The sequence below is a fragment of the Pseudomonas berkeleyensis genome (assembly GCF_014109765.1).
Classification (GTDB): Bacteria; Pseudomonadota; Gammaproteobacteria; order Pseudomonadales; family Pseudomonadaceae; genus Aquipseudomonas; species Aquipseudomonas berkeleyensis.
In genome coordinates this window covers 5188113-5244411 of sequence record NZ_CP059139.1, presented here as the reverse complement: position 1 = coordinate 5244411, position 56299 = coordinate 5188113, and the positions used below count along the sequence as shown (strand labels likewise).

Below are 56299 nucleotides of genomic sequence, written 5' to 3'. Positions count from 1 at the left end.
GACAGGCCCAGTTCCTCGAAGATGCTCACGAAGTAGTTCCGGCTCGGCAGCACGTCGAGCAGGATCATCGGGTCGAGCACCAGGTCGCGCAGCGACACCTGTGCCTGCGCGGCGAAGCGGTGGCCTTCGGGCAGCAGCGCATAGGGCCGTTGCGGCGGCATCAGTGGCTCGGTCTCGATGGTGCCGTCCAGGTCATGTTCGTAGAAGATCGCCAGGTCGAAGCGGCCGGCGGTCAGGCCCTGCACCAGCTCGTGCTGCTCGCCGTCGTGCAGACGGATTTCCACGCCCGGGTAGCGCTGGCGAAAGCCGGCGATCAGGCGTGGCAGGTAGAGCGGGGCGACCGTCTCGAAGCAGCCGATGTCGATTTGCCCAGCCACCACGTCGTTGTCGGCCAGGGCGTTCTGTTCGAACTCGTGCGCCATGCGCAGCAGCTCCTGCGCCTTGCGGTAGAAGCGCGCACCACTGGGGGTGAGCGAGACGCCCTGGGCGTGGTGGCGGATGAACAGCTGCACGCCGAAGCTCTCTTCCAGACCCTTGATTGCCGTGGAGATGGACGGCTGGGCGATGTACAGCTTGCGTGACGCCTCGGCGACGCTGCCGCACTCGACGGTGGTGACGAAATACTTGAGTTGACGCAGGGTGTAGGCAGCCACGCAAGGAACCTCGGACGATCTTCTTCTGGCACTCACCATACCCGCAGATCAGGGGCCGGTAGGCGAGCATCTTGTTTGCCAGTGGCCATATTTTTTCTGGCCCTGGGCGGGGAATGCCTTGCAAGAGTCGTACTCGGTGCGGTTCGCGAGTGTGTGCGTGTTGTGGTGGGCTGAAGCCCACCCTACAGCTCGCAGTGCGGGCTGAAATGGTGCGTGGTGTGGGGCTGTTGGGTGTGCTTCGCGTCAGGCGTGGCGCGGCTTGGCGGCGCGTCGTCGGGTATTTGCACAAGGAGTTGGCGGGCTGCACTGTCTTGGTGCGGGTGTGACCATCTTTTTCGTATGTCCCGGCGACATTTTTAATATTTTTCCTATTTTCGGGCTTGCGCCACCATCGGTTCCGCAATCGCCAAACGGCAGAAGGGGACAGTGGTGTACGAACTCAGCGACTGGCAGCAACGCGCCCGGCAGCAAGCCTTCATCGAACAGGCCATCATCGGTGGTCGCCGTGTGGCGGCGCAGTCCGGCGCCACCTTCGCGACCATCAACCCGGCCACCGGCCAGGTGCTGGCACAGGTTGCTGCCTGTGGCGAGGCCGAGGTCGAACTGGCCGTGAGCAGCGCCCGCCAGGCCTTCGAAGCCGGCGTCTGGTCGCAACGTACCCCCACCGAGCGCAAGCAGGTGCTGCTGCGCCTGGCCGAGCTGATCCTGGCCAATCGTGATGAGCTGGCACTGCTCGATTCGCTGAACATGGGCAAGCCGGTGATGGATGCCTGGAACATCGACGTGCCCGGCGCTGCTGGCGTATTCCGCTGGTACGCCGAGAGCCTCGACAAGCTCTACGACGAAGTTGCGCCCAGTGCACGCAACGTGCTCGCCACCATCACCCGCGAAGCGCTGGGCGTGGTCGCTGCCGTGGTGCCGTGGAATTTCCCGCTGGACATGGCCGCCTGGAAGCTGGCGCCGGCCCTGGCCGCCGGCAACTCGGTGGTGCTCAAGCCCGCCGAGCAGTCACCGTTCTCCGCCCTGCGCCTGGCCGAGCTGGCGCTGGAGGCCGGGCTGCCAGAGGGCGTGCTGAACGTGGTGCCGGGCCTCGGCGAGAGCGCCGGCAAGGCCCTTGGCCTGCATATGGACGTCGACTGCCTGGCCTTCACCGGCTCCACCGAGGTGGGCAAATACTTCATGGGTTATTCGGCGCAGTCCAACCTCAAGCAGGTGTGGCTGGAGTGCGGCGGCAAGAGCGCCAACCTGGTGTTCGCCGATTGCCAGGATCTCGACCTGGCCGCCGAGAAGGCCGCCTTCGGCATCTTCTTCAACCAGGGCGAGGTGTGCTCGGCCAACTCGCGCCTGCTGGTGCAGCGTTCGATCCACGATGAATTCGTCGAGCGCTTGCAGGCCAAGGCGCGCGACTGGCTGCCTGGCGATCCACTCGACCCGGCCAGTCGTGCCGGCGCCATCGTCGAAGCGCGGCAGACCGCACGCATCATGGATTTCATCAAGGATGCCCAGGCCGACGGCGCACGCCTGGTCTGCGGTGGTCAGCAACTGACCGTGGGCGGCTCGGGCAACTTTATTGCACCGACCATCTTCACCGGTGTGGCGCCGAACAGTCGCCTGGCCCGCGAGGAAGTCTTCGGTCCGGTGCTGGCGGTGCTGCCGTTCGACAGCGAGGCCGAGGCCGTGGCCCTGGCCAACGACAGCGTCTACGGCTTGGCCGCCTCGCTGTGGAGCGACGACCTCAATCGCGCCCACCGTGTTGCCCGTCGCCTCAAGGCCGGCACCGTGTCGGTCAACACCGTCGATGCGCTGGACGTCAGCACGCCGTTCGGTGGCGGCAAGCAATCCGGCTTTGGCCGCGACCTGTCGCTGCATTCGTTCGACAAGTACACGCAACTGAAGACCACCTGGTTCCAGCTGCGTCCGTAGGGGCGCCGCGCGCAGCGGATGATGCCCCGGTTCGTTGGGGGCGCTGTGCGCACCAGGCGGAGTTGATCAAATTATTAACGGTGCGCACGGCGCACCCTACACGCCACTGGCGGAGACCTTGCGATGACTGCCCGGAAACACACCACCCAGGAATACCAGGCACTGGATGCGGCGCACCATATCCATGCCTTCCTCGACCAGAAGGCGCTCAACGAGAAGGGCGCGCTGGTGATCGCCAAGGGCCAGGGCCTGAACCTCTGGGACACGGACGGCAAGCGTTATCTGGATGGCATGTCCGGCCTGTGGTGCACCGCGCTGGGCTATGGCCGCGCCGACCTCAACGCCGCCGCCAGCCGCCAGTTGGAGGAGCTGCCGTACTACAACCTGTTCTTCCACACCACACACCCGCGCGTGGTGGAGCTGTCCGAGCTGCTCTTCAGCCTGTTGCCCAAGCACTACAGCCACGCCATCTACACCAACTCCGGCTCCGAGGCCAACGAGGTGCTGATCCGCACCGTGCGCCGTTACTGGCAGGTGGTGGGCAAGCCGAGCAAGACCGTGATGATCGGCCGCTGGAACGGCTACCACGGCTCCACCCTGGGCAGCACCGCGCTCGGCGGCATGGGGTTCATGCATGAGATGGGTGGCATGCTGCCGGGCTTCGCCCACATTGGTGAGCCCTATTGGTTCGCCGAGGGCGGCGACCTTTCCGAAGAAGCCTTCGGCCTCAAGGCCGCCCGCGAGCTGGAAGCGAAGATCCTCGAACTGGGCGCCGAGAACGTCGCCGCCTTCGTTGCCGAACCCTTCCAGGGCGCCGGCGGCATGATCTTCCCACCGGCCAGCTACTGGGCCGAAGTGCAACGCATCTGCCGCCAGTACGACGTGCTGCTGTGCGCCGATGAAGTGATCGGCGGCTTCGGCCGTACCGGCGAGTGGTTCGCCCACCAGCACTTCGGCTTCCAGCCCGACACCCTGACCATCGCCAAGGGCCTGACCAGCGGCTATATCCCCATGGGCGGCCTGGTGCTCAGCGGTCGCATCGCCGACGCCCTGGTGCAGGAGGGCGGCGTGTTCGCCCACGGCCTGACCTACGCCGGCCACCCGGTGGCCGCCGCCGTGGCCATCGCCAACCTCACCGCGCTGCGCGACGAGAAGATCGTCGAAACGGTCAAGGCTGATACCGGGCCGTACCTGCAGAAATTGCTGCGCGAGACCTTCGAAAGTCACCCGCTGATCGGCGATATCCAGGGCACCGGCCTGGTCGCCGCCTTGCAGTTCGCCGAGGACAAGGCCACGCGCAAGCGCTTCGCCCACGAGAACGATATCGCCTGGCACTGCCGCACCGTCGGCTTCGACGAGGGCCTGATCATTCGCTCCACCCTCGGCCGGATGATCATGGCGCCGGCGCTGGTGGCTACGCATGCCGAGCTGGACGAACTGGTGGAGAAGACCAAGCGCGCGGTGGATCGCACCGGGCGTGAGCTGAATCTGCTGTAACAGGGCATCGATCACCCGTAGGAGCGGCTTTAGCCGCGAAATACCTTAATCGCGGCTAAAGCCGCTCCTACGAAAAGCCCCCGAAACCGCCCCGCAGAGGGCGGCGAAGAACCAGGCGCCGATCCAACGAGGTCAGCCCGTAAAAGTGTAATTCGGCCACTGGCCAATCCCTGCCCCACGCAAACCAATAACGAGCCAACAGGCTGTGGGAGTGCTTCATGAAATCGTCCTTGCACCACCGTATCGTCCGTTCCTTCGCCTGCACCGCCCTGGCTGCCGGCATGGCCGCCACCGCCCAGGCCGGCACCTTGTCCATCGGCCACACCACCTGGGTCGGCTACGGCACCCTGTACCTGGCCCGTGACCTCGGCTACTTCAAGGAAGCCGGCCTCGACCTGCAACTGACCACCATCGAGGAAGCCTCGATGTACATGGCCGCGCAGGCCTCGGGCAAGCTCTCCGGCTCGGCCTCGACCATCGACGAAATTCTCAAGTACCGCTCCAAGGACTTCTGCTTCAAGGCCGTGGCGGCGCTGGATGAATCCCACGGTGGCGACGGCATCGTGGTGCAGAACGACATCGCCGACATGCAGGGCCTCAAGGGTAAGTCCGTGGCGGTCAACGAAGGTTCGGTGTCGCAGTTCTGGCTCAGCTACCTGCTGAAGAAGGCCGGCATGAGCATGGCCGACATCGAAGTGCAGAACATGACTGCCGACGACGCCGCCTCGGCCTTCATCGCCGGCCACGTGCCGGCGGCGGTGACCTGGGAGCCGAATCTGACCATGGTCAAGCAGAAGGGCAGCGGCAAGGTGCTGGTCGACAGCAGCGCCACACCCGGCGTGATCGTCGACGTGGTGGCGCTGGATTGTGGCGTCATCGAGAAGCAGCCAGAAGACGTCAAGGCGCTGGTCGCCGGCCTGTACAAGGCGGTCGAGTACACCAAGCAGAACCCGGAGAAGGCCTACGAAATCATGGCCAAGGGCGTCGGTGGCTACCTGTCCAATCCCAAGGATCTGGCCGAGGCCGCCAAGGGCGTGAAGTTCTATGACCAGGCCATGAGCGAGAAGCTGCTCGGCACCCCCGGCAAGGCCGGCGACATCGCCGAGATCATCAAGCTGGCCAACGAGACCTGGAGCACCCTGCAGGGCAAGCCCTACGCGGTGAGCTACGAGGATCTGGTGGATACCTCTTTCGTCACGCCTTGAGCCACCTCTGATCTGTAGGAGCGGCTTTAGCCGCGAATTTCGCGGATGAATCCGCTCCTACAAGGGGCGCGACAACCCATACGGCCTGCCGGTTTTTTCAGAATTCGCAACACGAGGTGGTTCATGGCCACGCAAAAATCCTGGGTGCAGCGCTGCCTGACCCCCAAAGTCGACTTGCCCGGCGGCCTGGTGCTGGGCGCCAGCAGCCTGTGCTGGCTGCTGGTGCTGGGCCTGTGGGCCCTGCTGTCCTATGGCGGCGTGGTGCCGTCGATGTTCCTGCCGACGCCGGGCGATGTGATCGCCGCCGGCGTGCGTCTGGCCGGCGACGGCACCCTGAGCAAGCATGTGCTGGCCAGCCTGGAAGTGGTGCTGATCGGCTTCGTCGTGTCGTCGCTGGTGTCGGTGCCGCTGGGCCTGCTGATGGGCAGCTTTCGTATCGTCCAGGCCTTTCTCGAACCGCTGGTGAACTTCATCCGCTACCTGCCGGTGACCAGCTTCGTGCCGCTGTTCATCCTGTGGATCGGCATCGGCCTGGAACAGCGCGTGGCGGTGATCATCTTCGGCGTGTTCTTCCAGCAACTGGTGATGGTCGCCGACGTCTCCAAGGGCGTCTCGCGTGACCTGCTCAACGCCAGCTACACCCTCGGCGCCAGCCGCCGCGACGTGGTGCTGCACGTACTCGGTCCGGCCTCCTTGCCGGGCATCCTCGACACCCTGCGGGTGACCATGGGCTGGGCCTGGACGTATCTGGTGGTGGCTGAACTGGTCGCTGCCAGCAGCGGCCTTGGCTACATCAGCCTGAAGGCCATGCGCGGCTTCCAGGTGGATGTGATCTTCCTCGCCATTGCCATCATCGGCCTGCTCGGGCTGATCACCGATCAACTGTTCCGTCTGCTTCGACTGAGGATTGCCGCATGGGCGCAGTAGCCAAGAAACCCTACATCATGCCGGCGCTCAGCGAGTACGCCGAGGTCGCCGCGCGGCTCAAGGTGGACAACGTCAGCCTGCGCTACCAGTCGCCCAAGGGCGAAACCTTCACTGCGCTCGACCGCGTTTCCTTCGAAGTGCCGGATCAGCAGTTCGCGGTGATCGTCGGCCCTTCCGGCTGCGGCAAGTCGAGCCTGCTCTACCTCACCGCCGGCCTCAACGAACCCACCGAAGGCGAGATCTACGTCGGCGGGCAGAAGGTCGAAGGTCCTGGCGCCGACCGCGGCATGGTGTTCCAGGGCTACACCCTGTTCCCCTGGCTCACCGTGCGCCAGAACATCGAGTTCGGCCTCAAGCGACGCAAGCTGGAGGCCAGCGAGATTCGCACCATCGTCGAGTTCTACCTGAATGAGGTGGGCCTGGCGAAGTTCGCCGAGCATTACCCCAAGCAGCTTTCCGGCGGCATGATGCAGCGTGTGGCCATCGCCCGTGCGCTGGCCAACGACCCGCAGATTCTGCTGATGGACGAACCCTTCGGTGCCCTCGACAGCCAGACCCGTCTGCAGATGCAGCAACTGCTGCTGCAGGTGTGGGGCAACAGCAAGAAGACCGTGGTGTTCGTCACCCACGACATCGACGAAGCCATCCTGCTCGCCGACCGCATCTACGTGATGGGCGCGCGCCCGGGGCGCATCAAGGAAATCCTCGACGTGCCCATCGAACGCCCGCGCAACCTCGACGTGGTCATGGAGCCCGAGTTCATCCGCATGAAACGGCACATCCTCGGCCTGCTGCACGACGACCTGGAAGAGGTGCATTGAGGCTGCCGACCTGGATCGCATCCTGTGGCGGCCATTGCGTAGGGCGGGTGTAACCCGCGTTGCTCTCCTGGCCGCCCCTCGCGGGTTCCACCCGCCCTACTGAACAGCGTTGCAGGGAGGACGCAGAGCTCCGTTTTCCTCGCGCCAGCGGGGACTCAGTGCCCCCTTCGGAGGTTTCCATGACAGAAGACTCATACGATTACCTGATCGTCGGTGCCGGTTCGGCCGGCTGCGTGCTGGCCAACCGCCTGAGCGCCGACCCCGCCGTGCGCGTGTGCCTGATCGAGGCCGGCGGCAGCGATGCCAGCCCGCGTGTACAGATACCGGCCGGCACCATTACCCTGTACAAGAGCAAGGTATTCAGCTGGAACTACTTCTCCGCGCCGCAGAAGCACCTCGCCGGGCGCCGTCTGCATACCCCGCGCGGCAAGGCCCTCGGCGGTTCCAGCTCGATGAACAGCATGATCTACATCCGTGGCGATGCCAGCGACTACGACCGCTGGGAGGCCGCCGGCTGCCCTGGCTGGGGCTGGAATGACGTGCTGCCGTACTTCAAGAAATCCGAAGGCAACTGCCTGGGCCAGTCGCTGCACTACCACGGCACCCAGGGCGAATTGCTGGTGGACAAACCACGCGATCCCAACCCGCTGTCCGAGCGCTACATCCGCGCCGCCGAGCAGATCGGCCTCAAGCGCAACGACGACTTCAACGGCGGCAGCCTGGAAGGCGTCGGCCTCTACAACCTCACCCAGAAGAACGCCCGGCGCCTTTCCAGCTACCGCGCCTTCGTCGCCCCGGTGCGTAAACGCGACAACCTCGTCGTGCTCACCGGCTGCGAAGTGGAGCGCCTGCTGCTCGATGGCGAGCGCGTCACTGGCCTGGAGCTGCGCCAGAACGGCCAGTGGCGCACCCTGCAGTGCACCCGTGAAACCATCCTCTGCGCCGGCGCGCTGGGTTCGCCGCATATCCTGCTGAAATCCGGCATCGGTCCGAAGACCGAGCTGGAGGCGGCCGGCGTGGCCTGCAAGGTCGACCTGCCCGGCGTCGGCAAGAACCTGCAGGATCACATCGACGGCACCCTCACCGTGCGCTCGAAGAGCCCGCTGTCGCTGGGTTTTTCCGTCGGCGCGCTGCCGAAGATCATCGCCTCGCCGTTCAAGTACCTGGCGCAGAAGATGGGCTGGCTGACCACCAACTACGTCGAGGCCGGCGGCTTCGCCCGCACGCCGCTGGCTGGCGATCTGCCCGACGTGCAGATGCACTTCGTGCCCGGCTACCGCAGCCATCGCGGTCGCCTGTTCGAGTGGGGCCACGGCTACGCCATCCACACCTGCGTGCTGCGGCCGAAGAGCATCGGCGAAGTGCGCCTGGGCGAAGGCCGCAGCCTGAGCATCGACTTCAACTTCTTCAGCGACGAGCAGGACGCCCGCGTGCTGGTGGAAGGGGTCAAGCTGGCGCGGCGCATCCTCGCCCAGCCGCAGTTCGCCGATATCCGTGGCGCGGAGATGCTGCCCGGCCCGCAGGTACAGAGCGACGAGGAACTGCTGGCGCACCTGCGCGAGAAGGCTGCCACCGTGTTCCACCCGGTGGGCACCTGCAAGATGGGCAGCGACGACGCGGCAGTGGTCACGCCCGAGCTGAAGGTGCGCGGCGTGGCCAACCTGCGCGTGGCCGACGCTTCGATCATGCCGACGCTGATCAGCGGCAACACCAACGCGCCGTGCATCATGATCGGCGAGAAGGCGGCCGATCTGATCCGTCAGGGCTGAGCCCAGCTCAGGCTGTCTTGCGCTTGCCTGAAGACAGGCGCGAGACGCCCAGCAGCACCAGCGCCAGGCCGGCGATCTGGTACAGGGTGATGGCCTCGCCGAGCAGCACCCAGGCGGCGAACAGCGTCAGCACCGGGCCGAGGTTGCCGAACATGGCGGCATGGCTGGCGCCCATGCGCTGCACGGCCAGGGCCAGCCAGTAGATCGGCAGCACCGTCGACAGCAGCGCCATCAGCGCGCCGTACAGCCACACTTCGCCCGGCAGGCTCGCCAGTTGCGTCGGGTCACCGCTGATGGCGTAGTGGACCAGCACCATGATCGCCGAGGAACCGCCAGCCAGCCCCGCCAGGCGCATCGAGCCGACCCGGCGGATCACCACGCCGGTACCCAGGTAGTACAGGGCATAGGTCACCGCGCTGGCGAACACCCAGGCGGCGCCCAGCAGGATCTGCTCGCTGTCGCCTTCCACGCGGATGTCATGCACCAGGGCGATGCTCAGGCCCAGGTAACACAGACCAAGGGCGAGGAAGGTGCGCGGGCCGGGTCGCTCACCCATCGCCAGCATCTGCAACAGCAGCACCAGCGTTGGGTAGGTGAACAGGATCAGCCGCTCCAGCCCGGCGCTGATGTACTGCAGGCCGTAGAAGTCGAACAGGCTCGACAGGTAGTAACCGAGCATTCCCAGCAGCAGAACGTGCGCCCAGTCCTTCGCCGACAAGCGCGTTTGCCCGGTGCTCCGGCTCAGCCACAGCAGCCAGGCGAACAGCGGCAGCGCCAGGCCCATGCGCAGGCTCAGCACGGTGATGGCGTCCACCGGTGCGGCGGCATAGCTGAGTTTGACGAAGATGGCTTTCAGGCTGAAACCGGTGGCCGAGAGCACGGCGAACAGCACGCCGTTGTCCAGGCTGTGGCGGTACGAGGCGGTCATGGCATTCATGAGCAAGGCTACGACAGGGGAGTGAGCTGTTATTCTGGATGGAAAACAAATTGGCAAGAATCGCAATTTCACGAAGATAGCGTTCTGATTTGGAGAAGGCTCTATGCATTTCGACCTGCCCGACCTGCGCCTGATCGTGGCGATTGCCGCCACCGGCAGCCTGAGCAAGGCGGCGGCGACCTTTCCCGTCGCGGTGTCGGCGGCTAGCACCCGTCTGCGCCTGTTCGAGGAGCGCTGCGGGTTGACGCTGTTCGTGCGCAGCAGCGACGGCATGACTCCGACGCCGGCCGGGCGCCTGGTACTGGAAGCCTGCCAGGGCGTGCTGAGAGAGGCCCGTTTGCTCACCCAGACCGTCGAGGAACTCAAGGGCGAGCGGCGCATCACCCTGCGCCTGGGCGCGTCCACCGTGGCCAACAGCACCTTCCTGCCGGCGGCGCTCGGGCCTTTTCTGGCCGACTACCCGGAAGTGGATCTGCAACTGGCCGAGCAGGGCAGCAAGGCGGTGCTGAGGGCAGTGCGGGAGGGCGCCATCGATATCGGGGTGTACGACGGCAACCTGCCCACCGATGAACTCCTGTCGCTGCCGTTTCGCAACGACCGCCTGGTGATGCTGGTACCGCACGGGCATGCGCTGATCGGCCAGCGTGCGGCCTCGCTGCGTGATGCGCTCAACTACCCCTTCGTCTGCCTGCCGGCCGAACGCGCGATGCAGCGTTTCATCGAATACATGGCGGTGCGCAATGCCTTGCCGCTCAAGGTGCGGGTGCGTGCGCCGAGCTTCGACGCCATCGCCCAACTGGTGGCACAGAGCGTTGGCGTATCCATGCTGCCCGAGGTCGCCGCGACCCGCTTCGCCCAGGAACTGCCGGTAGCGGTGGTGATGCTCGAAGACGTCTGGGCCACCCGCGAATTGCGTCTGTGCGTGCGCAGCTGGGAGGCGCTGTCATCCCATGCGCGGCTACTGGTCAGCTACCTCTCGCCCGAGCGGTCATCCGGCGACAACCTGGGCACGTGACGTAGGAGCGGCTTCAGCCGCGAGAGAACCGCTCGCCGCTAAAGCGCCTCCCACGGTGTATTGCCTGACAGTCTGCGCTCTGGTGTTGATGCATGCAGTGTGGGAGGGGCTTTCGGCTCGGGCATTCCGCGTTGCGTTACCTCCTGTAGCCATCGACAAAGGATCGCCGCTGAAGCGGCTCCTACAGTGCGTGGTTGAACGGCTGCGCTCCGGTGTTGACGCTTGCAGTGTAGGAGCGGCTTCAGCCGCGATAGCCTCGCACCAGCACTCCCACCACATATCACTTGAAAAACTGGCTAGGTGTCAGGCCGAACTGCTTCTTGAACATGGTGGTGAAGGCGCTGGGGCTGTCGTAGCCCAGTTCCCCGGCGATGTCGATGATCTTCTCGCCCAGGGCGATGCGCTCCAGGGCCAGCAACAGGCGCGCCTGCTGGCGCCACTGGCCGAAGGTCATGCCGGTGCCTTTCTGAAACAGGCGCTGGATGGTCTTCTCGTCCAGGCACAGGCGGGTACTCCAGTCGGCCAGGGTGGAGGCGTCGCCGGGATCGTCCTGCAGCGTCGTGCAGATCGGCAGCAGGCGCGGGTCGGCTGGCTGCGGCAGGTGCAGCGGCAGGGTCGGCAGGATGCGCAGCTCATCGATGATCAAACGCATCACCCGCGCCTCGCGCGAGTCCTCGGCGTAGGGCTGGGTGATGTCCACGGCGGCGCGAATCAGCTCGCTCAATAGCGGCGAAATGGCCACGGCACGGCACTCGGCGGGCATGTCCGGCAGGCTGTCGGGGCGCACGAACATGCTGCGCATCTTCACGCTGCCGACGCAGCGGATCGCATGCACCTGGCCGCTCGGCATCCAGATGCCGCGGCTCGGCGGCACCGTCCACTGGTTCATCGCTGAAGTCACCACCATCACCCCGGAAATGGCGTAGATCAGCTGGTGCTTGTTGCGGTGCGAGTGCGGCTCGATGACGGCGTTGACCGGGTAATCGGTGGCGCTGCTGCTGACCAGCCAGGGCGATGCATCGATCTCGGCCAACAGTTTGTCAGGTAAGCGCATGGGGATGCCTTTTTTGCGAGGGTTGTTTCCCTATCTTCGTGAGACAGGCGATTGGGCGGAGCCTAGCATAGCGCCGTTCTTCACCTCGTTCGGAAGCTTCAAGCATGTCCAGCAGTCCTGCCGCTACCTCCCTGGCCGGTGCCTCGCCCGTCAGCCAGGCCAGCCCTCTGGTGATGCGCGTGATCGGCGCCTGCGCCCTGGCGCACCTGATCAATGACCTGATCCAGGCGGTGTTGCCCGCCATCTACCCGATGCTCAAGCTCAACTACGGCCTGAGCTTCGCCCAGATCGGCCTGATCACCCTGACCTTCCAGCTCACCGCCTCGCTGCTGCAGCCCTGGGTGGGCTATCACACCGACCGCCACCCCAAGCCCTGGCTGCTGCCGGCTGGCTCGTTGTGCACTCTGGTCGGCATTCTCATGTTGGCCTTCGTCGGCAGCTTCCCGGCGATCCTCCTTGCCTCGGCGCTGGTGGGCATCGGCTCCTCGACCTTCCACCCCGAGGCGTCGCGCATCGCTCGCCTGGCCTCGGGCGGGCGCTACGGTCTGGCGCAGTCCACCTTCCAGGTCGGCGGTAATGCCGGCACCGCCTTCGGCCCGCTGCTGGCGGCGGCGATCATCATTCCCTACGGCCAGGGCAACGTCGCCTGGTTCGGCCTGTTCGCCGCCTTCGCCATCGTCGTGCTGTACGGCCTGAGCCGCTGGTATCGCCACCACCTGACGCTGTTCAAGCTCAAGCAGGGCGGTGTGGCCACCCATGGCCTGTCGGCCGGGCGGGTGAAGTTCGCCCTGCTGATCCTGGCGCTGCTGGTGTTCTCCAAGTACTTCTACATGGCCAGCTTCACCAGCTACTTCACCTTCTTCCTGATCGAGAAGTTCGACCTGTCGGTGGCCAGCTCGCAGCTCTATCTGTTCCTGTTCCTCGGCGCGGTGGCGGCCGGCACCTTCTTCGGCGGGCCGATCGGCGACCGCATCGGGCGCAAGCAGGTGATCTGGTTCTCCATCCTCGGCGTGGCGCCGTTCTCCCTGCTGCTGCCGCAGGTCGACCTGTTCTGGACAGGCGTGCTGAGCATGGTGATCGGCTTCATCCTCGCCTCGGCATTCTCCGCCATCGTGGTCTTCGCTCAGGAGCTGATGCCGGGCAACGTCGGCATGATCGCCGGACTGTTCTTCGGCCTGATGTTCGGCTTCGGCGGCATCGGCGGGGCGCTGCTCGGTTACCTCGCGGACATTCACGGCATCGAGGAGGTGTTCCTGATCTGCTCCTTCCTGCCGCTGCTGGGCATCCTCACCGCGCTGTTGCCGTCGTTGAAGGCGCGTTAACCCACACGCCGCCACACGCTGGCCAGCCAGGGCTGCTGGTCACGTGGTAGGCCGGCGGGGCGGTAGTAGTGTTCCAGTTCGACGAAGCCGGCCGCTGTGAGCCGCGCGCGCCAGCGTTCGAGGTCGTGGTAGCTGCCATAGCGCGGGCCGCTCCAGCCCTCCTGGTTGTCGCCGCGCGGGTTGGAGCTGAACAGCACGCCGCCAGCCTTGAGCGCTGCATGCAGCTCGCCGAGTACGCGCGGTAGCTCCTGATCCGGCACATGGAACAGGCTGGCGTTGGCGAAAATGCCGTCGAAATGCCCGGCCGGCAGATCCAGTTCGAGAAAGCTCTGTTGCCACACCTCGCAGCCGCTGTCGGCGCGCGCCATGGCGACGAACTCGGCGCAGCCATCCAGGCCGACGGCTTCGTGACCAAGCCCGCTGAACGTGCGCAGGTCACGTCCCGGCCCGCAGCCGAAATCGAGGATGCGCCAGGGCTTCTCGCCTTCGATATGACGCAGCAGCGCGGCGATGTTCTGGCTCACGTCATGGTCGCGTGTGCCCTCGCGAAAGTCCTCGGCGCTGCTCTGGTAGTGGGCCAGGGTGAGGGCGCTGATCTGCGCGAGTTCGTCGGGGCTCAGGGGCATGGTGGGGTTCCGGTAAAAGAGCGCATTAAAACCGCTTGGTGATGTGCACGGCCAGGGGCGACATGCCATTTGGTCGGCAGCCAATGAACCCGCGTACCGCTTGCACAGTCCCATTTCCTGAGGGGCGTAGACCGGCTGGCTGTAGTCGGGCGCCCACAATCAAGGAGATAACGCGATGGTTACGCACTACAAAGTCTCTGGCCACCTCGCCTGTGGCTCTCATGGTGAAAAGCTGCCTGCCACCACCGAGTTGGCCAAGGTCAAATGCCGCAATTGCCGCAAGACCGAGGTCTTCACCGAAGCCCGCCGCAACGCCCGCAATGCCGCTCGACGTGCCGCCCGCCGCGAGAAGGCCGCGCGCGCCGTCAACGACTGGCGTACCTCCTGGGAGGCGCGCCTGACCGCCTTGCCAGGCCGCCAGCGTCTGCCCCGTGGTTTCGGCGACCAGGCATTCGTCTAGCCTGGTGATGATCGTGGGAGGGACTTCAGCGGCGACCCCGAGTCGCCCTGGTCGCTGATGAAGTGCCTCCCACGCTTCGCTTCTACGATTTCTCCACACGTCCTGGGGTTCGATCTGCGCAACAGGCTGTTCGGGCGTTTGCCCCGCAGCAGCGCTATGTCGTAGATTGGCCGGCTCACCTCGACCGGCACTGGCCGGTCATGCCTCGAGGTTTCTGCCGTGTCCGCTGCCCCTGTCTCCGTCTACCGTCTTCCCGGTTTCCTGCCGTTCCTTGCTGCACGCCTGATGGCGGTGTTCGCCATGCAGATCCAGGCCATCGTCGTCGCCTGGCAGGTCTACGACATCACCCGCGATCCGCTGTCGCTGGCCTATGTCGGCCTGGCCCAGTTCATCCCGATGCTGGTGCTGCTGATGCCGGCCGGCGACTTGATCGACCGCTTCGACCGCAAGCTGATCCTGATGCTCAGCTGGCTGGTGGAGGCTGTCTGTGCCGGGGCCTTGCTGTGGCTGTCGCAGAGCGAGGCACCAGTGACCTGGTACTACGGCGTGCTGGTTCTTTACGGCAGTGCACGGGCCTTCACCGGACCGGCGCTGTCGAGCCTGCTACCGCAGATCGTGCCGCGCGAGCGCCTGGCTGCGGCGATTGCCGCCAACAGCATGATCATGCGTGGTGCGACCATTTCCGGGCCGGTGATCGGTGGCGGCCTGTATGCCATCGGTGGTGGTGGGCTGACCTACTCGGCCTGCCTGGTTGGCTTTCTCGCTGGTGCCGCGCTGTTGCCGCTGGTGCCGGTGCACTACGCCGAGAAAATGCAGGCGCTGGAGTCCACCGCTTGGGCACGTTTTACCGCCGGGATCAGCTTCATTCGTTCGCGTCCGATCATCCTGGGCACCATCTCACTGGATCTGTTCGCCGTGCTGCTCGGCGGCGTAGTGGCGCTGCTGCCGATCTACGCCCAGGAAGTGCTGGAAGTCGGGCCGACGGGCCTCGGCCTGTTGCGCAGCGCCATGGCTATCGGCGAGGTGTCCGTTGGCCTGTACCTGAGCATGAAACCGTTCAACCGCCATGTCGGCCTGGTGATGTTCGGCGCGGTGGCGCTGTTTGGTGTGGCCAACCTGGTGTTCGCCTTGTCCAGCCTGTTCTGGCTGTCGTTCGCTGCACTGATGGTGGCGGGCGGCGCGGATATGGTGAGCATGTACATCCGCTCATCCTTGGTGCAATTCTCCACGCCGGACGCCATGCGTGGCCGGGTCAACGCAGTGAACATGCTGTTCATCGGTTCCTCCAACGAGCTGGGCGAATTCCGCGCCGGCACCAGCGCCGCCTGGTTCGGCGTGGTGCCGGCGGCGTTGCTGGGTTGCGCCTGTACGCTGCTAGTGACCGGCGGCTGGATGCTCGGCTTCAAGAGCCTGCGCAAGGTCGACCGCTTCGAGGATGCTTCGCCGAGCAAGGTGGGCTAGCGAGAGTAGGCACCGGGGCAGGAGTGGTTTGGTCACTAACGCGGGTGTCAGGTTTCGCGGCTGAAGCCGCTCCTACGGAACCTGCCTTGTTCCGTAGGGTGCGCCGTGCGCACCGCGCCGGGTGATGATCCTGACTACCCCAACCGCAACAGCGGCCGCAGCTTCAAACCAAGCACGGTGCCGACCAGGCAGAACAGGCCGAACAACCAGCCCGACGCCGCGCCGGCCATCACCCCGGACAACAACGTACCCACGGTGCAGCCCAGGGCCAGCAGGCTGCCCCAGCCCAGTAGCACGCCGCCGAGCAGGCCGCGTAGCCAGTCACGTGGCGCACCGCCGCTGGGGCGGAAATCGCCTGCGGCCAGGGCGCTGGCCCAGGCCGCGATCACCAGGCCAATCACGAACAATCCGTTGTTCGACAGCAGGGTTTCCTTGACCACCGTGGCACACCCGGAAAAACCGTCGAGTCCTTCCAGGCGTTCGGGTAGCCAGCCCAGGCTATCGGCGCTGGTGCGCGCCAGGCTACCCAGCTCGGCCGTCACCCCCAGCGGTGCGATGCGGAAATAGGCCAGCACCGCCAACCCGCCGATCAGCACGCCGCCGACCCAGGTCGGCCAACGCGCGCCAAACAGCAGCGACCACAGTCCCTGGGGTTCGACTGACGTGCCCGCCTGGCGATAACGCAGCAGCCAGGCGGCAAGCGCGCCAAGCAGGATCAGTTGCAAGAGCAGCGAGCCGCCGTAACCGAGCTTGCCCGGCAGCCAGAGCACGGGGGCTTCCTGCAGGGCGGCCAGGTACAGCGGGTTCCAGCTGAGAAAACCGAGAGCGAAACCGAGCAGTGCACCGGCCAGCGTTGCCAGTGAGGCGAAGTGGCCTTCGCCGAGGCGATACAGGTGCGCGCTGATGCACGAGCCGGAGATCGCCATGCCGAGGCCGAACACCGTGGCGGCCAGCGCCAACACCCAGCTCAGCGGGCCGATATGAGCATCCGGTGGCAGGCGCCCACCGCTGGGATCGGGCAGGAAGGCGCCGAACACCGTGTGATAACCAATGGTGCCTACCGCCAGAGCGGCGAGCAGACCGAGCAGGCCATCCGGTATGCGGCGTTCGACGAAGTCGCGGGTGACGCAGAAGAAGCAGAAGCGTGAGCGTTGTAACAACAGGCCGAACAAGGCGCCGCTGGCCAGCGAATAGCTGAGGGCGCGGCCCTGGTTGCTGCCATCGGAAAGTTGCCAGATGAAGGTGAGCAGGGCGAGGGCAAGAAGGCCGGCCAAAGTGATAGGCAGCGCTGCGCGATTGGAAGAAATACTGGCGGTCATGGGTTGTCCTTTCCGACCGTGATGACGAAAGCGGCCCTGGGCGTCAGGCCAGCGCCGTGTCTTGCGTGACTGACGCTTGCTCGGTAGGAGCGGCTTCAGCCGCGAAATTCGCGGATAAATCCGCTCCTACAGAACAGCCTCAAGGTAGGGTGCGCCGTGCGCACCGCAGTGCCAGCGCTGCCGTCATTGGTGCGCGCGGCCTAGGCAACCCCGCGACACCCTACAAAAGCCATCCGTGCAAGGCGGCAGTCTTAGAGGGTTTACTTGCCGCCCCAGACGGTGCCCGCCACGTTCACCACCGGCACGCCTACGGCATTGCCGTACTCGGTCCAGGAGCCGTCGTAGTTGCGCACGTCGTAGCCGAGGATTTTCTTCAGGGCGAACCAGGTGTGGCTGGAGCGCTCGCCGATGCGGCAGTAGGTGATGATCGGCTTGCTGCCATCGATACCTACTGCGCCGTAGACCTTCTTCAGCTCCTCAGCCGATTTGAAGGTGCCGTCGGCGGCTACCGCCTGGCCCCAGGGCACGTTCACCGCGCCGGGCACGTGGCCGGCACGTACGGCCAGCTCCTGCACGCCCTGCGGGGCGAAGACCTTGCCGTTGTATTCATCCGGCGAACGGATATCCACCAACTGCACGTCGCTGCGTTTCTCGGCGGCGGCGAGTACGTCCGGGAGGAAGGCGCGCAGATCCTTGTTGGCGGCCTGCACCGTTACGTTACCGGCTTTCGGCGTGCTGGCGCGGCTGTCCAGGGTGCGGCCTTCGGCCTCCCATTTGGCGCGACCACCATCGAGCAGCTTGACGTTATCGACGCCGTACACGTCGAACACCCAGGCGCCCCAGGCGGCGAACCAGTTGTTGTTGTCGCCGTAGAGAATGGTGGTGCTGTCGTCATTCACCCCGGCCTTGCGCAGCAGTTGCTGGAAGGCCTCCTGGCTGGCGATGTCACGGCGTACCGGGTCGACCAGATCGCTGTGCCAGGCGAAATTCACCGCACCGGGGATATGCCCGCGTTCATAGACGCCGGGCACCACACTGACTTCGATGATGCGTACCTTGGGGTCTTTCAGGTTCTTTTCCAGCCAGTCGGTGCTGACCAGGTATTCGCTGGCGGCATGCGCCGTGACCGTTTGCAGCAGAGTGGCGGCGGCCAGCAGGCTGGCACCGAGAAGGGTCTTGATCGTCATGGTTGCGACCTCTTGAGAGTTGGCAGTTGTGCGGCGGAGCCGCCTTCATCGCTGTGGAACGTCGTGATGTCCTTGCATGGTTCCTGTGGCGTTAACCTCCTTGTCAGCTGTAGAGCGACGGTTGCGGGCCCTGGCTGCTGAGCAGCCAGTGCCCGAGGTCGCGCACCTTGTAGTCGATGGGATCGTGCAGGCTGTGCACGCGCACGTTGCGCCAGAAACGGTCGAAGCCGTAGCGCGAACTGGTGGCGCGGGCGCCCATGGTTTCGAAGATCTGGCTGGTGATATCGAGGGCGGCGCGCACCGCCACCACCTTGGCCTCGCTGATGGCCAGCGCCACTTCGGCGCGTTCGGCGGCGGTCAGTGCCGGTTTTTCCCAGGCTGTTTGCAGGCGCTGGGCGGCGTGTTCGGCCAGGGGCAGGGCGCTGCGGTAGCGCAGCCACAGCTCGCCGTAGCGCTGCTGGATGAATGGATCGTCGCTGGCATTGGCCACGCCCGATGCTGGCCAGGCGCGGCTCTGTTCGCGGGTGTAACGCAGCGCTGCGTCCAGCGCGCCCTGGGCGTTACCCAGGTAGAGCTGGGTGAGGATCAGTTGCGACAGGCAGGCGCGCAGGGTGGTGCGTGGGCTGGGGCCGACCGGGCCGAGCAGCTCGCTGGCGTCGACGAATACCTGCTCGAACTGCACCGTGCCGCTGTCGGTCTGGCGTTGGCCGAAACCATCCCAGTCGCTGTTCACCGCCAGCCCTTCGCGTTGGCTGGGCAGGACGATGAATACACGGTCTTCCGGCTTCTTGCTGCGCTGCACGCCGATCACCAGCGCGTCTGCGCCAAGCGCACCGGAGCAGAACGACTTGCTGCCATTGAGCTCGTAATGTTCCTCGCGCGGGGCGAGCGTCAGGCCGTTGTCGCGACCGTTGGTGGCGTTGCCCCAGAACCAGCGCTCCTGCACCGTGCGCGTCAACCAGTGGCGCTGCTGATCGGGGTTGCCGAACAGCAGGAGGGTGGCCACTTGCAGGTGCTGAAAGGCGAAAAGGTGGGCCAGCGAGCTGTCCACCGCCGCCAGGTAACGGGTGATGCGGTAGATCTCCGGCCAGGCCACGCCCTGGCCACCGTACTGCTGCGGCACGGCCAGGGTCAGCAGGCCGCTGTCGCGCAGCAGTTCGCGCTCGGCCTGCGGGCTGCCGCCTGTCCTGTCCCGTTCCACCGCGCTGGCCGCCAGGCGCCTGGCCAGGCGCTCGACCTTGGCCGTGCGGCTGCCGAAGTCCACGGGGAACAGGTGCGCGGCGAACAGCGGTTCGTCGCGCAGGCTGGGATGCAGGCGGGCCTCAAGGCTCATTGCGGGCTCCAGATACTCACTTCGCGTGCATCCACCGAGGTTGGCAGCAGGCTGGCGCCGTAGAAGGCATCGGCGATCTTCTGCTGCTCGGCGAGGCTGTCCGGCTGTACCAGGCGCACCTGATAGCTGCGTTTGGCGTTGGCCTTCTCGACGATGGCCGGGTCGAGATTGCCCCACAGCGGGCCGAGGATTTCAGCGGCCTGGCGCGGGTTGGCGCGCAGCCAGTCGCCGGTCTTCACCAGCTCGGCGAACACGGTCTGCAGCACTTGCGGGTGGCTTTTGGCGAAGGTGGCGCTGGTCAGGTAGTAACGCTGGTAGTCGGCCAGGCCCTTGCCGTCGGCAAGGATGCGGGTTGGCAACTGTTGTTGGGCGCCGCTGAGGAAGGGCTCCCAGGTGACCCAGGCGTCTACCTTGCGGTTTTCGAAGGCGGCGCGGCCGTCGGCCGGGGTCAGGTAGGCGGGTTCGATGTCGCTGAACTTCAGGCCAGCCTTGTTCAGCGCGGCGATCAGCAGGTAGTGCACGCCGGCTGCCTTGGTCACGGCAACTTTCTTGCCCTTGAGGTCGGCCAGGGCTTTGATCGGCGAATCCTCGCGCACGATGATCGCCTGGGCGCTGGGGGAGGGCGCTTCCTGGGCGAAATAGGCGAGGTCGGCGCCGGCGGCCTGGGCGAACACCGGCACGGTGTCGGCGACATCGGCGGACAGGTCGATGTTGCCGACGTTGAGTGCCTCCAGCAGCGGCTGGCCGTTGGGGAATTCGTGCCAGCTGACGGTGATGTCCTGATTGGCCAGGGCTTTTTCCAGGGTGCCCTGGCTCTTCAGCAGGCTGATCAGCGTGGAGGACTTCTGGTAGCCGATGCGCAGTTGCTCGGCAGCCTCGGTGAACGGAGCGACGAGCAGGCCGATGGCAAGAGAGGCGGCGATCAGTGTGCTGCGCTTGGAATGGGTCTTGGACATGGCGGCTCTCTATACGAACACGTGCCGGCCATGGGGTGCGGCGGATCACGCGTACTTCAGTGTTGGGGGAAAGAAGTCCGGTGATCCGGTGGAGAGAAGCTAGACGATCTAAAAAATAGCCAACAAATAATTTTTAGGAATTAGCTTAGGCATCGACCGCGCGTAGGGCGGTCTCGCGAGCGCAGCGAGCAGCCCGCCGCTCTGTGGTACTGCGCATATCTGACGGTGTACTGCTTCCGAGTGGCCGGTGTCCCGGTACGCCCTACGACGCCGCAGGGGGGCCGTGTTCGGGCTGGCCGAGCAAGCCGTCAGGAGTGGCTCGCAGGATTCGCGGATGAATCCGCTCCTACGAACCGAGTTGCACCGGGATCGGACTTATATTCTTTTTGGTTACTACAAAGTGAAAAATAATTCTTTTTAGGGATTAGTGCGTATTTCGTAGATTAGCCACCAGCCGACAGCGGACCACCGCATCGGGCCCGAATCAGGGGCTCTTATGCCAATCCGCCGAGACCAGCGCCATGTCCGCTGTCCTGCCGAGCCCCTGTGCAGTGCCAAACCTAAAACAGCACATACAGCACCTGGAGCATCGAGCATGAACAAGTCCAATCTGGCGCTGGCCGTCGCCCTGGCCGCTCTGGCCACCGAAGCGACCGCCGCTGGTTTCATTGAAGACAGCAAGGCCAGCATCGGCCTGCGCAATTTCTATTACGACCTGAACACCAAGAACACCGGCAACAACAATGGTGAGGCGCGGGAGTGGGGTCAGGGCTTCATCTTCAATTACAGCTCCGGTTTCACCGAAGGCACCGTCGGTTTCGGCCTCGACGCCATCGGCCTGCTGGGTGTGAAGCTGGATGCTGGTGGTCGTAACGTAACGCCAGCAAAGGCCGGGCAAGATCGCACCCCTGGCCAGCTGTTCCCGCTCGATAGCGACGGCAGTGCCGTTGACGACTACAGCAAGGCCGGCGTGACCGCGAAGGTGCGCCTGTCCAAGACCGAGGCGCGCATCGGCACCCTGCTGCCGAAGCTGCCAGTGGTCACCTTCAACGACGGCCGCCTGCTGCCACAGACCTTCGAAGGTGGGCAGATCACTTCCAACGAGATCGACGGCCTGACCCTGACCGCCGGCCAACTGGAAAGCACCAAGACCCGCAGCTCCACCGACGACATCTCTCTGCGTATCGCCGGCGCTACCGGTGACGCCGACACCAACAAGTTCTACTTCGCCGGTGGTGACTACAAGCTGACCAAGGATCTGACGCTGCAGTACTACTACGGCAACCTGGAAGACTTCTACAAACAGCACTTCCTCGGCCTGGTGCACAACTGGGCCATCGGCCCGGGCTCACTGAAGACCGACCTGCGTTACTTCGACAGCAACTCCGACGGCAAGAACGGCAGCGCCTCCGGCCGTGCCGATGGCTACCGCAGCGCCGGTTACTGGCGTGCCGGCGACAGCAGCACCGGTGAGGTCGACAACCAGACCTGGAGCGCCCTGTTCACCTACACCCTGGGCAGCCACTTCGCCAGCCTGGGCTACCAGCAGGTCGAAGGCGACAGCGCCTTCCCGTTCCTCAACCAGGGCGGCGGCAGCTCGTCCTACCTGATCACCGACCGCCAGATCGGCAAGTTCCAGAACGCCGGCGAGCGTACCTGGCTGGCCGAGTATGGCTATGACTTCGCCAAGCTCGGCGTACCGGGCCTGAAGGCCAGCGTCGCTTACCTCAAGGGCGACAATATCGATTCTGCCAACGGTGATCTGAAGGAATGGGAACGCGATTTCCGCCTCGACTACACCCTGCAGGATGGCCCGTTGAAAGGTCTGGGCGTGTCCTGGCGCAACGCGACCCAGCGCGGCAACTTCACCACCGACACTGACGAGAACCGCCTGATTCTGAGCTACACCCTGACTCTGCTGTAACGCCGTTTCGCCATCTCCTGACCGGCCCGCCAACGGGCCGGAAGGCTGTTCTTCCACGAGGAGATGACCATGAAGAAGAATGCCTTGCGCGTTGGCCTGGCGGCGCTGTTCGCCGCCTGGTTGCCAGCCGCCGTACATGCCGCACCACCGAAAGAAGTCCGCCTGGACTACGCCTACTACGCCCCCACCAGCCTGGTGCTCAAGCAGCAGGGCTTGCTGGAAAAAGCCCTCGCGCCGCAAGGCATCGCCGTCAAATGGGTATTCAGCCAGGGCAGCAACCGCTCGCTGGAATACCTCAACGGCGGTAGCACCGATTTCGCCTCCACCGCCGGCCTGGCTGCCGTGCTCAGCCGCGCCAACGGCGCACCGATCAATACCGTCTACGTCGCCAGCCGCCCGGAATGGACAGCGCTGGTGGTGCCCAAGGACTCGCCCATCCAGTCGCTGGCCGACCTCAAGGGCAAGAAGGTCGCCGCCACCAAGGGCACCGACCCCTTCCTGTTCCTCCTGCAAAGCCTGCAGAAGGCGGGGCTGGACAAGAACGACGTGGAAATCGTCCATCTGCAACACCCCGACGGCCGCGTCGCCCTGGAGCGCGGTGACGTGCAGGCCTGGGCCGGGCTCGACCCGCTGATGGCGGCCAGCGAGTTGCAAGCCGGCTCGCGCCTGCTGTACCGCAACCGCGACTTCAACAGCTACAGCGTGCTCAGCGTCACCGAGAAGTTCGCCAAGGAGCAGCCCGAGCTGATCCAGCAGGTGATCGCCGCCTACGAGCAGGCGCGCCAGTGGGCCATCGCCAACCCTGATGCCCTGGCTCAGTTGCTCGCCGATGAAGCCAAGCTGCCGCTGGAAGTGGCCAAGCTGCAACTGTCGCGCACCGACTTCAGCAACCCGCAGCCGGGCGCCGAACACATCAAGGCGCTGAAAGCCGCCGCGCCCATCCTGCTCGACGAGCAACTGGTGCGTCCGGGCACCGACGTGGCCCAGGTGGTCGACCAACTGATCCAGCCGCAACTGGCCGCTCAGGTGATCGGCAGCAACGTGGCCAAGGTGGGGAACTGACCGATGGGCGCGCTCAATCTCGTCATCGGTCGCTGGGCTGAACGGCTTCCAGGCTGGCGGCCGGCACTGACCGACCTGCGTGGTTGGGTGGTGCCCCTGCTGATTCTGGCTCTGCTGGAAACCCTGGTGCGCAGCGGCGTATTGCCCGCGCACCAGATGCCTGCGCCGAGCCAGGTGGCGCAAACGCTGTACCTGCTGGCGCAGAGCGGCGAACTGTGGCGGCATCTGAACGCCAGCTTGCTGCGCGTCGGCGCCGGCTTTGCCATAGGCGCCGCGCTGGCCATCGTCATCGGCACCTGGGTGGGCCTCAGCCGCCGCGCCGAAGCCTATCTGGAACCGACCTTCCAGGCGCTGCGGGCGATTCCCAGCCTGGCCTGGGTGCCGTTGCTGCTGCTCTGGCTGGGTATCGACGAAACGCCGAAGATCGTGCTGATCGCCCTCGGCGCCTTCTTCCCGGTGTACCTGGCGCTGCTCGCCGGCATCCGCAACATCGACCGCAAACTGGTGGAAGTGGGCCGGCTCTACGGCCTGTCGCCGCTGGCGCTGGTGCGCCGCATTCTGCTGCCAGCTGCGCTGCCGAGCCTGTTCACCGGCCTGCGCGGCGCGCTCAGCCTGAGCTGGATGTTCCTCGTCGCCGCCGAACTGATCGCCGCCACCCGTGGCCTTGGCTACCTGCTCAGCGATGGCCGGGAAACCTCGCGGCCGGATCTGGTGATCGCCGCCATCCTGCTGCTGGCGCTGCTCGGCAAACTCAGCGACAGCCTGCTCAAGGCCTGGGAAACCCGCGCCCTGCGCTGGCGCGACAGTTATCAGGGCGGGGAGGACGGAGCATGAGTGCGCTGCTGAAACTGCAGAATATCCACAAGGCCTTCGCTGACGTGCGTGTGCTCGAAGACGTCAGCCTGAGCCTGGCCGCTGGCGAAGTGGTCAGCCTGCTCGGCCCCTCCGGCTGCGGCAAGAGCACCCTGCTGCGCATCGCAGCCGGGCTGGATCAGGAATACCAGGGCGGGCTGGAACTCAACCCGCTGCTCAACTTCGGGCGTGGCAGCGGCATCGGTGTGGTGTTCCAGGAACCCCGGTTGATGCCCTGGCTTAGCGTGGCGCAGAACGTCGGCTTCGCCGATGGCTGGGTGGCCGACGACCAGTGGGTGGAACAATTGCTCCGCGACGTCGGCTTGCACGGGCGTGGCGAGGCGCTACCCAAGCACCTCTCCGGCGGCCAGGCCCAGCGTGTGGCCATCGCCCGCGCGCTGTACGGCAAACCGCAGGTGCTGTTGCTGGATGAGCCATTCAGCGCGGTTGACGCCTTCACCCGCATGAAACTGCAGGATCTGGTGGTGGAGCTGGCCGCCCGCTACGAGATCGCCGTGCTGCTGGTCACCCATGACCTCGACGAAGCCTTCTATCTAAGCGACCGCGTGCTGATCCTCGGCGGCACGCCAAGCCGCCTGCAACGCGAGCTGGCCGTGCCCCTGGCCCGCCCCCGCGACCGCCGCTCGGCGGAGTTGGCCTACTTGCGCGGTGAAGCACTGACCGAGCTCTATCAGTCGCACGTGCTGTAAACGAACTCTTCAAGGTGGAGTACTTTTTCGGGCCGTCAGGCCCGATTTTTTTGCCCGCGCCGCACGCGCAGGCTTTTGTAGCCCGGATGAAATCCGGGGGCTTTGTCAGGGCGAGGCTTCAGAGGTTATGGCGGGTATGAAACCGAAAGTTTCATTCGGCTGAAGGTGCTCCCCCCAGCCCACTTGCTGACATAGGGCGGCCTCGCTCGCGAAGCGAGCAGCCCGCCAGGCCGTAACCTGCGTCCAGCACATCATCGGCGTACTGCTTCGCGAGTACGACCTACGCGCGCCCACCCTGCTTCGCCGGGGTTCGTTCGCTCCATCATCGTTCCAGAGGCACGACCGGATGCGGCCCACAGACGAAGAACCATTCCTGCCTAGGCGGCCCTTGCCATTGCAGCTCTCGGCTTTGGCATCCATGCCGCTCAACCTCTTCCACGACGATTCCGCTCACCTTCCTGAAGGGGCTACTCGCGCGCCTGATGTATCGGCGTTTTTATCGTAGGGTGCGCCATGCGTACCGAATTTTTTATGCACTGTAATTTGCAAGAATAGTAAATAAACCTTTCCCCCGTTTCGAAATGTATTGCGTCTATTTCAAGTAGGCTGAGTTGATGAGGTGAGTTTATTTTTCAACAGGATCTTCATTCTCTGACTCAAGCACTAATGGATTTGGGCCAATCCAGCGCTGTTTGATGGCTTGGAAAAAATAAACCAGTGTGGCCAGTAAGAAGGTTCCACCTAGAAGAAATGTTGAGAAAATACTGGCTATGTAAAGGTTGGATTGATTTAGCTCAGGGAACCAGAGTTCCAGCAAGAAAAGTCCTGTGATGATAAAGGCTGTCTGGAGCGCCCAACTGAACGCATGAGTTGATTGCCTTAGTAGAAAAGAGCTTAAGAGTTCGTTTTCCCTCGGAATGGGGCCATGCCAAGAGCTTGCTAGCGTTGATAAGCTGGTATTGGGATGTCTATGAACTAGCCATGTGATAGTAAATAAAAGTACCCAGAAAATGATTAGCTTTGCTTCGAATGACATAGGTGTGGCTAATTTAAGTTGAATGTAAAGGTGTTAGTGAGTGAGGTGAGCTCGCTAACTTGTTTTTGCTGAGTCTATATTCGGTATGATAGCCAAATGGCGAGGGACGTACATAACGAGACGATAACCCAAATGATTTTATTTTCTCTTGCTGGAGCGCCTCCACTGTTCAAAGCGTGATGAAGGTGGGACTTCTCATCTGCCTCAATAGCCTGAACTGCAAGCAAGGCGTCCTTGTCATGTTGTTCAAGGAATGTGATTTGTTCTTGAAGATGTTTGTAGACCGTGCTCTCGACAGCAGCAGTGCATGACCAGATTGCTTTTGGGCCAAGTAACCCCGTTATAGCGCCTAACGTTGCACCGCCGAGACTCCAGAGTGACAATGCGTAACAGCTACGAGCTCCGCGTGTTCTCAATGCAGAATCAAATATTAGATAGTGAGATTGCTCATGAGTCAGCATTTCTTTCAATGCGGGAACGCAGCTTGGCCACAGATGCTTTGAAATAGCGATCTGTAAGGTATAGATACTGATGGCGCCTCGCTCTCCTGCATGGTTGACTCTTAAGATGCGTTCGACTTCCTGTTGAATTGACATAGAGCTCCTGTATGTCTTGTGTTTTTACCGCATTTGTCTTGATTAAATAGCCTGTCATTCCTGAGGTTGCCACGATTCGTGTTCTTCAGGGCAGACTTTAGAGCTTCCTGGGTATAAGGTTACAAAAGAGGTGTTATCAAATTCGGTGCTGCTTGTGTAGCGTGTCTGAAAGGTTTTATAACCTTCTTTGCTGATGCACCAGTTCCAGAAAAAATACTCTGCGCCGTGCATCATCAAAGGTGCTTCAATTCGCCATTGTTTGATCTTGGTAAAATTTGCTTTGCCACTGGGACTGGTTTTCGTGATGACTCTGAATTTTTCATACCCGTAGGGATATGAGCTACTGATCAGCTGGACACTTGCAAAGTCGATAGGAACTCCTGCCGGATCGACGACGGTTATCGAGCTTTCTGGCTGAAGAGTCTTATAGGTTGGAAACGGTATACAGCCAGTCACGAGCAAAAATCCGCTCAGTATCAATATGGTCTTCATGAGTAGCTCAAAATAGGCTTGCTTGGGGCCACTTCAAATACTGTTGAAAGCTATGAACATAGGTAGCTTGGGTTGCAGGTCTTGGGGCTACCTCGCCGCGCCAACAGTTTCAAGCCAGAACCTAGTCCATCCACCGTCAGGCTGTCCATGCTTCATGGGCAAAATGCCATGTGGGTCGTTTGCCGTTGGAGAAATGGCGATCCAGACCTTCCCGAACCCACCCACAAATTCTGTTAACAGCGCTGTGGATAACCTTTGCAAAAGCGCCTCACGCCTAGCATTCAAGCAGGCCTCGGCAGGCCGTTCAATTTTTGTCCAATGACGTTGCACTGGCGTTATCGCCAGGCGGAATATCACTTTTAATCAATAACTTGGATCGGGTTTTCAACCGTGGAGCAGGGCGAGGGCGTGCTGACGGGTGTCGTGCACAGAATCTGGGGAAAGTGTTGTGGATAAGATGCGGGAAAACTCTTCCAGCCCAGGTGGGGTAAGGGCTGCGTGGAGCTGGTGATTTTTCGTTCGGTGTCGCGCGGCTGTCACGTCTCGCAGCTATAGTGGCCGGTCGATTTCAGTTGCTGGAGCCCTTCGATGTCCGAGTCCCCCGAGCGTCCCGCCCCGGTCAGTTTGCTGCAGGCTTTCTGGTTCTGGTTGAAGCTGGGGTTGATCAGCTTCGGTGGGCCGGCCGGGCAGATTTCGATCATGCATCAGGAGTTGGTGGAGAAGCGCCGCTGGTTGTCCGAGCGGCGCTTTCTGCATGCGCTGAACTACTGCATGTTGCTGCCCGGGCCGGAGGCGCAGCAGTTGGCCACCTATATCGGCTGGCTGATGCACCGCACCTGGGGCGGGGTGATCGCCGGGGCGCTGTTCGTGCTGCCGTCGCTGCTGATCCTGATCGCGCTGTCCTGGGTTTATCTGGTGTTCGGCGATGTGCCGCTGGTGGCGGGGATCTTCTATGGCATCAAGCCGGCGGTGACGGCCATCGTGGTGCAGGCGGCCTGGCGTATCGGCGGGCGAGTGTTGAAGAACGCCTGGTTGTGGGTCATCGCGGCGGCGGCATTCGTGGCCATTTTCGCGCTGCAACTGCCGTTCCCGCTGATCGTGCTGGGCGCCGCGCTGGTGGGGTACATCGGCGGGCGACTGGCGCCGCAGCACTTCGCGGTCGGCGCCGGACATGGCGAGGCGAGCGGGGCGCATGCGCCGGCGCTGATCGATGACGAGACGCGTCTGGCACATACCTATTTCCGTTCCAGCCGCCTGGCGTTGATCCTGCTGGTTGGCGCTGTGCTCTGGCTGCTACCCATGGGCCTGCTGACCCTGGCGTTCGGCTGGCAGGGTACGTTGACGCAGATGAGCTGGTTCTTCACCAAGGCGGCGTTGCTCACCTTCGGCGGTGCCTACGCGGTGCTGCCTTACGTGTACCAGGGCGCCATCGAGCACTACGGCTGGCTGACGCCCCGGCAGATGATCGATGGCCTGGCACTCGGCGAGACCACACCGGGGCCGTTGATCATGGTGGTGGCTTTCGTCGCGTTCGTCGGCGCTTACGGCCAGCCGGTGTTCGGTGGCGATTCGGCCTTCGCCAGTGGCGCGCTGGCAGCGGTTCTGGTTACCTGGTTCACCTTCCTGCCGTCATTTCTGTTCATCCTCGCCGGCGGGCCGCTGGTGGAGTCGACCCACGGGCAGTTGAAGTTCACCGCGCCGCTGACCGGCATCACCGCCGCCGTGGTCGGGGTGATCCTCAACCTGGCGCTGTTCTTCGGTTATCACGTGCTCTGGCCGCAGGGCTTCGCCGGGGCGTTCGATTGGGTGTCGGCGTTGATCACCCTCGGTGCAGGTGTGGCGTTGCTGGGCTTCAAGCGCGGTGTGATCGAGACGCTGGTGGCCTGTGCGCTGGTCGGCCTGACGGTGCACTTGGCGCTATAGCTTCAACGCCAGGCGCAAACGATCCCGATGTTGCAGGCCATTCTCGAACAGCGGTTCGGGGTAGTGGGTAAGGAAGTAGTCCGGTTCCACCGCCACCACGCGAAAGCCGGCGCGCTGGTAGAACGTCAGTTGGTGGCCGAAGCTGCCGGTGCCCAGCTCCAGGCGCTTGGCCCCGAGCTGTCGGGCCTGGTCGATGGCGTGATGCAGTAGCAGGGCGCCGATGCCCTGACCCTGGTGTTCGGGCGCCACGGCGATGTTCATCAGTTCCCAGGTGCTGGCGTGCAGGGCCTTGATCACGTAGACGCCGACGATCGCGTAGTCCAGGCGTGCGACCACGCAATGGCCCTCCTGCAGGTAGTGGGCGATGGTGACGGGGCTGGGGTCGGCTTCCAGCAGCAGCGCCATGGGTGCCTGTTCGCTGGGAACCTTGTGCAGGCTCGGGGTGGTCATGACGGATCGTTCCTGAATGATTTTTTAGTTATAAATAAATCATTATTTATTCTTTTTGTTTCTCTTTGTTCCTGAGCATAGTGAGCACCACGCAAGCTACTGCCAAGGAGCACGATCATGACCATCCGCCTGGGCGACATCGCCCCCGACTTCGAGCAGGACTCCAGCGAAGGCCGCATTCGTTTCCACGAATGGCTGGGCGACAGCTGGGGCATCCTCTTCTCCCACCCGGCTGACTTCACCCCGGTGTGCACCACCGAGCTGGGCTTTACCGCCAAGCTCAAGGACGAATTCGCCAAGCGCGGCGTCAAGGCCATCGCTTTGTCCGTCGACCCGGTGGATTCGCACCTGAAGTGGATCGACGACATCAACGAGACGCAGAACACGGGAGTCAATTTCCCGATCATCGCTGATGCCGACCGCAAGGTGTCCGACCTCTACGACCTGATCCACCCGAACGCCAACGACACCCTGACCGTGCGTTCGCTGTTCGTCATCGACCCGAACAAGAAGGTGCGCCTGACCATCACCTATCCGGCCAGTACCGGGCGCAATTTCAACGAGATCCTGCGCGTCGTCGACTCGCTGCAACTGACCGACAACTACAAGGTGGCCACGCCGGCCAACTGGCAGGACGGTGAAGAGGTGGTGATCGTGCCGTCGCTGAAGGACGAAGCCGAAATCGCCCAGCGCTTCCCGAAAGGCTATCGCGCAGTGAAGCCCTATCTACGTCTGACGCCGCAACCCAACAAGTAAGGATCGAACATGCATGTCGTGTTGCTGTCCGGCAGCCCTGCGGCGCGCTCGCGCACCGAAGTGTTGCTGGACTACGTGCGTCAACGCCTCGAGGCGCAGCACGTGGAAGTGAGTCTGCTGCGGGTACGGGATTTTCCAGCTGAGGATCTGTTGCATGCTCGCTTCGACAGCCCGGCTGTCCAGCAGCTGCAGGCCGTGGTGGCCAGCGCTGATGGTCTGGTGGTCGGTACGCCGGTGTACAAGGCGTCGTTCACGGGGGCGTTGAAGGTGCTGCTGGATCTGTTGCCCGAGCGCGCTCTGGCGCACAAGGTGGTACTGCCCCTGGCCAGTGGCGGCAGCCCGGCGCATCTGCTGGCGGTGGACTACGCGCTCAAGCCGGTGCTGGCCGCGCTGAAGGCGCAGGAAATGCTCTCTGGCGTGTTCGCCGTGGACAAACAGATCGCCTACCCGGAAGGGGACAGGCCCGCGCAGATCGACGACGAGTTGCGCGAACGCCTCGACGAGGCACTGGAACAACTGGGCGCAGCCCTGGCGCGACGGCCGAGGCCGATCGATCCGAACCTATTGAACGACCGGCTGGTGAACGCCCGCTGGAGCATCTGATCCACCCGTAATGCCCCGCCTTACTCGCCCGCCAACGGGCAAGCAGGTAGCCAACCAAGACATCACCGCAAAGGGAGAGCGCCATGCGCACCATTACTTTGCGTCGAAGCCTGGTCGCCCTGTTTGCCGCGGCCATCTCCTTCGGCGCCATCACTCATGCACAGGCCGAGACACTGCGTATCGGCTATCAGAAATACGGCACCCTGGTGCTGCTCAAGGCCAAGGGCACCCTGGAAAAACGCCTGGCCGAGCAGGGCGTTGAGGTCAAGTGGACGGAGTTCCCGGGTGGCCCGCAACTGCTCGAAGGTCTCAACGTCGGCTCCGTGGACTTTGGCGTCACCGGGGAAACCCCGCCGGTATTCGCTCAGGCGGCTGGCGCCGACCTGCTCTACGTCGCCCATGAACCACCGGCTCCAACCGGCGAGGCGATCCTCGTTGCGAAGGACTCGCCGATCAAATCGGTAGCCGAGCTCAAGGGCAAGAAGGTCGCTCTGAACAAGGGCTCCAACGTGCATTACCTGCTGGTGCGTGCACTGGAAGACGCCGGCCTCAAGTACGGCGACATCACCCCGGTCTACCTGCCGCCGGCCGATGCCCGCGCCGCATTCGAGCGTGGCAGCGTCGATGCCTGGGTGATCTGGGATCCGTTCCAGTCCGCCGCCGAGAAACAATTGCAGGCCCGTACCCTGCGTGATGGCAGTGGCCTGGTCGACAACCACCAGTTCTATCTGGCGACCCGTACCTATGCCGAGCAGCACCCGCAGGTGATCGGTGCGCTGGTCGAGGAAATCCGCGGTGTTGGCGAGTGGGTCAAGGGCAACCTCGACGAAGCCACCAGCCAGGTCGCGCCGCTGATCGGCCTGTCCCCGGAAATCACCCGCCAGGCCGTGGAGCGCCAGGGCTATGGCGCGCAGTTCATCACCCCGGATGTGGTCGAGGCACAGCAGAAGATCGCCGATACCTTCACCGAGCTGAAGCTGATCCCCAAGAAACTGACCATCAAGGATGTGATCTGGTCTCGACCGGATGCGGTTCCGCCCGCAACGGCGGCCCAGGCCCAGTAAGACCGTAGCCCTCTCCCCCAGCCCCTCTCCCGTGAACGGGAGAGGGGAGCCGATCAAGGTAGGCGGACGTTTCGGCGCCGCCGGCCAGCTCCCTCGCCCCGTCGGGCCGAGGATTGGGACAGGGCCGAATTTCCCGGATTGATCCGGACTATGACGATTTCGTAAAAGGAGACAACTCCATGAGCCTCAACATCTTCTGGTTCCTGCCTACCCATGGTGATGGCAAGTACCTGGGCACCTCCGAAGGCGCGCGCGCCGTCGACCACGGCTACCTGGCCCAGGTCGCTCAGGCGGCTGATCGCCTTGGTTTCGGCGGTGTGCTGATCCCCACCGGGCGTTCCTGCGAGGACTCCTGGCTGGTGGCAGCCTCGCTGATCCCGCTCACGCAGAACCTGAAGTTCCTCGTCGCCCTGCGCCCTGGGATCATTTCACCGACCGTGGCTGCGCGCCAGGCGGCGACCCTGGATCGCCTGTCGAACGGCCGTGCGCTGTTCAACCTGGTGACCGGTGGCGACCCGGACGAACTGGCCGGCGATGGCTTGCACCTGTCGCATGCCGAGCGTTATGAGGCTTCCGTCGAATTCACCCGTATCTGGCGCCGCGTGCTGGAAGGCGAAACTGTCGACTACGACGGCAAGCACATCCAGGTGAAGGGTGCCAAGTTGCTCTACCCGCCGATCCAGCAGCCGCGTCCGCCGCTGTATTTCGGTGGTTCATCCGACGCGGCGCAGGATCTGGCCGCCGAGCAGGTCGAGCTGTACCTGACCTGGGGCGAGCCGCCGGCCGCTGTTGCCGAGAAGATCGCTCAGGTGCGTGAGAAGGCTGCTGCGCAGGGGCGCGAAGTGCGCTTCGGCATTCGCCTGCACGTGATCGTGCGCGAGACCAATGAGGAAGCCTGGGCCGCGGCGGATCGTCTGATCAGCCACCTGGATCAGGACACCATCGACCGCGCCCAGGCGTCGCTGGCGCGCTTCGACTCCGTCGGCCAACAGCGCATGGCCGCCCTGCACGGCGGCAAGACCGACAACCTGGAAGTGTCGCCGAACCTCTGGGCCGGTGTCGGCCTGGTGCGCGGCGGCGCTGGCACCGCGCTGGTCGGCGATGGCCCGACCGTGGCAGCGCGGGTCAAGGAATACGCCGACCTCGGCATCGATACCTTCATCTTCTCCGGCTACCCGCATCTGGAGGAGTCGTACCGGGTCGCCGAACTGCTGTTCCCGCACCTGGATGTGGCCCAGCCGCAGCGTCCGGAAAGTCGCGGTTATGTCAGCCCGTTCGGCGAAATGATCTCCAGCGACATCCTGCCGAAGGCGGCTTCGGCGAGTTGAGGGTAGCGCAGGCATAGGGTTTCCCGGCTTGCATCCGGGCTACGGACTGAAAAGCGCCCTCTCCCCAGCCCTCTCCCATGAATGGGAGAGGGGGCTGATCGGCGCCGCTGGGTTGCCCTGTGGTACGGCTCGGCTCCCCTCTCCCGCTTGCGGGAGAGGGGCTGGGGGAGAGGGCAGATGTAGCCCGGATGCAATCCGGGGACAGAGACACAGAATTCTTCGAGGCAACCATGAGCAACACGACCCTTCACAAACTGGCCCTGCGCGCCGCGCCCTGGGCCTTGCCGCTGGGGCTGCTGGCCGCCTGGCAACTGGCGGTGGCCAGTGGCTGGCTGTCCAGCCGTATCCTGCCGGCGCCCAGCGCCGTGCTGGAGGCTGGCTGGGCGCTGCTGGCCTCCGGCGAAATCTGGCAGCACCTGGCGATCAGTGGCCAGCGCGCCGGGATCGGCTTCGCCATCGGCGGTGGTATCGGCCTGCTGTTGGGCTTTATCACCGGCCTGTCGAAATGGGGCGAGCGCTTTCTCGACAGCTCGGTGCAGATGATCCGCAACGTGCCGCACCTGGCGCTGATCCCGCTGGTGATCCTCTGGTTCGGCATCGACGAGGCAGCCAAGGTGTTCCTGGTCGCGCTCGGCACGCTGTTCCCGATCTACCTCAACACCTACCACGGCATCCGTAACGTCGACCCGGCGCTGGTGGAGATGGCGCGCAGCTATGGCCTGTCCGGCTTCTCGCTGTTCCGTCAGGTGATCCTGCCCGGTGCGTTGCCGTCGATCCTGGTTGGCGTGCGTTTCGCCCTCGGCTTCATGTGGCTGACGTTGATCGTGGCGGAGACCATTTCCGCCAGCAGCGGCATCGGCTACCTGGCGATGAACGCCCGTGAATTCCTGCAGACCGATGTGGTGGTGCTGGCGATCCTGCTTTACGCGGTGCTCGGCAAGCTGGCCGACGTCGCCGCCCGTGGTCTCGAGCGCGTCTGGCTGCGCTGGCATCCGGCCTATCAGGCCAAGGCAGGTGGGCAATGACAGCGCTGCATAACATCCGTCAGGGCATTCCCCTGGCGATCGAGAAAATCGAGAAATCCTTCGGCGAGCGTCAGGTGCTCAAGGGCATCGACCTGCATATCCCGGCTGGCCAGTTCGTCGCCGTGGTTGGCCGTAGCGGCTGTGGCAAGAGCACCTTGCTGCGCCTGCTGGCCGGTCTGGATCAGCCCAGCGTTGGCCAGTTGCTGGCCGGCAATGGCTCGCTCAACGCGGTGCGTGAAGACATTCGCCTGATGTTCCAGGACTCGCGTCTGCTGCCCTGGAAGCGGGTGATCGACAACGTCGGTCTGGGGCTTTCCGGCAACTGGCGCAAGCAGGCGGAAGAGGCGCTGGCGGCGGTCGGTCTGGCGGATCGCGCCAATGAGTGGCCGGCAGCACTGTCCGGCGGGCAGAAGCAGCGCGTGGCGCTGGCCCGTGCCTTGATCCATCGGCCGCGCCTGCTGCTGCTCGACGAGCCGCTGGGTGCGCTGGATGCCTTGACCCGTATCGAGATGCAGCAACTGATCGAGCGCCTGTGGCAGCAGCATGGCTTCACCGTGCTGCTGGTCACTCACGACGTTGCCGAAGCGGTCGCCGTGGCGGATCGGGTGATCCTGATCGAGGACGGTCAGATCGGCCTCGACCTCGATGTGCAACTGGTGCGCCCGCGACCGCATGGCTCGCCGCTGCTGGCGGCACTGGAAGCGCGCGTGCTCGATCGCGTGCTGGCGCAGCCGGAATTGCCGACGCCACCGGAACCCGTATCACCCCTGCCCACGCAATTGCGTTGGGCGCTTTGACGCCGTAGCCCGGAGGCAATCCGGGAGCAGCTCGAGAATTCCCCGGATCGCATCCGGGCTACCTGTAAAACGACCTGAGGAGAAACACCATGACCATCAAAGCCATCAACGTGCGTAACCAGTTCAAAGGCAATATCAAGGAAATCGTCATCGGCGACGTACTGTCGGAAATCGACGTACAGACCGCTGCCGGTATCGTCACCTCGGTGATCACCACCCGTTCCGTGCGTGAACTGGAATTGCAGGTGGGCAGTGAAGTGATCGCCTTCGTGAAATCCACCGAAGTGTCCATCGCCAAGCTCTGATCGCTCTTGCGCCACCCTGGCCGCTCCTCGGGGTGGCCGGGGCGAGGCGTCCCTGTCACGTCCCCGTATCCCTCCTTGTTCGCCTCTTCCGGCACCTTCCCGTATGCTTCCCCGTCTTTCCCTGGCCGCACTTGTGCGACGGGTTCGTCTGATGGCGTGGTTGATTTTTGTCTGGTTATAAGCAGATAAGAAAATAGTATTTTTCGGATATATGCCGTTGCGCCACAATCGCGCCATCAAAACGCCTGCTTGCAGGCTCTGCCAACGATAAGGAAGCCGCTCATGCTGAAGAAGATCCTCCTGGCCAGTGTGGCCAGCGCCACCCTGCTTACCGGCTCGCTGAGCCATGCAGCTGCCGACACGCCATTCCACAACGCCTCCTACGACATCGCCCGCGAACTGTTCGGCGAGATCAATCCGCTGTTCGTCGAGCACTGGAAGCAGCAGAGCGGCAAGGAAGTGAAGATCATCCAGTCCTTCGCCGGCAGCTCGCGCCAGGCGCAGGACATCATCCAGGGCAAGAAGGTCGACGTGGTCACCTTCAACCAGGTTTCCGACGTGGACATCCTGGCCAAGCGCGGCCTTCTGCGTGAAGACTGGGCCAAGCAGTTCCCCAACAACGCCTCGCCGTACTACAGCACCACCGCCTTCCTGGTGCGCGAAGGCAACCCGAAGAACATCAAGAGCTGGGACGACCTGATTCGCGATGACGTGAAACTGGTATTCCCCAACCCGAAAACTTCCGGCAACGCCCGCTACAGCTACCTGGGCGCCTGGCTGTTCGCCAACGAGAAATTCAACGGCGACCAGGAGAAGGTGAAAGCCTTCGTCGGCAAGCTGCTGAAGAACGTCGAGAACTTCCCCACTGGCGGCCGTGGCGCCACCGTGGCCTTCGCCCAGAACGGCCAGGGCGACGTGCTGCTGACCTTCGAATCGGAAGTGATCAACATCGCCGGCGGCGACGAGTTCAAGTCCCTCAACCTGGAAGTCGTGGTACCGGAGGTCAGCGTGCTGGCCGAATTCCCGGTCGCCATCGTCGACAAGGTTGCCGACGAGCGCGGCACCCGTGAGCAGGCCAAGGCCTTCCTCGACTTCCAGTACAGCAAGGACATCCAGCAGCTGCTGACCCGCTACAACTACCGTGTGCACAACCCGGAAGTGGTCGAGGCGACCAAGGCGCAGTTCGCTCCGGTACGCCTGATCAACCCGAACGAGATCCTCGGCAGCTGGGATGACATCACCGCCAAGCATTTCGACAACGGTGGTATTCTTGACCAGCTTCTGGCCACCGGTCGTTGATAGCCTCCCGGTGAGCTGAAATTCTGGTCTGTTGGCCGCCTAATGGGCGGCCAACTGCATTTGTAGAGCCGAGTTTTTTTCGTGAGCAAACCCACGCTGTTCTTCCTGCAGACTCCGCTGCTGCCAGGCTTTGGCCTGAGCTTCGGCGTCAGTGTGCTGTACCTCTCGCTGGTGATCTTGCTGCCGTTGTCGGCGCTGCTGCTGTACGTCAGCGACATGACTTGGGCGCAGTACTGGTTCGCGATCAGCGATCCGCGTGTGGTGCAGACTTACAAGGTGACCATCTCCGCGGCGTTCTACTCGACCCTGGCGGTGCTGGTGATCGGCCTGCTGCTGGCCTGGATCATCACCCGTTACGATTTCCCCGGCCGACGCATCGTCGATGCGCTGGTCGATCTGCCCTTTGCCCTGCCGACTTCGGTGGCCGGCCTGACACTCGCCGCGCTGCTGGTACCCAACGGCTGGATCGGCCAGTGGCTGGGCTTCAAGGTGGCCTACGCCTACGCCGGTATCGTGGTGGCGATGGTGTTCACCAGCATTCCCTTCGTGGTGCGTACCGTGCAGCCGGTGCTGCAGGATCTCGGCTCGGAATACGAAGAAGCGGCACGTACCCTCGGCGCCAGCCGTTTGCAGATATTCCGCAAGGTGATCCTGCCGACCCTGACCCCAGCGCTGGTCACCGGTGGCTCGCAGGCCTTCGTGCGCAGCCTCGGCGAGTTCGGCGCGGTGATCATGATCGCCGGCAACATTCCCTACCAGACGGAAGTCAGCTCGCTGATGATTTTCGTCCGTCTGCAGGAATTCAATTACCCGGCGGCCGCAGCCATCGCTTCGGTGATTCTGCTCGCGTCGCTGACTCTTCTGTTCCTGCTGCAGGTGGTGCAGGGACGTCTGTTCGCATGGCAACGGCAAGGTCGATGAAAAAGCCCCAAGATTGGCGCCAGTGGGCGCTGGTAATCCTCGGTCTGCTGGTAGTGACGCTGATGTTGCTGGTGCCGCTGGCCTTGATTTTCACCAAGGCGCTGGCCGGTGGCCTGGGCCTGTTGTGGAGCAACCTGGGCGAAGACTTCATGCTCCACGCCATTGGCCTGACCCTGCTGGTAGCGGCGATTACCGTGCCGCTGAACCTGTGCTTCGGCATCTGCCTGGCCTGGTGCGTGACCCACTACGATTTTCGTGGGCGCAAGCTGCTGACCACCCTGATCGACATTCCCTATGCGGTGTCGCCGGTGGTCGCTGGTCTCTGTTACCTGGTGGTCTACGGCCTGGAGAGCTTCGTCGGGCGCTGGTTCTACGATAACGGCATGCAACTGATGTTCGCCTGGCCGGGCATCGTCATGGTTACGGTGTTCGTCACCGCGCCTTACGTGGCGCGTATCCTGATTCCAGTGATGCAGGCCCAGGGCCAGGACGAGGAAACCGCCGCCATGTGCCTGGGCGCCAGCGGCTGGCAGATCTTCCGGCGCATCAGCTTGCCGAAGATCAAGTGGGCGCTGCTGTATGGCGTGGTGGTGACCAACGCCCGTGCGGTCGGTGAGTTCGGCGCGGTGTCGGTGGTGTCCGGCACCATCATCAACCAGACCCTGACCTTGCCGCTGCTGGTTGATCAGCTCAACAACGACTACAAGCCCGCGGCAGCCTTCACCGCAGCAGGTCTGCTGGCCTGCATGGCGCTGCTCACGTTGTTCCTCAAGACCTTCATGGAATGGCGTCAGCGCCGCCTGATGCAGCGCGCCGAGGCGTAGGGCGGACTCAGGAGCGAAGCGAACAGTCCGCCGTCGGCACCACGACGCTCCATTGGAATCCCAGCGGCGTACTGCTTCGCGAGTACGCCCTACAGCTTCACTCCGCTACCTGCACCTGATTGCGCCCGCTGTGCTTGGCGGCGTATAGCGCCCTGTCGGCGCGTTCGCGCAACTGATCGGCATCGCTGTGTAAGTCGGTGCCGGCGATGCCCGCGCTGAGGGTGCAGGAAAACTCCCCGCCATCGGCGATGAAGTGCAGTTCGGCGAAGCGTTGGCGAATCTCGTCGACGATCAGTTTGGCCTGCTGCGGCGTGCAATCCGGTAGCACGGCGAGAAACTCCTCCCCACCATAACGACCCAGGCTGTCGACACGGCGCAGGCGCTGGCGCAGCAGGTTGGCCAACGCGCGGATGACGTTGTCCCCTGCGGCGTGGCCGTGTTCGTCGTTGACCCGCTTGAAGTGGTCGATGTCGAGCATCACCACGCTGGCGCGGTCACCACTGCGCAGGGCGCGCTCCAGCTCGATGGCCACCTGCTCCTTGATGTCGCCGTGCTTGAGCAGGCCGGTGAGGCTGTCACGCGCCAGGGCATCGGAGAGCAGGCGCGCACGCTGAGCGCGGGAGAATACGGTGGCGACCAGTGCGTTGTCGGAGATCGGCTTGCTGACGAAGTCGTCACCAGCCTTGATCAGGGCGTTCATCTGCTTGCCGAAATCGGTTTCGGCCGACAGGTAGATGATCGGGATGCGCAGCCAGTCGTCGTTGCAACGGATGATCTGCGCCAGTTCGGGGCCGGTGCAGTCCGGCATGTTGACGTCGAGCAGGATCACCTCGGGGTTGAAGTCGCGCAGGTGATTGAAGATCTGCGCCGGATCGTGCAACACCTCCACCAGCATGCCGGCGTCACGCAGCACCAGGCTGTAGCGGCTGGCCAGATCCTGGTCGTCGTCGGCGATCAGCACCCGGTAGGGTTCGCCGCTCTGCTGGGTGAAGCAGCGTTCCAGGCGGCTTTCCAGTTGCGGAATGTCCACCGGCTTGCTGAACAGGCCCATGGCACCGGCGCGCACGGCTTGCAACTGGGTGGCGAAGTCGTCCTGCTGGTCGGTCAGCACCAGTAGCGGCAGAGGCTCCTCCAGACGCGCGCGCAGCTGGTTGGCGTATTCCAGGCCGCAGCTGGCTTCATCGGGTAGCTTGGCGTCGATGATCAGAGCATCCGGCAGGCGCTGCTGCAGGGCCGCGTCGAGCCCGGCGATGGAGTTGAAGTGCTCGGCGTGGTAGCCGAAGTTGTTCAGGGTCTGGCGCATGTTCTCGCCGACCGCGGCTTCGCCTTCGAGGATGTAGATATGGCGGCTGCCATCCTCGTTGCGCGGCTGCTTGGGTTTGCGATCGCTGGGCTCCTGCGGGGCGCTGGCGATTGCCGGTTGTTCGCCCAGCTCCTGCAGGGCGCTGATGAATTCGTTGAGGTTCTGGTGCTGGCGCAGCAGGCGCTCCAGGCAGCGCTCGGCCTGTTGTTCCAGCTCGCGGGCTTGCTGGCCGAGCTGGGCGAAACCGAAGGTGCCGGCGCTGCCCGCCAGCCTGTGCAACTGATCCCGCAGGTTCTGCAGCAGGCGCTCGCGTTCGCTTTCATCCACTTCCAGCAATTGTTTGGCTTGCTGCGCTAGCTGCGGCAGCTCCTGGCGCAGGCGTTCGCTGAATTGCAGGCCAAGCTGTTGCAGATGCTGTTGCAGGGCGTGAGGAACCTTATCCATGACGCTCGCTCCAGATCTGTCGCACCTGGCTGGCGAGCTGCATGGGGTCGAAGGGCTTGATGATCACATCGCGTGCGCCCAGGCTGCGGTAGTGAGCGACTTCGCTGGGCTGCACCTTGGCGGTCATGAAGGCCACTGGCGTCCGTTCGAGGTCGACCAGCTGGCGCAGCAGCTCCAGTGTCCTGGGGCCATCCATGCCGGGCATCATCACGTCCAGCAGGATGAAGTCGGGGGCGAAGCCCTGCACCTGGTCGAGGGCTTCCTGGCCACTGCCACAACTGAGCACCTGAAAACCACCGACGGCTTCCAGCGCGACCTTGGCCACGGCCTGGATCGATGGGTCGTCCTCGACGTGAAGGATGCGTTTGAGTTCAGTCATGAACCGTTTCCCCGACGGGGGTCTGCTGCTTGCAGTGTGGTTCAGGTGTGGCGGTTCCGGCCAGCGCCGTTACGATTTTCATGAGCCGGGCTCGCTGTCGCGCGGCAGCTCGAACCAGAAGGTCGCGCCCTGGCCCGGCACCGAATTGAAGCCGATACGTCCACCCATGCGTTCGATGATTTCCTTGCAGATCGCCAGGCCCAGGCCGGTGCCGCCCTTGTGCCGGGTGTCGCCGGAGTCGGCCTGGGAGAACTTGGCGAAGATGCGCGAGTGAAACGCCGCCGGAATCCCCGGCCCCTGGTCGCTGACGCTGGTACGCAGGTATTGCCCTGCATTGCCCAGGTGCACTTCGACCGTAGTCCCGGCCGGGGCGAACTTGGCGGCGTTGGACAGCAGGTTGGCCAGCACCTGGGCCAGGCGCTGGGCATCGACGCGTACGGGCGCATCGTCCTCCACCTGCAGATTCAGGCGCACCTGGTGTTGATCGGCGTAGGGCTGGTTATGCAGCACGGCCTGTTCCAGCAGCGGTTTTAGCGGCAGCGTCTGCAGGTCGAAGCGCATCTTGCCGGCCACCAGCTTTTCCATGTCCAGCAGGTCGTTGATCAGCTCGCTCAGGCGCTGGCTGTTGGCCTGGGCGATGCTCAGCATCTGGCGCATGGCCTGCGGGACTTCGCCGAGCGCGCCACCGTTGATCAGGCCGAGCGAGCCGGCGATGGCGGTCAGTGGCGTGCGCAGTTCGTGACTGACGGTGGAGACGAACTCGTTCTTCATCTGCTCGATACGCTTGCGCTCGGCGATGTCGCGGATCACCGCGATGAAGCGCGCCTGGCCCTGGTGGCTGATTTGCGATACCGCCAGCTCCAGGGCGAAGCGTTCACCGTTGTGGCGCAGGCCCTCCAGCTCGCGCGGCTGGCCCAGGGCCCAGGTGCGTGGCGAGCCGTGATCGGCGGATGGCGGTATCAAACGGGTGATGTTCTGGCCGGCGATATCGGCCTGGCGATAGCCGAAGATGCGCTCGGCGGCGTGGTTGAAGGTTTCGATCTGGCCGGTTTCGTCGAGGGTGACGATGGCGTCGATGACGTTGTCGAGCAGGGTGCTCAGGTAGTGTTCGTGCTCGCGTATCGCCCGTTCGGCGGCGACCCGGTCGCTGAAGTCCTGGATCTGCGCGACCAGATGCACGGGCCGGCCTTCGCCATCGCGTACCACGGCTGTGCTGAGCAGAACCCAGAGCACCTGGCCGTGTTTGTCGAGATAGCGCTTTTCCATCTGGTAGGCACTGATCCGCCCAGCCAGCAGGTCGTCGACATTGCGCAGGTCTGCGTCGAGGTCGTCGGGGTGGGTGATGCGCTGGAAGTCCAGGGCCAGCAGTTCTTCGCGGCTGTAGTCGAGCATGCGGCACAACTCGTCGTTGACCTCCAGCCAGCGCCCGTCGATGGCCACCAGGGCCATGCCCTGTGGGGCGGTGGCGAAGGCGCTGCTGAACATGTGCTGGCTCAGGCGCAGTTCGTCCTCCATCACCTTGCGTTCGCTGATGTCCCAGATGAAGCCGTCGATCCATACCAGGCGGCCCTGCGAGTCGTACTCGCCGCGGCCTTTCTCGCGCACCCAGACACTGTGACCGTCGGCATGGCGTAATCGGTAGGTCAGCTCGAGCACCTCATGTCGGGCGATGCTGTCGTTGGCCCGGTAGGTGATGGGCAGGTCGTCCGGGTGCACGATGCTGGAGAAGCTGCGCACGCGGTTGTCGATGAAGTCCGTGGGTGGGTAACCGGTGAGGCTGAGAATTTCGTCGCTGATGTAACGCATGCTCCAACTGCTGTCGTTGGAGCAGCGATAGACCACGCCAGGCAGGTTGGCGACCAGGCCGCGGAAGCGGCTCTCGCTCTGCTGCAGGGCACGTGTGGCCTGCTGCAGGGCGCTGATGTCGCTAGCGATGCCGAGAAAGCCGGTGATCTGGCCGTTGGCATCGAAGATGGCGTTGGTGGTGAGGTTGACCAGGCGTTGGCTGCCGTCCTTGTGCAGGTAAGTCCACTGGCGGGTTTCCGGTTCGCCGCCACGGATATTGTGGTTGAACACCTCGACACCTTCGACCGGCCGGCCGGCGAGGCGAGTGAGTTCACTGGCGCGCGCTGCGATCTCGCTTGGCAGGTGGAAACAGACTGGCGTGCGCAGGCCCACGACTTCCTCGCTGCGATAGCCCAGCAGGCGTTCGGCGCCGGAGTTGAACAGGGTGATCAGGCCCTCCGGGTCAGTGGCGACGATCGATACACCGATGGCCGAATCCAGCAGCGTCTGCAGGAAGGCGCGCGCGTCGATCACGGCGTCCTCGCGCCTACGTGCCTCGCTGATATCGGTATGGGTGCCATACATCAGCAACGGACGGCCCAGCTCGTCACGGCTGGAAAGACGCCCGCGCACCTGTATCCACAGCCAGCGACCGTCGCGGTGGCGCATGCGGATCTGGCTGTCGTAGGACGCCACTTCACCGGCGAAATGCCGACGCAGCAGCTGTTCGCTGGGCAGGCGATCATCGGGGTGGCAGAGGCGTTTCCAGGTCTCCACGGTGGTCGGCTGCAACTCGTCGAGACGGTAACCGAGCATCTGCGCCCAGCGCTCGTTGAATACCGTCGCGCCACTTTGCACGTTCCATTCCCAGGTGCCGACGTCGGTACCTTCGATGATGCTGGCCAGGCGTTCGAGCAGCGTCTGGCGCGCCTGTTCCTGCTGGTCGCGCTCGAGGATCGCGCTAACCCAGCGAGCGAACAGGCGGAGGAATTCGCGCTCGTTTTCATCGAATGGGCGCTCGCGCATCTGCTGGTCGCAAAAAGCCAGGGTGCCGACACGCCGGCCGCCGACCCAGATGGCGATGCCGATATAGCTTTCCAGGGCGAAGCGCTGGTAGCAGGGGTGTTCGCGATAGGGCGAGGTGGTCATTCGCTCGATGCTGAGGACATCGTCCTGCACGAAGGCCAGGCTGCAATAGGTCTCGCCCAGGTTGAACAGTTGACCGTCCTGCAGTTCACCGTTGGGCGAGACCTGTACCAGTACGCGGTAGTTGTCGTCATCGATCAGGCCGATCACGCCGAGCGGTAACTCGAAATAATCCGCGCCCATGCGCAATGCTTCGCGCAATTGCTCGCGACTGCTCAGGTTCGGCAAGGCTGCGATTTCATTGAGCGCATGCAAGGCGCTCTGCTGGCGTTGCATCAGCCGTTGGGTGCTGCGTCGGGTGGCGCGTAGCAGAATCAGCAGCAGGGTTTCGGCGCCGCACCAGGCCAGCAGCCATTTGCCCACCAGCCAGCGCTTGTCGTGCACATGCACGGCATACAGCTCGCTGATGTCCCGCCAGGTCAGTGCCGTGGCCGTCGGGCGCGAGTCGGCACTCGCCAGTACCAACTGGCTCAACAGGTAATGGCGGCCGTCATCTTCCAGCAGGCGCTGGGTGCCGCCTTGCTCGGGCTCGGGCAGTTCGCCTGCGTTCAGCCAGCGTTGCGCCTGAGGGCGGGACTGGCTGATCAGGCGCCAGCCGTGATCCTCAGTGGCGGTATCTTTGGCGTCCTGCGCTGTACTCGCCAGCACGGCGATACCACTGCCGAGATCCTGGTCGAGCTGTGGCAGGTCATCGAGCATGTTCATCGTCACGCCGATGGCGCCGACCGAGCGCAGGCCGGATTGGTCGTCGACCTGCAAGGGGGCGATGGCGTGCATGTCGATGCTGTCGTGATTCTGGGTCAACCCTGCTTGGCTGCGGTTGCTGCGCAGGGTTTCCATGACCAGGGGGCTCACGGTGCTTGGTGTATCGGCGAAATGCTGGGGCTGATGAACGCGCAGCAATACCTGTGCATCGCCTGCCAGGTGCACGTAAAGGCGAAAGGGGCGATGTGTCTGCAGATTGCGCCAGCGCGGCGCCAGACGCGTATAGAGCTGATTGCGGATGCTGGCCAGAGCGCTCTGGTCGCCTGTCGGCAGAGCTTGGGCCTGGCGCACCAGCTCCGCAACCCAGGCATCGGCGGCGATGGCTTCTGCGAGCAGTTGAGCACGTTCACGCAGGCCATGCTGGAAGCTCTGCAAGGCCAGGCGCTGGGCCTCCGCCTGCTTGTTCATCTGCAACTGCCAGAGCGCTTCGCGCTCATGCAACGCCTGGCATCCGAGCAGGGCGAAGAAGATCGCCAGACACAGACTGCCGCCGATCACGATCCAGCGGATTGGGATCGGCCGTGGCACGCTGTTCAATGCGGCCGCACTCCGACCATTTCGGCGATACGGTGCTGGCGCTGCGGCTCTTGAGCCTCGGCGCAGGTCAACGCCTCACGGTGGGTAATACCGGATGGCAGGGCGGAGCAGGCGCCGACCAGTTCGCGTAGCGGGGTTGGCGCGCGCATGTTCAGCCCCTCGTATTGTCCTGGCTATCCGGTGATTTGCCCACGCTGCCGCTGGCAGATGCAGCCCCTGATACGGGCTGTGGGCGGCCGAAGTGGTAGCCCTGGCCGTAGTCACAACCGAGGTCGCGGAGGAAATCGGCCTGCTCGATCTGTTCGATGCCTTCGGCGAGTATCTTCAGATCCAGGCTGTGGCCCAGGGCGATCACGGCACGGGCGATGGCGGCGTCTTCGGGATCATTGGGCAGGCCACGGACGAAGCTCTGATCGAGTTTCAACTTGTCCACCGGCAGGCGTTTCAAGCGGGCCAGCGAGCTGTAGCCGGTGCCGAAGTCGTCGATGGCCAGGCGTACGCCCAGGGCGCGCAGGCGGGTCAGCAGCAACTGGGCGGCGGCAGGATCCTCCATCACCGCGCTTTCGGTGACCTCCAGCTCCAGCTGGGAGGGCTTCAGGCCTGTATCGGCCAGCACCTGGGCGACTTTCAGGTCGAGTTCACCGCGGCTGAACAGGCGGCTGGAAATATTCACCGCGACGAATCGCAGCGAGCTGCCCTGGGCATTCCAGCGCACCATCTGGCGGCATGCCTGCTCCAGCACCCAACTGTCGATGGCGCCGATCATGCCGTTGTCTTCGGCGATGGGGATGAACTCGGCCGGAGGCACCAGGCCGCGCTGCGGATGCTGCCAGCGCACCAAGGCCTCCATTCCCACCTGGCTGCCATCTTGCAGGTCGTGCAATGGCTGGTAGAAAACGCGCAGCTCGTGGTTGTCGAGGGCGTGGCGCAGGCTGCTGGCCAGCTCCACGCGTTGTCTGGCGTAGTCGGTCAGTTCCTGGACGTAAAAGGCGTACCCCTCGCGGCCGCTGCTCTTGGCCTTGAATAGAGCCGAGTCGGCATTGCGCAGTACCTGCTCGACGCTGTCGGCATCCTCGGGAAACAGGCTGATGCCGATGCTGGCACCGATGTACAGCTCGTGCCCATCCAGACGAAAGGGCGACTCCAGGCAGCGCAGCAGGCGCTGCGCCAGTTCGGCCGCTTGTGGAGCTTCGGCGCAGTTCTCGCAGAGCAGGCCGAATTCGTCACCACCGAGGCGCGCCAGGGTGCTGCCGTTGGGCACATCCTGCTGCAGGCGCTCGCCCACCTCCTTGAGCAACAGGTCGCCGACGTTGTGGCCCAGGCTTTCGTTGATGTGCTTGAAGTGGTCGAGGTCGATCAACAGCACTGCGCCACGCAGTTGTTCGCCTGGGCTGCGCTCCAGGGCATGCGCGATCCGTTCGGTGAACAGCAGGCGGTTGGGCAGGTTGCTCAGCGGGTCGTGGTGAGCCAGGTAGTCCAGCTCGCGTTGCGAACGCTTGAGGGCCGTGATGTCGGAAAATACCGCGACGTAATGGCTGACGCGCCCCTGCTCGTCGTGGATGGCGCGGATGCACTGCCACTGCGGATAGATCTCCCCGCTCTTGCGCCGGTTCCACACTTCGCCGCTCCAGGCGCCGCGGTTCTGCAGGGCGTGCCACAGGCTTTGGTAGAAGGCGGTATCGTGACGGCCTGACTTGAGCAGGTTGGGGTGTTGGCCAAGGATCTCTTCGGCACTGTAGCCGGTGATACGGCTGAACGCCGGGTTGACGTGGACGATGCGCTGCTGCGGATCGGTGACCAGCACGCCTTCCTGGGTCGCATCGAACACCGCCGCCGCCTGGCGCAGGCTGTCATCGTTGGCGCGTTGCTGGGTGATGTCGCTGGCGATGCCGAGGAATCGCTGTGGCTGGTTCATCTCGTCGCGCAGCAGGCGGCCGCGTGAGTGAATCCAGCGGTAACTGCCATCGGCGTGGCGCAGGCGGTAGATGTTCTCGTAGTGATCGGCGTTCGCATCGGCGCCGAGTGCCTGCAAGGCACGCTCACGATCCTCCGGATGCAGGCGTTCGGCCCAGTCTTCACGGGTATTGCCCAGCGCCTGAGGCGTGAGGCCGAGCAGCGCGGCATAGCCTTCGGAGAAAAACACCCGACGCTGCGATACGTCCCAGTCCCACAGACCGTCGTGAGTAGCGTCCAGCGCCAGGCGCAAGCGCTCCTCGTTGCCGGCCAGTTGCAGCCGGGCACGGCGGTACTGCTGGGCATGCCGACGCAGCACCAGATACAGCAGGGCGGCGGTGAGGGTGACGAAGAACAACCCCTTGAGCGATTGCAGGCGCTCCTGATGCGCCACGGACAGGCCGAGCGCCGTCAGCAGATGGTCGCTGAGCAGAATCCACAGCCCGGCAAGCAGCAGGTAGCCCAGGGTCAGACGCAGGGCGGCGGTGTCGATACGCATGGGCGGGCAATTACGCTCCCTGTGATTGCTGGGCAGTATAGATGGGACAAGGCTGAAACATTCTTATCTAAAAGACCAACTGGTTTTCTGCTATGGGTCAGGGATAATGATTCAAGGTTCGTCCTTGTAGGACAAGCCGCGTTTCCCTTTCAAGAGGCAACAGCGTCCATGTGGTACAACGGTTTACTCGACCTTTCGGTCTGGCAGCTGGTGGCTGCGACTTTGCTGATGACGCACGTGACCATTGTAAGTGTCACCGTCTATTTGCACCGCTACTCCGCGCACCGTGCACTGGAACTGCACCCCGTGCTCAAGCATTTCTTCCGTTTCTGGCTGTGGTTGAGCACAGGCCAGAACACACGCGAATGGACCGCGATTCACCGTAAACATCACGCCAAGTGCGAGACTGTCGACGATCCACACAGCCCTGTGATCAAGGGCCTGGGCACTGTGCTGCGCAAAGGTGCCGAACTCTATCAGGAAGAGGCCAAGAACCAGGAAACCCTGCGTATCTATGGCAAGAACTGCCCGGACGACTGGGTCGAGCGCAATGTCTACAGCCGTTTCCCCATCGGTGGTGTGACGCTTATGGCGGTGATCGACCTGTTGCTGTTCGGTGTGGCCGGCATCACCGTCTGGGCGATCCAGATGATGTGGATTCCGGTGTGGGCCGCGGGCGTGATCAACGGCCTGGGTCATGCCGTCGGCTACCGCAACTTCGAATGCCGCGATGCCGCTACCAACCTGGTGCCTTGGGGCATCCTGATTGGCGGTGAAGAACTGCACAACAACCACCACACCTATCCGAACTCGGCCAAGCTGTCGGTGAAGAAGTGGGAGTTCGACATGGGCTGGGCCTGGATCAAGCTGTTCAGCTTCCTCGGGCTGGCCAAGGTGCAGCGTGTTGCGCCTATCGCCCACCGCGTCGAAGGCAAGGGGCATCTGGACATGGACACCGCCATGGCCATCCTCAACAACCGTTTCCAGATCATGGCGCAGTACCGCAAGCTGGTCATCGCACCGCTGGTCAAACAGGAAGTGGCCAAGGCCGACGCGTCCGTTCGTCACCTTTTCCATCGCGCCAAGCGTTTGCTGTCGCGTGAACCGAGCCTGTTGGAAGAGCAGCATCACGCGCGTATTGCCGACATGCTGGCGCAGAGTCAGGCCCTGAAAGTGATCTACGAGAAGCGCCTGGCGCTGCAGCAGATCTGGGTCAAGACCAGCAGCAATGGGCATGACATGCTCGAAGCTATGAAGCAGTGGGTGCATGAGGCCGAGGCCAGCGGTATCCAGTCGCTGCGCGAGTTCGCCGAGCAACTGAAGACTTACTCGCTACGTCCTGCCAACGCTACCGCCTGATCGCCTCACGCGATAACCGAAGGCCCGCCGAACTGGCGGGCCTTTCTATTTGTCCAATTGCTCGCACTATGCTCAATAGATATTGATTGCGAGGGATTGGATGGCTGTTGTGATGGATGATCAAGGCAACGCTGTCTCCGAGTTGGAAGAACTGACCTTGGCCCTGCTGCACAGCCGAGCCGAGGTGGAGCGCCTGGGTGAGCGTGAGCAGTTGTTCAGTAGCCTGCTCGGCAGCGTCAACGCCGTGCTTTGGGCGTTCGACTGGCGCGAGCAGCGCATGATCTACGTCAGTCCTGCCTACGAACGTATTTTCGGACGCTCTGCTGCACTGCTCCTGGCCGACTATGGCGAGTGGCGCAACAGCATTTATCCGGACGATGTCGAGTACGCCGCCCAGAGCCTGGCCAAGGTGCTGGAGACTGGTGCGGTGGAGTCGCGGGAGTACCGTATTATCCGGGCCGATGGCCAACTGCGCTGGCTTAGCGACAAGTGCTTCGTCAGCCCGTTGCCTGGTGTGGACAAGGGCAACGTGATCGTCGGCATCGCTGAAGACATCACCGAGAAGAAGCGCTTGGAAGGTGAGCTGCATCGTCTGGCCACCACCGATGTGCTGACTGAGAGCAGCAATCGCCGGCATTTCTTCGAATGCGCCCGGCGCGAGTTCGAACATGCTCGCCAATTCGGCAGCCCGATGGCCTTCCTGCTGCTCGACCTGGACGACTTCAAGAAGATCAACGATCAGTACGGTCATCAGATTGGTGACCAGGTGCTGCAGCGCCTGGCCCACTGCGGTGCCACCACCTTGCGCCGGGGTGATCTCTTCGGTCGTATCGGTGGCGAGGAATTCGCTGCGTTGTTCCCAGGCTGTGAGCCGGACGTCGCGCTGCAGGTGGCCGAGCGGCTACAGCGCGAGGTACAGCGGCTGGTGTTTCAGCACGAGGGTACGAATTTCGGCATTACCGTCAGCCAGGGCCTGACCAGCTTGCTTGCGACCGACGCCACTCTCGACGCGCTCTATGCGCGCGCCGACGCTGCCATGTATGCGGCCAAGCGGCAGGGCAAGAATCAGATCGTGGTCGGTTGATTGGCGGGTTTCCGCCGTTTTAATGCATTCGATAGGCAACAAATTGCCTATCGAATGGCTGTCATCAGGGTGTCACTGCGCTGACTGGAAAGTGTAACTTCCCGCGGCAGCGGCTCTTGCCCATTGCTGCGTCCGTTCTGGCACGCAAACTGCTCTAGCACTCGCTATTCAAAGCTGGCCAATGGATGCTGGCGCACAATAACAACGATGCGAGTGCCGACTATGACCCAACCTGCCCGTCTCCTCTTGCCCCTCTGTCCGGGCTTCCCGTTGTTATCTCTTTTCTGATTTTCGTTCGCCTCTGGCGCGGCAACCTTCTGCCGTGAGGTCGTGCGCCTGGGCGTTCACCCCATTCGTCTCCGAGCCTGCCTCTTCGTGCCGAAGTCAGTGCTAGGAGTCGATGCGTCACCTTAAACACACTGGAGAGAAACATAATGAGAAAGACCTCCCTGGCACTGGCCGTAGCCGCCAGCACCCTGGGCCTGAGCCAAGTCGCCTTCGCCGATTTCATCGGTGACAGCAAGGCCAACCTCACCCTGCGCAATTTCTACTTCGACAACGACGTTAAGAACACGACCGACAACAACGGTGCTGCTCGTGAATGGGGTCAGGGCTTCATTTTCAACTACACCTCCGGTTTTACCGAGGGTACTGTGGGTTTCGGTGTTGACGCTGTTGGCATGCTGGGCGTGCGCCTGGACGGCGGTGGTCGTAACAACAAGGACGGCCGTGATCGTACCCCGGGCGCTCTGTTCCCGCTGGAAAGCGATGGCAGCGCAGTTGACGATTTCAGCAAAGGCGGTCTGACCGGCAAGGTTCGTTTCTCCAAGACCGAAGCTCGCATCGGCACTCTGATGCCGAAACTGCCGATCCTGACGTCTAACGACGGGCGCCTGCTGCCGCAGATGTTCGAAGGCGGCATGATCACTTCCAACGAAATCGACAACCTGACTCTGACTGCTGGCCAGATCGAGCACGCCGTTGGCCGTGCCTCGAGCAACAGCACCAGTCTGTCGATCGATGGCCGCAGCGTTGGCCAGGCTGACTCCAACAAGTTCTACTTCGGTGGTGGTGACTGGAAGATCAACAAGGATCTGACCGCACAGTACTACTACGCCAATCTGGAAGACTTCTACAAGCAGCACTTCGCTGGACTGGGCCACAACCTGGCTCTGGGTGAGGGCAGCCTGAAGACCGATCTGCGCTACTTCCGTACCACTTCCGATGGCAAGAACGGCAGTGCTGCCGGTCGCGCCGCAGGCTACACCGCCAACACCACCTTTGGTGACGGCACCGGTGAGGTCGACAACAACACCTGGAGCGCCGCGTTCACTTACAGCCTGCGCGGCCATGCCCTGATGCTGGGTTATCAGCGTGTTTCCGAGGACAGCAACTTCGTTCAACTGAACCAGGGTGGTGTCGAAGGTTCTGCTGGCGCCAGCGTCTACCTGCTGACCGACCGCCTGAACCACAACTTCACTCGTGCCGGTGAGCGTACGACTTTCGGTCAGTACAGCTATGACTTCGCCAGCCTCGGCGTACCGGGCCTGAAAGCGTCGGTTGCTTACCTGAAGGGCACCAACATTCAGCGTGCCAATGGCGAGCAGAACAAAGAGTGGGAGCGTGACATCGCGCTGGATTACGTGTTCCAAGAAGGCGCCCTGAAGGGCCTGGGTCTGGGCTGGCGCAATGGTGTGCTGCGTGGCAACGCCGCCACCGATGCCGATCAGAACCGCTTGATCGTCAGCTACACCATTCCGCTGCTGTAATCAGGTCTGCGCGAGAGCGTTAGGTTCTTGCGACTCCCTGAGCAAAAATGCCCGCATCCATTGGATGCGGGCATTTTTTATGTGTGTCACTCAGCGATCGTTGCGATCTCGCTGGTGCTTGCCGAAGCCGCCAGGATGGCACTGGCCAGTGCCATGTCATCGGCGTCCTGTAACTGCGGATTGTCGCTGCGCAGTTTTTGCAGTGCGGCCTCCAGGTGTGGGCCGCGAATTTCGCCAGCGCTGGCGACGAAGCTGCTCGCGTCCTCTTCGGCCGCGGCGACCAGCTTGCGATCCTTGAAGGTCAGATAGGTTGAGGCGGTGGTGGCGCCGGAGGAGAGAATGTCGCGCAGCATGCCATCGGCTGCTGCGGTCTGGGCGATCAGGCAGGCACTGAAAGCCAGTGCGGCGCGGCTCGTTACACGCATGATGAAACTCCTGTGGGGTGGTTCCTAACCTAGGAGTGACAGATGCCGCTTGTGGTTCCTTGCAGGCGATGGCCGGTTGCCAGGCAGGTCAGTTTCTGGCCCTGCTGGTGCGATGCTGATGTCGCCACCAGAGCAGCGCCGAGAGCAGCGCCAGCGTACCGAACAGCAGGAATTGCCAGGCCCAGGGCAGTTCCGGGAAGAGGTAGGTCAGCGCGCCGACGACAACTGCTACCAGACCGATCCAGAGCAGGTAGCCGCCAGCGCCGAACACTTCGAGAATCAGCAGCAAGGTGGCGAGAGCTACCCAGTCCCAGAACGACAGGTGTTGAAGATAGGTGATCATGAGAAAGTGCTGAGACCTGTTCCAGGGGTATGGCTCACCCGTCCGCCTGTGTGCATTGCATAGACTCCATTGCCAGATCAATGAATCTAAGCACAGCCGCTAGCGATCTGCCGCCGACCCCTTCGCAAGGTGGGCAAATGCCATGCAATTGGTGAGGGCTTGATCATGTTCGAACGCTTGCTGCTACCGCTGCTGTTCGTTGCTCTGGCGTTGGTTGGGCAGCGCGCCTTGGCCAGTGAGCTACAGGAGGCATTGCAGCGCACAGCGCCGCAACTGGATGGCCGGGTGTTGCAAGCTGCGTTGCAGGCGTTGCATTGCGCCGAACACGATACGCCGAACAAGGCCAATCGCCTGGCAGTCATCGACTATTCGCGGCCTTCGCTGGAGAGGCGGATGTGGGTGTTCGATCTGAGCCAGCGGAGTTTGCTGCAGCGCGAGTTCGTCGCGCATGGCCGGGAGTCCGGCGAGCTCTTCGCCGAGCGCTTCTCCAACCTGCCAGGCAGCCATCAGTCGAGTCTCGGGCTGTTTCGTGGTGCCGAGAGTTATCGTGGCCGACATGGCCACTCACTGCGCCTGGATGGGCTGGAAGCAGGGCTCAATGACCAGGCACGTGCCCGGGCACTGGTGATCCATGGCGCTGACTATGTGGCGCCGGATTGGGTGCAGAAGTACGGGCGTATGGGGCGCAGCCTCGGCTGTCCGGCCGTGCAGCAGGAGGTGATCCGGCTGGTGGTGGATCAGCTCGAGGATGGCCAGTACCTGTTCGCCTGGCATCCGCAACTGGCCGAGGATCGCTATCGCAGTTGCGCGACGCTCAGCGCTGCTCGCTCTGGGGAGTGACGCGCAGCACTTCCTCGATGGTGGTCAACCCGGCGGCGACCTTCTGTGCACCGGACAGGCGCAGGCTGCGCATGCCGTCCTTGAAGGCAGCGCGGCGTAGCGCCGTGAGATCGGTGTCGGCGGTGATCAGCGGTTTGATCGTGTCGTTGAGCAGCATGATCTCGTAGACGCCGGCGCGGCCGCGGTAGCCGGTTTCGCGGCATTCCAGGCAGCCGACGGCGTGGTGTGCCTGAGTTGGCAGGGGGGAGCTCCAGGGCCGGGTCAGGCCGTTCCAGGTGTCTTCGTCCAGTTGCACCGGTGCCTTGCAGTGCGGGCACAGGGTGCGCACCAGGCGCTGGGCCATGACGCCGAGGAGAGTGGCCTTGAGCAGGTAATGCGGCACGCCCAGTTCGAGCAGGCGGGTGATGGCGCTGGGCGCGTCGTTGGTGTGCAGGGTGGACAGCACCAGGTGGCCGGTCAGCGCCGCCTGGATGGCCATTTCGGCCGTCTCCAGGTCGCGGATCTCGCCGACCATGATGATGTCCGGATCCTGGCGCATCAGCGCACGTACGCCGCTGGCGAAGTTCAGGTCGATGTTGTGCTGCACCTGCATTTGGTTGAAGGCGCCTTCGATCATCTCGATCGGGTCTTCGATGGTGCAGACGTTCACTTCCGGCGTGGCCAGTTGTTTGAGCGTGGTGTAGAGCGTGGTGGTCTTGCCTGAACCGGTGGGGCCGGTCACCAGGATGATGCCGTTGGGCTGGCTGGTCATGCTGGCCCAGCGACGCAGATCTTCCGGTGAGAAACCGAGCTGATCCGGGCTTTTCAGCAGCACCTCGGGGTCGAAGATACGCATCACCATCTTCTCGCCAAAGGCGGTGGGCAGAGTGGACAGGCGCAGCTCTACCTCGTTGCCGTCAGGCGTCTTGGTCTTGACCCGGCCGTCCTGTGGTTTGCGTTTCTCGGCAATGTTCATGCGGCCGAGGTTTTTCAGGCGGCTGACCACCGCCATGGTTACCTGCGCAGGGAACTGGTAGACGGTGTGCAGCACGCCGTCGATGCGAAAACGCACCGTGCCCTGCTCGCGGCGTGGCTCGATATGGATATCGCTGGCACGTTGCTGGAAGGCGTACTGGAACAGCCAATCGACGATGTTGACGATGTGCGCGTCGTTGGCGTCCGGCTCCTGATCCTGTGCGCCCAGGCTGAGCAATTGCTCGAAGTTGCCGACGCCGCTGATCTTCTGATCCGTGGCATTGGCGCCGCTGACCGAGCGGGCCAGGCGATAGAACTCGGTGGTGAAGCGCTGGATATCGCTGGGGTTTGCCACCACGCGCTTGATCGGGCGCTTGAGTACGTGCACCAGGTTTGCTTCCCAGCTGTGCACCAGCGGTTGGCTGCTGGCGATGGTGACGCTTTCACTGTCGACCGCCACGGCGAGGATCTTGTGGCGTTGAGCGAAGGCGTAGGACATCAGCGGGGTGATGGCCGGCACGTCGATTTTCAACGGGTCGATGCGCAGATAGGGCTGGCCGGAGAAGTCGGCTAGCCAGACGGTGAGCGTTTCCAGGTCGAGCTTCTTGCCTGGTCGTTTCCGGTCGTCCACTTGCTGCGCGGCGAGAAACTCCAGCGGGTGCTGGGTGTTGTTCAGCGAGCTGCGGCGAATCGCCAGGCACTGCTCGGCCACATCCTGCTCGACCCGACCCTGGGCGACCAGCTCGCGCAACAGATCGCCGAGATCCAATACACGGTCTGGGGCGGTGGCAGCAAAAGCGGACATGCGGGTTCCTCGGTTGAACATCCTGGTCAAGCATAGCTTCAGGCGGTGTTGCCGCGCGCCCGGCAAACCTCATCAGCCACTAGGATGCCCGAAAAGCATGACCGGGGCGAAGGCTGCGGCGTGATCTGCTAGCCAGTGCGCAGGGCTATCTGTTCCAGGTTGTGATCGAGGTGGCGCCAGTCCACCTGCCACACGCAAACCAGGCCGCGCAGTTTCTCGGCCAGCAGCGCGGCGCGGTGCAACGACAAGCCGCTCAGTTGCAGCACGACCTGCAGGTCGTTGTCCTGGCGTTCCACCTGCAAGTGTTGAGGCAGCAGTTGCAGTTGAGCGAACAGTCCGAGCAGCCGACACAGCACATCGGCATCGGCCTCGGTGCGTAGATGATATTCCACGCTCTGCTCGGGACGATCCTGCCAGGGATCGCGACGGGCGTGGGCTGCTGGAAGAGGCGTGGCGTTGGGCATGCTGGCATCTCGCGGAGGATTTGCTCCAGTTTCATCCTTCGTGAGGCAAAAGTTCTGCCTTGTTTTCTGTGTATTTACACTGTTTGTGGATAGTCTTGCCTTGTTAAATGCCTTTGAGGGATTTTTTATGTCCGTCGTTCTCGATGCCTACGATCAACGCATTCTGGCGCTGCTGCAGGAGGATGCAGGGCTGTCCACCAATGAAATCGCCGAACGGGTCGGGTTGTCGCAGTCGCCGTGCTGGCGACGCATCCAGCGCCTCAAGGAGGAGGGCGTCATTCGCCGTCAGGTGACCTTGCTCGACCGCAAGAAGGTTGGCTTGCACACGCAGGTGTTCGCCCAGGTCAAACTCAATGCCCATGGGCGTTCCAATCTCACCGAGTTTGCCGAGGCCATGCGCGAATTCCCGGAGGTGTTGGAGTGCCATGTGCTGATGGGCTCGGTGGACTTCATGCTGCGCATCGTCACCCGTGATATCGAGGCCTACGAGCGTTTCTTCTTCGAGAAGCTGTCGCTGGTGCCAGGTATCCAGGAGGTCAACTCGATCGTCGCGTTGTCGGAGATCAAGTCCACCACCAGCTTGCCGCTGACTTAGAGCCTGTTCAAAGTCTCGCGAGCTAGAGCCAGGCAATACCGATGGCGGCCCCGCGAATCGAGCGAAGAACGCTCGGAGTCGCGTTCGACTTTACGAGCTGTAAATGAGCATTCTGACCGGGCTGGCGTTCCAGCTTGATTTCAACGCTGTATGGCCGACGCGCAGCAGCCTTTGAACAGGCTCTTAGAGCGGATCGACATCGGCGCGCTTGATGGGCGCGCTTTCCACGCCACGCCTGGGCGTTGGCGGGGTGAGGCCCATGGAGACGTAGATGCTGGTCAGTTGATCGACGCCCATTTCCGCCGGGCGTATCCATTCCTGCGGTACGTAGAGCAGGCCGCCACCGATTGGAATGGGCGCGGTTGGTACCAGAACTGCGCAATAGGGGCGTCCTTCCAGCTCCACCGTTTCCGAGCTG

The 56299-nt window shown here is 63.4% G+C and carries 52 protein-coding genes (2 of these 52 only partly in view); 30 read left to right on the top strand and 22 right to left on the bottom strand.

What is annotated here, in order from left to right; all coding sequences use genetic code 11:
• Nucleotides 1-653: the 5' portion of a LysR family transcriptional regulator gene (locus tag HS968_RS24440; protein WP_119694035.1), read on the bottom strand. The gene continues 271 nt to the left of window position 1, outside the view; the window shows 653 of its 924 coding nt (coding positions 1-653); the start codon lies at nucleotides 651-653; its stop codon lies beyond the left edge, outside the window.
• A 429-nt stretch (nucleotides 654-1082) separates the two neighbouring features.
• Between HS968_RS24440 and HS968_RS24435 the strand changes: the two genes are divergently transcribed.
• From HS968_RS24435 to HS968_RS24410, 6 genes are all read left to right on the top strand, one after another.
• A complete protein-coding gene (locus HS968_RS24435) occupies nucleotides 1083-2576 on the top strand; it encodes an aldehyde dehydrogenase (RefSeq protein WP_182369075.1) in 1494 nt (497 codons plus the stop codon).
• Between the two features lie 123 nt (nucleotides 2577-2699).
• A complete protein-coding gene (locus HS968_RS24430; RefSeq protein ID WP_182369073.1) occupies nucleotides 2700-4073 on the top strand; it encodes an aspartate aminotransferase family protein in 1374 nt (457 codons plus the stop codon).
• A 218-nt stretch (nucleotides 4074-4291) separates the two neighbouring features.
• Nucleotides 4292-5278, top strand: a complete 987-nt coding sequence (locus HS968_RS24425; protein ID WP_182369071.1) for an ABC transporter substrate-binding protein — start codon at nucleotides 4292-4294, stop codon at nucleotides 5276-5278.
• A 123-nt stretch (nucleotides 5279-5401) separates the two neighbouring features.
• Nucleotides 5402-6205: an ABC transporter permease gene (locus HS968_RS24420; RefSeq protein ID WP_182369070.1), complete on the top strand. Its 804-nt coding sequence runs from the start codon at nucleotides 5402-5404 to the stop codon at nucleotides 6203-6205.
• Nucleotides 6193-7026 carry an ABC transporter ATP-binding protein gene (locus HS968_RS24415; RefSeq protein ID WP_182369068.1) on the top strand — a complete coding sequence of 278 codons (834 nt, stop codon included), beginning with the start codon at nucleotides 6193-6195 and terminating at the stop codon, nucleotides 7024-7026. Before HS968_RS24420 ends, HS968_RS24415 begins: the two co-directional genes overlap by 13 nt.
• Before the next feature lie 179 nt (nucleotides 7027-7205).
• A complete protein-coding gene (locus HS968_RS24410) occupies nucleotides 7206-8795 on the top strand; it encodes a GMC family oxidoreductase (protein ID WP_182369066.1) in 1590 nt (529 codons plus the stop codon).
• A 7-nt stretch (nucleotides 8796-8802) separates the two neighbouring features.
• Here HS968_RS24410 and HS968_RS24405 read toward each other — a convergent pair whose 3' ends face one another.
• Nucleotides 8803-9732 (bottom strand): DMT family transporter, encoded by a 930-nt coding sequence (locus HS968_RS24405; RefSeq protein ID WP_182369064.1) that lies wholly within the window; start codon nucleotides 9730-9732, stop codon nucleotides 8803-8805.
• Between the two features lie 103 nt (nucleotides 9733-9835).
• On the opposite strand from HS968_RS24405, the gene HS968_RS24400 reads away from it, so the two are divergent.
• Nucleotides 9836-10747: a LysR family transcriptional regulator gene (locus tag HS968_RS24400; protein ID WP_182369062.1), complete on the top strand. Its 912-nt coding sequence runs from the start codon at nucleotides 9836-9838 to the stop codon at nucleotides 10745-10747.
• Nucleotides 10748-11027: 280 nt separating this feature from the next.
• Here the strand turns inward: HS968_RS24400 and HS968_RS24395 are convergent, their stop codons facing one another.
• Complete coding sequence (locus tag HS968_RS24395; RefSeq protein WP_182369060.1) at nucleotides 11028-11801, bottom strand: AraC family transcriptional regulator; 774 nt, start codon at nucleotides 11799-11801, stop codon at nucleotides 11028-11030.
• A gap of 104 nt (nucleotides 11802-11905) precedes the next feature.
• On the opposite strand from HS968_RS24395, the gene HS968_RS24390 reads away from it, so the two are divergent.
• Nucleotides 11906-13123, top strand: coding sequence for an MFS transporter (locus tag HS968_RS24390; RefSeq protein WP_182369058.1), 1218 nt, complete (start codon nucleotides 11906-11908; stop codon nucleotides 13121-13123).
• Here HS968_RS24390 and HS968_RS24385 read toward each other — a convergent pair.
• Complete coding sequence (locus tag HS968_RS24385; RefSeq protein WP_182369056.1) at nucleotides 13120-13749, bottom strand: class I SAM-dependent methyltransferase; 630 nt, start codon at nucleotides 13747-13749, stop codon at nucleotides 13120-13122. The genes HS968_RS24390 and HS968_RS24385 overlap by 4 nt on opposite strands.
• 175 nt (nucleotides 13750-13924) lie before the next feature.
• On the opposite strand from HS968_RS24385, the gene HS968_RS24380 reads away from it, so the two are divergent.
• Nucleotides 13925-14209 carry a hypothetical protein gene (locus tag HS968_RS24380; RefSeq protein WP_119694047.1) on the top strand — a complete coding sequence of 95 codons (285 nt, stop codon included), beginning with the start codon at nucleotides 13925-13927 and terminating at the stop codon, nucleotides 14207-14209.
• Between the two features lie 219 nt (nucleotides 14210-14428).
• Complete coding sequence (locus HS968_RS24375; protein WP_182369054.1) at nucleotides 14429-15670, top strand: MFS transporter; 1242 nt, start codon at nucleotides 14429-14431, stop codon at nucleotides 15668-15670.
• Between the two features lie 134 nt (nucleotides 15671-15804).
• Here the strand turns inward: HS968_RS24375 and HS968_RS24370 are convergent, their stop codons facing one another.
• The 4 genes from HS968_RS24370 to HS968_RS24355 all read right to left on the bottom strand — a co-directional run bounded on the left by HS968_RS24370 (nucleotide 15805) and on the right by HS968_RS24355 (nucleotide 20465).
• Nucleotides 15805-16989 carry a YeeE/YedE thiosulfate transporter family protein gene (locus tag HS968_RS24370; protein WP_119694049.1) on the bottom strand — a complete coding sequence of 395 codons (1185 nt, stop codon included), beginning with the start codon at nucleotides 16987-16989 and terminating at the stop codon, nucleotides 15805-15807.
• A gap of 260 nt (nucleotides 16990-17249) precedes the next feature.
• Nucleotides 17250-18176, bottom strand: a complete 927-nt coding sequence (locus HS968_RS24365) for a sulfurtransferase (protein WP_119694050.1) — start codon at nucleotides 18174-18176, stop codon at nucleotides 17250-17252.
• Nucleotides 18177-18279: 103 nt separating this feature from the next.
• On the bottom strand, nucleotides 18280-19509 hold the full coding sequence (locus tag HS968_RS24360) for an acyl-CoA dehydrogenase family protein (protein WP_182369051.1): 1230 nt from the start codon (nucleotides 19507-19509) through the stop codon (nucleotides 18280-18282).
• Complete coding sequence (locus HS968_RS24355; protein ID WP_182369049.1) at nucleotides 19506-20465, bottom strand: aliphatic sulfonate ABC transporter substrate-binding protein; 960 nt, start codon at nucleotides 20463-20465, stop codon at nucleotides 19506-19508. Before HS968_RS24355 ends, HS968_RS24360 begins: the two co-directional genes overlap by 4 nt.
• A gap of 595 nt (nucleotides 20466-21060) precedes the next feature.
• Here HS968_RS24355 and HS968_RS24350 point away from each other — a divergent pair.
• The 4 genes from HS968_RS24350 (at nucleotide 21061) to HS968_RS24335 (ending at nucleotide 25013) form a co-directional block, all read left to right on the top strand.
• Complete coding sequence (locus HS968_RS24350; protein ID WP_182369047.1) at nucleotides 21061-22389, top strand: OprD family porin; 1329 nt, start codon at nucleotides 21061-21063, stop codon at nucleotides 22387-22389.
• A gap of 69 nt (nucleotides 22390-22458) precedes the next feature.
• On the top strand, nucleotides 22459-23451 hold the full coding sequence (locus HS968_RS24345; protein ID WP_182369045.1) for an aliphatic sulfonate ABC transporter substrate-binding protein: 993 nt from the start codon (nucleotides 22459-22461) through the stop codon (nucleotides 23449-23451).
• A gap of 3 nt (nucleotides 23452-23454) precedes the next feature.
• Nucleotides 23455-24285, top strand: coding sequence for an ABC transporter permease (locus HS968_RS24340; RefSeq protein ID WP_119694055.1), 831 nt, complete (start codon nucleotides 23455-23457; stop codon nucleotides 24283-24285).
• Nucleotides 24282-25013, top strand: coding sequence for an ABC transporter ATP-binding protein (locus tag HS968_RS24335; RefSeq protein WP_182369043.1), 732 nt, complete (start codon nucleotides 24282-24284; stop codon nucleotides 25011-25013). The genes HS968_RS24340 and HS968_RS24335 overlap by 4 nt, the downstream gene beginning before the upstream one ends.
• Nucleotides 25014-25638: 625 nt before the next feature.
• On the opposite strand, the gene HS968_RS24330 is transcribed toward HS968_RS24335, so the two are convergent.
• From HS968_RS24330 to HS968_RS24320, 3 genes are all read right to left on the bottom strand, one after another.
• Nucleotides 25639-25830: a hypothetical protein gene (locus HS968_RS24330; RefSeq protein ID WP_182369041.1), complete on the bottom strand. Its 192-nt coding sequence runs from the start codon at nucleotides 25828-25830 to the stop codon at nucleotides 25639-25641.
• Between the two features lie 293 nt (nucleotides 25831-26123).
• Nucleotides 26124-26645 carry a demethoxyubiquinone hydroxylase family protein gene (locus tag HS968_RS24325; RefSeq protein WP_182369039.1) on the bottom strand — a complete coding sequence of 174 codons (522 nt, stop codon included), beginning with the start codon at nucleotides 26643-26645 and terminating at the stop codon, nucleotides 26124-26126.
• A gap of 54 nt (nucleotides 26646-26699) precedes the next feature.
• Entirely contained in the window at nucleotides 26700-27137 is a 438-nt protein-coding gene (locus tag HS968_RS24320; protein ID WP_182369037.1) for a carboxypeptidase regulatory-like domain-containing protein, read from the bottom strand.
• A 588-nt stretch (nucleotides 27138-27725) separates the two neighbouring features.
• Between HS968_RS24320 and chrA the strand changes: the two genes are divergently transcribed.
• Nucleotides 27726-29060, top strand: a complete 1335-nt coding sequence (gene chrA / locus HS968_RS24315) for a chromate efflux transporter (RefSeq protein ID WP_182369036.1) — start codon at nucleotides 27726-27728, stop codon at nucleotides 29058-29060.
• Here chrA and HS968_RS24310 read toward each other — a convergent pair.
• A complete protein-coding gene (locus HS968_RS24310; RefSeq protein WP_182369035.1) occupies nucleotides 29055-29510 on the bottom strand; it encodes a GNAT family N-acetyltransferase in 456 nt (151 codons plus the stop codon). The two genes, chrA and HS968_RS24310, sit on opposite strands and share 6 nt — an antisense overlap.
• 117 nt (nucleotides 29511-29627) lie before the next feature.
• Between HS968_RS24310 and HS968_RS24305 the strand changes: the two genes are divergently transcribed.
• The 10 genes from HS968_RS24305 (at nucleotide 29628) to cysW (ending at nucleotide 38432) form a co-directional block, all read left to right on the top strand.
• Nucleotides 29628-30266, top strand: coding sequence for a peroxiredoxin (locus HS968_RS24305; protein ID WP_182369034.1), 639 nt, complete (start codon nucleotides 29628-29630; stop codon nucleotides 30264-30266).
• A 9-nt stretch (nucleotides 30267-30275) separates the two neighbouring features.
• Nucleotides 30276-30869: an NADPH-dependent FMN reductase gene (gene ssuE / locus HS968_RS24300; RefSeq protein WP_119694066.1), complete on the top strand. Its 594-nt coding sequence runs from the start codon at nucleotides 30276-30278 to the stop codon at nucleotides 30867-30869.
• A gap of 83 nt (nucleotides 30870-30952) precedes the next feature.
• Entirely contained in the window at nucleotides 30953-31933 is a 981-nt protein-coding gene (locus HS968_RS24295; protein WP_182369033.1) for a sulfonate ABC transporter substrate-binding protein, read from the top strand.
• Between the two features lie 179 nt (nucleotides 31934-32112).
• A complete protein-coding gene (gene ssuD, locus HS968_RS24290) occupies nucleotides 32113-33261 on the top strand; it encodes an FMNH2-dependent alkanesulfonate monooxygenase (RefSeq protein ID WP_119694068.1) in 1149 nt (382 codons plus the stop codon).
• A 230-nt stretch (nucleotides 33262-33491) separates the two neighbouring features.
• A complete protein-coding gene (gene ssuC / locus HS968_RS24285; protein WP_182369032.1) occupies nucleotides 33492-34286 on the top strand; it encodes an aliphatic sulfonate ABC transporter permease SsuC in 795 nt (264 codons plus the stop codon).
• Entirely contained in the window at nucleotides 34283-35083 is an 801-nt protein-coding gene (ssuB, locus tag HS968_RS24280; RefSeq protein WP_182369031.1) for an aliphatic sulfonates ABC transporter ATP-binding protein, read from the top strand. The genes ssuC and ssuB overlap by 4 nt, the downstream gene beginning before the upstream one ends.
• 89 nt (nucleotides 35084-35172) lie before the next feature.
• On the top strand, nucleotides 35173-35388 hold the full coding sequence (locus tag HS968_RS24275) for a TOBE domain-containing protein (RefSeq protein WP_003464423.1): 216 nt from the start codon (nucleotides 35173-35175) through the stop codon (nucleotides 35386-35388).
• Nucleotides 35389-35670: 282 nt separating this feature from the next.
• Complete coding sequence (cysP, locus tag HS968_RS24270; RefSeq protein WP_119694070.1) at nucleotides 35671-36687, top strand: thiosulfate ABC transporter substrate-binding protein CysP; 1017 nt, start codon at nucleotides 35671-35673, stop codon at nucleotides 36685-36687.
• 81 nt (nucleotides 36688-36768) lie between these two features.
• Nucleotides 36769-37608: a sulfate ABC transporter permease subunit CysT gene (gene cysT / locus HS968_RS24265; RefSeq protein ID WP_106738293.1), complete on the top strand. Its 840-nt coding sequence runs from the start codon at nucleotides 36769-36771 to the stop codon at nucleotides 37606-37608.
• Nucleotides 37605-38432 carry a sulfate ABC transporter permease subunit CysW gene (gene cysW / locus HS968_RS24260; RefSeq protein WP_182369030.1) on the top strand — a complete coding sequence of 276 codons (828 nt, stop codon included), beginning with the start codon at nucleotides 37605-37607 and terminating at the stop codon, nucleotides 38430-38432. The genes cysT and cysW overlap by 4 nt, the downstream gene beginning before the upstream one ends.
• Before the next feature lie 97 nt (nucleotides 38433-38529).
• Here the strand turns inward: cysW and HS968_RS24255 are convergent, their stop codons facing one another.
• From HS968_RS24255 to dibA, 5 genes are all read right to left on the bottom strand, one after another.
• Nucleotides 38530-40179 (bottom strand): diguanylate cyclase domain-containing protein, encoded by a 1650-nt coding sequence (locus tag HS968_RS24255; RefSeq protein ID WP_182369028.1) that lies wholly within the window; start codon nucleotides 40177-40179, stop codon nucleotides 38530-38532.
• Nucleotides 40172-40558, bottom strand: coding sequence for a response regulator (locus HS968_RS24250; protein WP_119694073.1), 387 nt, complete (start codon nucleotides 40556-40558; stop codon nucleotides 40172-40174). The genes HS968_RS24255 and HS968_RS24250 overlap by 8 nt, the downstream gene beginning before the upstream one ends.
• 78 nt (nucleotides 40559-40636) lie before the next feature.
• On the bottom strand, nucleotides 40637-44791 hold the full coding sequence (locus HS968_RS24245; protein ID WP_182369027.1) for a PAS domain S-box protein: 4155 nt from the start codon (nucleotides 44789-44791) through the stop codon (nucleotides 40637-40639).
• A complete protein-coding gene (locus HS968_RS24240; protein WP_182369025.1) occupies nucleotides 44788-44940 on the bottom strand; it encodes a hypothetical protein in 153 nt (50 codons plus the stop codon). The genes HS968_RS24245 and HS968_RS24240 overlap by 4 nt, the downstream gene beginning before the upstream one ends.
• 2 nt (nucleotides 44941-44942) lie before the next feature.
• Nucleotides 44943-47243 carry a phosphodiesterase DibA gene (gene dibA, locus HS968_RS24235; RefSeq protein ID WP_182369023.1) on the bottom strand — a complete coding sequence of 767 codons (2301 nt, stop codon included), beginning with the start codon at nucleotides 47241-47243 and terminating at the stop codon, nucleotides 44943-44945.
• Nucleotides 47244-47411: 168 nt separating this feature from the next.
• On the opposite strand from dibA, the gene desA reads away from it, so the two are divergent.
• From desA to HS968_RS24220, 3 genes are all read left to right on the top strand, one after another.
• Entirely contained in the window at nucleotides 47412-48602 is a 1191-nt protein-coding gene (desA, locus tag HS968_RS24230; protein ID WP_182369022.1) for a delta-9 fatty acid desaturase DesA, read from the top strand.
• A gap of 112 nt (nucleotides 48603-48714) precedes the next feature.
• Nucleotides 48715-49686, top strand: coding sequence for a GGDEF domain-containing protein (locus tag HS968_RS24225; protein WP_182371679.1), 972 nt, complete (start codon nucleotides 48715-48717; stop codon nucleotides 49684-49686).
• A gap of 434 nt (nucleotides 49687-50120) precedes the next feature.
• A complete protein-coding gene (locus HS968_RS24220) occupies nucleotides 50121-51455 on the top strand; it encodes an OprD family porin (protein ID WP_182369021.1) in 1335 nt (444 codons plus the stop codon).
• An 86-nt stretch (nucleotides 51456-51541) separates the two neighbouring features.
• Here HS968_RS24220 and HS968_RS24215 read toward each other — a convergent pair whose 3' ends face one another.
• Entirely contained in the window at nucleotides 51542-51880 is a 339-nt protein-coding gene (locus HS968_RS24215) for a DUF2388 domain-containing protein (RefSeq protein ID WP_182369020.1), read from the bottom strand.
• Nucleotides 51881-51968: 88 nt separating this feature from the next.
• Nucleotides 51969-52223 carry an NfeD family protein gene (locus tag HS968_RS24210; RefSeq protein WP_182369019.1) on the bottom strand — a complete coding sequence of 85 codons (255 nt, stop codon included), beginning with the start codon at nucleotides 52221-52223 and terminating at the stop codon, nucleotides 51969-51971.
• 165 nt (nucleotides 52224-52388) lie between these two features.
• On the opposite strand from HS968_RS24210, the gene HS968_RS24205 reads away from it, so the two are divergent.
• The gene (locus HS968_RS24205; protein ID WP_182369018.1) at nucleotides 52389-53063 is read left to right on the top strand and encodes a murein L,D-transpeptidase catalytic domain family protein; all 675 of its coding nucleotides are present in this window, start codon (nucleotides 52389-52391) and stop codon (nucleotides 53061-53063) included.
• Here the strand turns inward: HS968_RS24205 and HS968_RS24200 are convergent.
• Nucleotides 53038-54822, bottom strand: a complete 1785-nt coding sequence (locus HS968_RS24200; protein ID WP_119694081.1) for a GspE/PulE family protein — start codon at nucleotides 54820-54822, stop codon at nucleotides 53038-53040. The two genes, HS968_RS24205 and HS968_RS24200, sit on opposite strands and share 26 nt — an antisense overlap.
• A gap of 128 nt (nucleotides 54823-54950) precedes the next feature.
• Entirely contained in the window at nucleotides 54951-55286 is a 336-nt protein-coding gene (locus tag HS968_RS24195; RefSeq protein ID WP_182369017.1) for a hypothetical protein, read from the bottom strand.
• Between the two features lie 127 nt (nucleotides 55287-55413).
• Between HS968_RS24195 and HS968_RS24190 the strand changes: the two genes are divergently transcribed.
• Nucleotides 55414-55881, top strand: coding sequence for an Lrp/AsnC family transcriptional regulator (locus tag HS968_RS24190; RefSeq protein ID WP_119694083.1), 468 nt, complete (start codon nucleotides 55414-55416; stop codon nucleotides 55879-55881).
• Between the two features lie 183 nt (nucleotides 55882-56064).
• On the opposite strand, the gene HS968_RS24185 is transcribed toward HS968_RS24190, so the two are convergent.
• On the bottom strand, nucleotides 56065-56299 hold the final stretch of the coding sequence (locus HS968_RS24185; protein WP_179622946.1) for a DUF502 domain-containing protein. The gene runs 449 nt beyond the window's last position; 235 of the gene's 684 nt are visible here — the last part of the coding sequence; its start codon lies beyond the right edge, outside the window; it ends in the stop codon at nucleotides 56065-56067.

Bases quoted from the DNA above. Each gene is read 5' to 3' on its own strand.
- HS968_RS24430 (WP_182369073.1), top strand. From the start codon at position 2,700: ATGACTGCCCGGAAACACACCACCCAGGAATACCAGGCACTGGATGCG.
- HS968_RS24425 (WP_182369071.1), top strand. From the start codon at position 4,292: ATGAAATCGTCCTTGCACCACCGTATCGTCCGTTCCTTCGCCTGCACC.
- HS968_RS24420 (WP_182369070.1), top strand. From the start codon at position 5,402: ATGGCCACGCAAAAATCCTGGGTGCAGCGCTGCCTGACCCCCAAAGTC.
- HS968_RS24415 (WP_182369068.1), top strand. From the start codon at position 6,193: ATGGGCGCAGTAGCCAAGAAACCCTACATCATGCCGGCGCTCAGCGAG.
- HS968_RS24410 (WP_182369066.1), top strand. From the start codon at position 7,206: ATGACAGAAGACTCATACGATTACCTGATCGTCGGTGCCGGTTCGGCC.
- HS968_RS24405 (WP_182369064.1), bottom strand. From the start codon at position 9,732: ATGAATGCCATGACCGCCTCGTACCGCCACAGCCTGGACAACGGCGTG.
- HS968_RS24400 (WP_182369062.1), top strand. From the start codon at position 9,836: ATGCATTTCGACCTGCCCGACCTGCGCCTGATCGTGGCGATTGCCGCC.
- HS968_RS24395 (WP_182369060.1), bottom strand. From the start codon at position 11,801: ATGCGCTTACCTGACAAACTGTTGGCCGAGATCGATGCATCGCCCTGG.
- HS968_RS24390 (WP_182369058.1), top strand. From the start codon at position 11,906: ATGTCCAGCAGTCCTGCCGCTACCTCCCTGGCCGGTGCCTCGCCCGTC.
- HS968_RS24385 (WP_182369056.1), bottom strand. From the start codon at position 13,749: ATGCCCCTGAGCCCCGACGAACTCGCGCAGATCAGCGCCCTCACCCTG.
- HS968_RS24380 (WP_119694047.1), top strand. From the start codon at position 13,925: ATGGTTACGCACTACAAAGTCTCTGGCCACCTCGCCTGTGGCTCTCAT.
- HS968_RS24370 (WP_119694049.1), bottom strand. From the start codon at position 16,989: ATGACCGCCAGTATTTCTTCCAATCGCGCAGCGCTGCCTATCACTTTG.
- HS968_RS24365 (WP_119694050.1), bottom strand. From the start codon at position 18,176: ATGACGATCAAGACCCTTCTCGGTGCCAGCCTGCTGGCCGCCGCCACT.
- HS968_RS24360 (WP_182369051.1), bottom strand. From the start codon at position 19,509: ATGAGCCTTGAGGCCCGCCTGCATCCCAGCCTGCGCGACGAACCGCTG.
- HS968_RS24355 (WP_182369049.1), bottom strand. From the start codon at position 20,465: ATGTCCAAGACCCATTCCAAGCGCAGCACACTGATCGCCGCCTCTCTT.
- HS968_RS24350 (WP_182369047.1), top strand. From the start codon at position 21,061: ATGAACAAGTCCAATCTGGCGCTGGCCGTCGCCCTGGCCGCTCTGGCC.
- HS968_RS24345 (WP_182369045.1), top strand. From the start codon at position 22,459: ATGAAGAAGAATGCCTTGCGCGTTGGCCTGGCGGCGCTGTTCGCCGCC.
- HS968_RS24340 (WP_119694055.1), top strand. From the start codon at position 23,455: ATGGGCGCGCTCAATCTCGTCATCGGTCGCTGGGCTGAACGGCTTCCA.
- HS968_RS24335 (WP_182369043.1), top strand. From the start codon at position 24,282: ATGAGTGCGCTGCTGAAACTGCAGAATATCCACAAGGCCTTCGCTGAC.
- HS968_RS24325 (WP_182369039.1), bottom strand. From the start codon at position 26,645: ATGTCAATTCAACAGGAAGTCGAACGCATCTTAAGAGTCAACCATGCA.
- HS968_RS24320 (WP_182369037.1), bottom strand. From the start codon at position 27,137: ATGAAGACCATATTGATACTGAGCGGATTTTTGCTCGTGACTGGCTGT.
- chrA (WP_182369036.1), top strand. From the start codon at position 27,726: ATGTCCGAGTCCCCCGAGCGTCCCGCCCCGGTCAGTTTGCTGCAGGCT.
- HS968_RS24310 (WP_182369035.1), bottom strand. From the start codon at position 29,510: ATGACCACCCCGAGCCTGCACAAGGTTCCCAGCGAACAGGCACCCATG.
- HS968_RS24305 (WP_182369034.1), top strand. From the start codon at position 29,628: ATGACCATCCGCCTGGGCGACATCGCCCCCGACTTCGAGCAGGACTCC.
- ssuE (WP_119694066.1), top strand. From the start codon at position 30,276: ATGCATGTCGTGTTGCTGTCCGGCAGCCCTGCGGCGCGCTCGCGCACC.
- HS968_RS24295 (WP_182369033.1), top strand. From the start codon at position 30,953: ATGCGCACCATTACTTTGCGTCGAAGCCTGGTCGCCCTGTTTGCCGCG.
- ssuD (WP_119694068.1), top strand. From the start codon at position 32,113: ATGAGCCTCAACATCTTCTGGTTCCTGCCTACCCATGGTGATGGCAAG.
- ssuC (WP_182369032.1), top strand. From the start codon at position 33,492: ATGAGCAACACGACCCTTCACAAACTGGCCCTGCGCGCCGCGCCCTGG.
- ssuB (WP_182369031.1), top strand. From the start codon at position 34,283: ATGACAGCGCTGCATAACATCCGTCAGGGCATTCCCCTGGCGATCGAG.
- HS968_RS24275 (WP_003464423.1), top strand. From the start codon at position 35,173: ATGACCATCAAAGCCATCAACGTGCGTAACCAGTTCAAAGGCAATATC.
- cysP (WP_119694070.1), top strand. From the start codon at position 35,671: ATGCTGAAGAAGATCCTCCTGGCCAGTGTGGCCAGCGCCACCCTGCTT.
- cysW (WP_182369030.1), top strand. From the start codon at position 37,605: ATGAAAAAGCCCCAAGATTGGCGCCAGTGGGCGCTGGTAATCCTCGGT.
- HS968_RS24255 (WP_182369028.1), bottom strand. From the start codon at position 40,179: ATGGATAAGGTTCCTCACGCCCTGCAACAGCATCTGCAACAGCTTGGC.
- HS968_RS24250 (WP_119694073.1), bottom strand. From the start codon at position 40,558: ATGACTGAACTCAAACGCATCCTTCACGTCGAGGACGACCCATCGATC.
- HS968_RS24240 (WP_182369025.1), bottom strand. From the start codon at position 44,940: ATGCGCGCGCCAACCCCGCTACGCGAACTGGTCGGCGCCTGCTCCGCC.
- dibA (WP_182369023.1), bottom strand. From the start codon at position 47,243: ATGCGTATCGACACCGCCGCCCTGCGTCTGACCCTGGGCTACCTGCTG.
- desA (WP_182369022.1), top strand. From the start codon at position 47,412: ATGTGGTACAACGGTTTACTCGACCTTTCGGTCTGGCAGCTGGTGGCT.
- HS968_RS24225 (WP_182371679.1), top strand. From the start codon at position 48,715: ATGGATGATCAAGGCAACGCTGTCTCCGAGTTGGAAGAACTGACCTTG.
- HS968_RS24220 (WP_182369021.1), top strand. From the start codon at position 50,121: ATGAGAAAGACCTCCCTGGCACTGGCCGTAGCCGCCAGCACCCTGGGC.
- HS968_RS24215 (WP_182369020.1), bottom strand. From the start codon at position 51,880: ATGCGTGTAACGAGCCGCGCCGCACTGGCTTTCAGTGCCTGCCTGATC.
- HS968_RS24210 (WP_182369019.1), bottom strand. From the start codon at position 52,223: ATGATCACCTATCTTCAACACCTGTCGTTCTGGGACTGGGTAGCTCTC.
- HS968_RS24205 (WP_182369018.1), top strand. From the start codon at position 52,389: ATGTTCGAACGCTTGCTGCTACCGCTGCTGTTCGTTGCTCTGGCGTTG.
- HS968_RS24200 (WP_119694081.1), bottom strand. From the start codon at position 54,822: ATGTCCGCTTTTGCTGCCACCGCCCCAGACCGTGTATTGGATCTCGGC.
- HS968_RS24195 (WP_182369017.1), bottom strand. From the start codon at position 55,286: ATGCCCAACGCCACGCCTCTTCCAGCAGCCCACGCCCGTCGCGATCCC.
- HS968_RS24190 (WP_119694083.1), top strand. From the start codon at position 55,414: ATGTCCGTCGTTCTCGATGCCTACGATCAACGCATTCTGGCGCTGCTG.